Source organism: Methylacidiphilum kamchatkense Kam1, from assembly GCF_007475525.1.
Taxonomy (GTDB): Bacteria; Verrucomicrobiota; Verrucomicrobiia; order Methylacidiphilales; family Methylacidiphilaceae; genus Methylacidiphilum; species Methylacidiphilum kamchatkense.
Genome location: NZ_CP037899.1, coordinates 1 through 57671, shown reverse-complemented (window position 1 = coordinate 57671; position 57671 = coordinate 1). Strand labels below are relative to the sequence as shown.

At 38.8% G+C, this 57671-nt stretch carries 51 protein-coding genes, 3 tRNA genes and 4 pseudogenes (1 of these 58 running past the window's edge); 20 read left to right on the top strand and 38 right to left on the bottom strand.

Translation table 11 applies throughout. The features are described 5' to 3' along the window. Positions 1-537, bottom strand: the 5' portion of a protein-coding gene (gene folE2, locus kam1_RS00280; RefSeq protein WP_039721549.1) for a GTP cyclohydrolase FolE2. The gene continues 264 nt to the left of window position 1, outside the view; 537 of the gene's 801 nt are visible here — the first part of the coding sequence; the start codon lies at positions 535-537; the stop codon falls past the left edge of the window. Between the two features lie 154 nt (positions 538-691). Between folE2 and kam1_RS00275 the strand changes: the two genes are divergently transcribed. Then, positions 692-763, top strand: a tRNA-Lys gene (locus kam1_RS00275). A 14-nt stretch (positions 764-777) separates the two neighbouring features. Here kam1_RS00275 and kam1_RS00270 read toward each other — a convergent pair. Further along, positions 778-1926: a retropepsin-like aspartic protease gene (locus kam1_RS00270; RefSeq protein ID WP_172616744.1), complete on the bottom strand. Its 1149-nt coding sequence runs from the start codon at positions 1924-1926 to the stop codon at positions 778-780. 129 nt (positions 1927-2055) lie between these two features. Between kam1_RS00270 and kam1_RS00265 the strand changes: the two genes are divergently transcribed. Together kam1_RS00265 and kam1_RS00260 are read left to right on the top strand one after the other, a co-directional pair. Continuing rightward, positions 2056-2745: an HAD family hydrolase gene (locus tag kam1_RS00265; protein WP_039721547.1), complete on the top strand. Its 690-nt coding sequence runs from the start codon at positions 2056-2058 to the stop codon at positions 2743-2745. 35 nt (positions 2746-2780) lie between these two features. Then, entirely contained in the window at positions 2781-3671 is an 891-nt protein-coding gene (locus kam1_RS00260) for a ChaN family lipoprotein (RefSeq protein WP_039721546.1), read from the top strand. 400 nt (positions 3672-4071) lie between these two features. Here the strand turns inward: kam1_RS00260 and kam1_RS00255 are convergent, their stop codons facing one another. From kam1_RS00255 to kam1_RS00245, 3 genes are all read right to left on the bottom strand, one after another. Beyond that, complete coding sequence (locus kam1_RS00255; RefSeq protein WP_079199499.1) at positions 4072-4224, bottom strand: small basic protein; 153 nt, start codon at positions 4222-4224, stop codon at positions 4072-4074. 323 nt (positions 4225-4547) lie between these two features. Beyond that, complete coding sequence (locus kam1_RS00250; RefSeq protein WP_039721545.1) at positions 4548-5312, bottom strand: Zn-finger protein; 765 nt, start codon at positions 5310-5312, stop codon at positions 4548-4550. Beyond that, complete coding sequence (locus kam1_RS00245) at positions 5312-5554, bottom strand: bactofilin family protein (protein ID WP_039721544.1); 243 nt, start codon at positions 5552-5554, stop codon at positions 5312-5314. Before kam1_RS00245 ends, kam1_RS00250 begins: the two co-directional genes overlap by 1 nt. A gap of 91 nt (positions 5555-5645) precedes the next feature. Here kam1_RS00245 and kam1_RS00240 point away from each other — a divergent pair, with 91 nt between their 5' ends. Continuing rightward, positions 5646-6716, top strand: coding sequence for a LuxE/PaaK family acyltransferase (locus kam1_RS00240; RefSeq protein ID WP_235277291.1), 1071 nt, complete (start codon positions 5646-5648; stop codon positions 6714-6716). Positions 6717-6719: 3 nt separating this feature from the next. Beyond that, the gene (locus tag kam1_RS00235; protein WP_039721542.1) at positions 6720-7808 is read left to right on the top strand and encodes an acyl-CoA reductase; all 1089 of its coding nucleotides are present in this window, start codon (positions 6720-6722) and stop codon (positions 7806-7808) included. A gap of 9 nt (positions 7809-7817) precedes the next feature. On the opposite strand, the gene hisI is transcribed toward kam1_RS00235, so the two are convergent. From hisI to moaC, 3 genes are all read right to left on the bottom strand, one after another. After that, positions 7818-8246 (bottom strand): phosphoribosyl-AMP cyclohydrolase, encoded by a 429-nt coding sequence (gene hisI, locus kam1_RS00230; protein ID WP_039721541.1) that lies wholly within the window; start codon positions 8244-8246, stop codon positions 7818-7820. Between the two features lie 215 nt (positions 8247-8461). Further along, the gene (gene mog, locus kam1_RS00225) at positions 8462-8965 is read right to left on the bottom strand and encodes a molybdopterin adenylyltransferase (protein WP_039721540.1); all 504 of its coding nucleotides are present in this window, start codon (positions 8963-8965) and stop codon (positions 8462-8464) included. Then, complete coding sequence (gene moaC / locus kam1_RS00220; RefSeq protein WP_039721539.1) at positions 8962-9435, bottom strand: cyclic pyranopterin monophosphate synthase MoaC; 474 nt, start codon at positions 9433-9435, stop codon at positions 8962-8964. The genes mog and moaC overlap by 4 nt, the downstream gene beginning before the upstream one ends. 109 nt (positions 9436-9544) lie before the next feature. Here moaC and kam1_RS00215 point away from each other — a divergent pair, with 109 nt between their 5' ends. From kam1_RS00215 to kam1_RS00200, 4 genes are all read left to right on the top strand, one after another. Further along, entirely contained in the window at positions 9545-10222 is a 678-nt protein-coding gene (locus kam1_RS00215; RefSeq protein ID WP_143958139.1) for a hypothetical protein, read from the top strand. 341 nt (positions 10223-10563) lie between these two features. Next, the gene (prfB, locus tag kam1_RS00210) at positions 10564-11694 is read left to right on the top strand and encodes a peptide chain release factor 2 (protein ID WP_143958138.1); all 1131 of its coding nucleotides are present in this window, start codon (positions 10564-10566) and stop codon (positions 11692-11694) included. A gap of 38 nt (positions 11695-11732) precedes the next feature. After that, complete coding sequence (gene recN / locus kam1_RS00205) at positions 11733-13436, top strand: DNA repair protein RecN (protein WP_039721535.1); 1704 nt, start codon at positions 11733-11735, stop codon at positions 13434-13436. A 60-nt stretch (positions 13437-13496) separates the two neighbouring features. After that, positions 13497-14129: a Fe-Mn family superoxide dismutase gene (locus kam1_RS00200; RefSeq protein ID WP_039721534.1), complete on the top strand. Its 633-nt coding sequence runs from the start codon at positions 13497-13499 to the stop codon at positions 14127-14129. Between the two features lie 439 nt (positions 14130-14568). Here the strand turns inward: kam1_RS00200 and kam1_RS10190 are convergent, their stop codons facing one another. The 5 genes from kam1_RS10190 to kam1_RS00180 are packed head-to-tail and all read right to left on the bottom strand — an operon-like array spanning position 14569 to position 17554. After that, positions 14569-14847, bottom strand: a complete 279-nt coding sequence (locus tag kam1_RS10190) for a DUF1269 domain-containing protein (protein ID WP_216363792.1) — start codon at positions 14845-14847, stop codon at positions 14569-14571. Positions 14848-14864: 17 nt separating this feature from the next. After that, a complete protein-coding gene (locus kam1_RS10185) occupies positions 14865-15086 on the bottom strand; it encodes a general stress protein (RefSeq protein ID WP_216363791.1) in 222 nt (73 codons plus the stop codon). 48 nt (positions 15087-15134) lie between these two features. Next, on the bottom strand, positions 15135-15449 hold the full coding sequence (locus kam1_RS00190; protein ID WP_143958137.1) for a hypothetical protein: 315 nt from the start codon (positions 15447-15449) through the stop codon (positions 15135-15137). A gap of 11 nt (positions 15450-15460) precedes the next feature. Further along, a complete protein-coding gene (locus kam1_RS00185) occupies positions 15461-16864 on the bottom strand; it encodes a cbb3-type cytochrome c oxidase subunit I (RefSeq protein WP_143958136.1) in 1404 nt (467 codons plus the stop codon). A 15-nt stretch (positions 16865-16879) separates the two neighbouring features. Beyond that, complete coding sequence (locus kam1_RS00180) at positions 16880-17554, bottom strand: c-type cytochrome (RefSeq protein WP_039721601.1); 675 nt, start codon at positions 17552-17554, stop codon at positions 16880-16882. 157 nt (positions 17555-17711) lie between these two features. Here kam1_RS00180 and kam1_RS00175 point away from each other — a divergent pair, with 157 nt between their 5' ends. Continuing rightward, the gene (locus kam1_RS00175; RefSeq protein ID WP_235277289.1) at positions 17712-18215 is read left to right on the top strand and encodes a nucleoside deaminase; all 504 of its coding nucleotides are present in this window, start codon (positions 17712-17714) and stop codon (positions 18213-18215) included. Positions 18216-18269: 54 nt separating this feature from the next. On the opposite strand, the gene kam1_RS00170 is transcribed toward kam1_RS00175, so the two are convergent. Further along, a complete protein-coding gene (locus kam1_RS00170) occupies positions 18270-18476 on the bottom strand; it encodes a dodecin (RefSeq protein WP_039721532.1) in 207 nt (68 codons plus the stop codon). A 123-nt stretch (positions 18477-18599) separates the two neighbouring features. Here kam1_RS00170 and priA point away from each other — a divergent pair, with 123 nt between their 5' ends. The 6 genes and pseudogenes from priA (at position 18600) to kam1_RS00140 (ending at position 26138) form a co-directional block, all read left to right on the top strand. Further along, positions 18600-20894 (top strand): replication restart helicase PriA, encoded by a 2295-nt coding sequence (priA, locus tag kam1_RS00165; protein ID WP_143958135.1) that lies wholly within the window; start codon positions 18600-18602, stop codon positions 20892-20894. 182 nt (positions 20895-21076) lie between these two features. Further along, a complete protein-coding gene (gene kdpF, locus kam1_RS11160) occupies positions 21077-21157 on the top strand; it encodes a K(+)-transporting ATPase subunit F (protein ID WP_079254257.1) in 81 nt (26 codons plus the stop codon). 14 nt (positions 21158-21171) lie between these two features. After that, a pseudogene (gene kdpA, locus kam1_RS00155) lies at positions 21172-22802 on the top strand (potassium-transporting ATPase subunit KdpA); the annotation flags it as partial. A 92-nt stretch (positions 22803-22894) separates the two neighbouring features. After that, positions 22895-24940, top strand: a pseudogene (gene kdpB / locus kam1_RS11155) (potassium-transporting ATPase subunit KdpB). A 10-nt stretch (positions 24941-24950) separates the two neighbouring features. Beyond that, the gene (gene kdpC / locus kam1_RS00145; RefSeq protein WP_039721529.1) at positions 24951-25535 is read left to right on the top strand and encodes a K(+)-transporting ATPase subunit C; all 585 of its coding nucleotides are present in this window, start codon (positions 24951-24953) and stop codon (positions 25533-25535) included. Positions 25536-25547: 12 nt separating this feature from the next. Further along, a complete protein-coding gene (locus kam1_RS00140; RefSeq protein ID WP_039721528.1) occupies positions 25548-26138 on the top strand; it encodes a pyridoxamine 5'-phosphate oxidase family protein in 591 nt (196 codons plus the stop codon). A gap of 326 nt (positions 26139-26464) precedes the next feature. Here the strand turns inward: kam1_RS00140 and kam1_RS00135 are convergent, their stop codons facing one another. The 4 genes and pseudogenes from kam1_RS00135 to kam1_RS00120 form a co-directional block, all read right to left on the bottom strand. Then, positions 26465-28978: an LPS-assembly protein LptD gene (locus tag kam1_RS00135; RefSeq protein WP_235277284.1), complete on the bottom strand. Its 2514-nt coding sequence runs from the start codon at positions 28976-28978 to the stop codon at positions 26465-26467. Between the two features lie 67 nt (positions 28979-29045). Further along, positions 29046-30252 (bottom strand): annotated as a pseudogene (locus kam1_RS10915) (DegT/DnrJ/EryC1/StrS family aminotransferase). Positions 30253-30435: 183 nt separating this feature from the next. Further along, positions 30436-31206, bottom strand: coding sequence for a sugar nucleotide-binding protein (locus kam1_RS00125; RefSeq protein ID WP_244946084.1), 771 nt, complete (start codon positions 31204-31206; stop codon positions 30436-30438). Between the two features lie 145 nt (positions 31207-31351). After that, on the bottom strand, positions 31352-31903 hold the full coding sequence (locus kam1_RS00120) for a transcriptional activator RfaH (RefSeq protein WP_039721526.1): 552 nt from the start codon (positions 31901-31903) through the stop codon (positions 31352-31354). Between the two features lie 147 nt (positions 31904-32050). Here kam1_RS00120 and ychF point away from each other — a divergent pair, with 147 nt between their 5' ends. Then, on the top strand, positions 32051-33151 hold the full coding sequence (gene ychF, locus kam1_RS00115) for a redox-regulated ATPase YchF (protein ID WP_039721525.1): 1101 nt from the start codon (positions 32051-32053) through the stop codon (positions 33149-33151). A gap of 9 nt (positions 33152-33160) precedes the next feature. Here ychF and mutL read toward each other — a convergent pair whose 3' ends face one another. Next, positions 33161-34963 carry a DNA mismatch repair endonuclease MutL gene (mutL, locus tag kam1_RS00110; protein WP_143958134.1) on the bottom strand — a complete coding sequence of 601 codons (1803 nt, stop codon included), beginning with the start codon at positions 34961-34963 and terminating at the stop codon, positions 33161-33163. 155 nt (positions 34964-35118) lie between these two features. Between mutL and kam1_RS00105 the strand changes: the two genes are divergently transcribed. Then, the gene (locus kam1_RS00105) at positions 35119-35631 is read left to right on the top strand and encodes a CAP domain-containing protein (RefSeq protein ID WP_172616743.1); all 513 of its coding nucleotides are present in this window, start codon (positions 35119-35121) and stop codon (positions 35629-35631) included. On the opposite strand, the gene kam1_RS00100 is transcribed toward kam1_RS00105, so the two are convergent. Beyond that, entirely contained in the window at positions 35582-36460 is an 879-nt protein-coding gene (locus kam1_RS00100; RefSeq protein ID WP_039721523.1) for a ParB/RepB/Spo0J family partition protein, read from the bottom strand. The two genes, kam1_RS00105 and kam1_RS00100, sit on opposite strands and share 50 nt — an antisense overlap. Before the next feature lie 158 nt (positions 36461-36618). On the opposite strand from kam1_RS00100, the gene kam1_RS00095 reads away from it, so the two are divergent. Then, a tRNA-Val gene (locus tag kam1_RS00095) sits at positions 36619-36690 on the top strand. Between the two features lie 4 nt (positions 36691-36694). Here the strand turns inward: kam1_RS00095 and kam1_RS00090 are convergent. From kam1_RS00090 to kam1_RS00040, 12 genes and pseudogenes are all read right to left on the bottom strand, one after another. Continuing rightward, positions 36695-39436: a bifunctional acetate--CoA ligase family protein/GNAT family N-acetyltransferase gene (locus tag kam1_RS00090; RefSeq protein ID WP_143958132.1), complete on the bottom strand. Its 2742-nt coding sequence runs from the start codon at positions 39434-39436 to the stop codon at positions 36695-36697. A gap of 20 nt (positions 39437-39456) precedes the next feature. Continuing rightward, positions 39457-41895, bottom strand: coding sequence for a phosphoenolpyruvate synthase (gene ppsA / locus kam1_RS00085; protein ID WP_039721522.1), 2439 nt, complete (start codon positions 41893-41895; stop codon positions 39457-39459). A gap of 224 nt (positions 41896-42119) precedes the next feature. Then, positions 42120-42737, bottom strand: coding sequence for a class I SAM-dependent rRNA methyltransferase (locus kam1_RS10235; RefSeq protein WP_244946083.1), 618 nt, complete (start codon positions 42735-42737; stop codon positions 42120-42122). Next, the gene (locus kam1_RS10230; RefSeq protein ID WP_244946082.1) at positions 42721-43314 is read right to left on the bottom strand and encodes a hypothetical protein; all 594 of its coding nucleotides are present in this window, start codon (positions 43312-43314) and stop codon (positions 42721-42723) included. The genes kam1_RS10235 and kam1_RS10230 overlap by 17 nt, the downstream gene beginning before the upstream one ends. 31 nt (positions 43315-43345) lie before the next feature. Continuing rightward, positions 43346-44479 (bottom strand): KamA family radical SAM protein, encoded by a 1134-nt coding sequence (locus kam1_RS00075; protein ID WP_052250489.1) that lies wholly within the window; start codon positions 44477-44479, stop codon positions 43346-43348. A 133-nt stretch (positions 44480-44612) separates the two neighbouring features. After that, positions 44613-44695 (bottom strand) — tRNA-Tyr (locus tag kam1_RS00070). Between the two features lie 85 nt (positions 44696-44780). Beyond that, a complete protein-coding gene (pssA, locus tag kam1_RS00065; RefSeq protein ID WP_235277263.1) occupies positions 44781-45683 on the bottom strand; it encodes a CDP-diacylglycerol--serine O-phosphatidyltransferase in 903 nt (300 codons plus the stop codon). Then, entirely contained in the window at positions 45680-46327 is a 648-nt protein-coding gene (locus tag kam1_RS00060) for a phosphatidylserine decarboxylase family protein (protein WP_143958131.1), read from the bottom strand. The genes pssA and kam1_RS00060 overlap by 4 nt, the downstream gene beginning before the upstream one ends. 30 nt (positions 46328-46357) lie before the next feature. Continuing rightward, positions 46358-47236: a phosphatidate cytidylyltransferase gene (locus kam1_RS00055; RefSeq protein WP_235277261.1), complete on the bottom strand. Its 879-nt coding sequence runs from the start codon at positions 47234-47236 to the stop codon at positions 46358-46360. A gap of 61 nt (positions 47237-47297) precedes the next feature. Continuing rightward, entirely contained in the window at positions 47298-48092 is a 795-nt protein-coding gene (locus kam1_RS00050; protein WP_052250485.1) for an isoprenyl transferase, read from the bottom strand. A 139-nt stretch (positions 48093-48231) separates the two neighbouring features. Next, positions 48232-49500: an adenylosuccinate synthase gene (locus tag kam1_RS00045; protein WP_039721596.1), complete on the bottom strand. Its 1269-nt coding sequence runs from the start codon at positions 49498-49500 to the stop codon at positions 48232-48234. 10 nt (positions 49501-49510) lie between these two features. After that, positions 49511-50799: pseudogene (locus tag kam1_RS00040) on the bottom strand (UDP-glucose dehydrogenase family protein). A 298-nt stretch (positions 50800-51097) separates the two neighbouring features. Here kam1_RS00040 and kam1_RS00035 point away from each other — a divergent pair. Continuing rightward, the gene (locus kam1_RS00035; protein ID WP_039721516.1) at positions 51098-52198 is read left to right on the top strand and encodes an RNA ligase; all 1101 of its coding nucleotides are present in this window, start codon (positions 51098-51100) and stop codon (positions 52196-52198) included. On the opposite strand, the gene kam1_RS00030 is transcribed toward kam1_RS00035, so the two are convergent. The 6 genes from kam1_RS00030 to dnaA all read right to left on the bottom strand — a co-directional run bounded on the left by kam1_RS00030 (position 52160) and on the right by dnaA (position 57419). Beyond that, positions 52160-52768, bottom strand: a complete 609-nt coding sequence (locus kam1_RS00030; protein ID WP_039721515.1) for an RNA ligase partner protein — start codon at positions 52766-52768, stop codon at positions 52160-52162. The two genes, kam1_RS00035 and kam1_RS00030, sit on opposite strands and share 39 nt — an antisense overlap. A gap of 38 nt (positions 52769-52806) precedes the next feature. Then, positions 52807-53733 (bottom strand): quinolinate synthase NadA, encoded by a 927-nt coding sequence (nadA, locus tag kam1_RS00025; RefSeq protein ID WP_052250488.1) that lies wholly within the window; start codon positions 53731-53733, stop codon positions 52807-52809. A gap of 8 nt (positions 53734-53741) precedes the next feature. Next, the gene (lspA, locus tag kam1_RS00020) at positions 53742-54293 is read right to left on the bottom strand and encodes a signal peptidase II (RefSeq protein WP_143958130.1); all 552 of its coding nucleotides are present in this window, start codon (positions 54291-54293) and stop codon (positions 53742-53744) included. Between the two features lie 47 nt (positions 54294-54340). Continuing rightward, the gene (locus kam1_RS00015; RefSeq protein WP_039721514.1) at positions 54341-54727 is read right to left on the bottom strand and encodes a hypothetical protein; all 387 of its coding nucleotides are present in this window, start codon (positions 54725-54727) and stop codon (positions 54341-54343) included. 12 nt (positions 54728-54739) lie between these two features. Beyond that, the gene (dnaN, locus tag kam1_RS00010) at positions 54740-55855 is read right to left on the bottom strand and encodes a DNA polymerase III subunit beta (protein ID WP_143958129.1); all 1116 of its coding nucleotides are present in this window, start codon (positions 55853-55855) and stop codon (positions 54740-54742) included. A 205-nt stretch (positions 55856-56060) separates the two neighbouring features. Beyond that, the gene (dnaA, locus tag kam1_RS00005; protein WP_143958128.1) at positions 56061-57419 is read right to left on the bottom strand and encodes a chromosomal replication initiator protein DnaA; all 1359 of its coding nucleotides are present in this window, start codon (positions 57417-57419) and stop codon (positions 56061-56063) included. Between the last annotated feature and the right edge of the window lie 252 nt (positions 57420-57671).

Below are 57671 nucleotides of genomic sequence, written 5' to 3'. Positions count from 1 at the left end.
TTGAACAAATCTAATGGCAACCGACACATACCCTCTTTGGTTATGAGCTCCCCGATCACTGATTGCTTTTGAACAAGGACACAATGTGGTCACGGGAACAGTAACCCACATAACAAAATCCGTCTCATCAAGATAGGCCGCTGCTTCAAACCTTACCTGATAATCAACTAGGCCTTTTGAACCAGTCACCGGGGCAATTTTTTCAATGAAATAAGGAAATTCCATGATTACATGGGCAGTTTCCGCATGTAATTTCTTCTGGAGTTCATGGACGATCGAAAAAACATTACAGACATGCACCATCCGACCATGCGCATTGAGCACCTCAACAAATCTGCTCATGTGTGTGCCCTTAAAATGATGCGGAAGATCCACAAGAAGCGATACGGTAGCCACTGTATGTTGGCTTTCGAAATTTTTGTCTCGTACTTCTATAGGATACCTTAGACCTTTAACTCCTACTCGGTGTATTTTGATTTTTCTATGATCCTGTTGACTCTGACAATCAGCTAAAGAAGCAGACAATGAATTTTTCATAAGAGTAGAAAACTTTAGGCATTTCGAAAAGTATATTTTTTAGATAGACAAAGCAATACTATTTTTATTTGAACAGAAAGATTGAAAACGTCCTTTTTTTTGGACAATTTTTTTTAGACAAATCACTAAAAAAAAATACATTCTTAATTCCTGAGGGCAGATAGCTCAACGGTAGAGCAGGTGCCTTTTAAGCACTTGGTTCAGGGTTCGAATCCCTGTCTGCCCATTGACTTAGTTCTTCTAGTCATATAGCTGTAAAACCATTTTTTGGAAATTCAATAACACTTTGTATCCAGAAAAGAGCCTATTTCCAATGATGCCACCTATAGGTATTTCTTCTCTTTCTTCTAGAGCCGATGGAAGTTGAGTCAAAGTTTCGCTTATTTTCTTGATTGCTACCGGACCAAATGTCAATGAGCTTCTAGCAGCTCCTGAAAACCCAAAAAATGTACTCCTATATTTTTGATTAAATTCCAATGGGTACCCTCCTGACCCAGTGTCATAAATAAAAAAAACTTCCTTCGACTGAATACTTCCTTTTACTAGTAGAAGTCCTTGAGGGCTAAACAAAAAAGGAATTTCAGCCAATAATTTTGACCCAGATAGAAAGGCAGTCCCTAGCTCCATAGCCGTTTTTGAAATGACAATCTTCTTTGTTTGATAATCAATGAGTATATTGAATCTTGACAGCAAATCTGTTCCCAATACTCCATGAAAGCTATTCTCTGCATCGAAGGAAAGGGGCTTTAGCTTTTCGATAAGCATTACCGGAACATTTTTAATTGCAAAAGAGCCGATACATAAAATTGGGAGCGTACTCAAAGCTCCCTGAATCCTTTTTCCATTGCTTAAAATCACTTCCGATGTGCATCCTTCTTTTAGTCCAACAGCTTCTGCCACTTTTTTATCCACAATAGATGTCGAAGTCCCTGTATCGATGAGAAAAGCAAAAAAATGGCCATCAATTTCTATCGGAACGACTGGATAAGAGGTGTCAAGTAACTGACAGGTTGCGATTTGAAAAGGAGTCGCACACTCAAAAGGTTGCTTTATCCCCAGATAAAAACGGGCTAGATCGTTCAAATGGGCTTGGTGCATCCAAAAGATTGCTCCCCTTCTATCGTTTTGCCTAAGAGATGCTATGGCCAAAAGTTCACAAAGCTTTGCATCCTGAGGAGAGAGAGAATAACACATTTGAAAAAATTTTCTGGCTTCTCTAGTCCGATTCGAATAAAGAGCTAAAAATCCTCTGGCTTTGTAAGCCTTTAGAAGCTCTTTTTTGCTTGCCAAAGACTTATATTGTTCTTGATTTACTGGCAGATTTTTACAAAAAGAATTTTGAAAGAATGAAATTTTGAAAAGAAGAATAACAATACCTACCTTTGTCATCACCTTCCAGGAAAATAAACCTTTTTTTGAGAATATATTGCTATTGGGATGATAAAGCCCTTTCTTGTTATTCTTTACATGCAAAATCGATCTTTTCGATCGATACACTTTAAGGCCGGTTAGTTTTATATGAAAAAAGACCATAATCACTACCAGTGGGCTGCTATTTTTGATTGGGATGGAGTCCTTGTCGATTCAGTCAAACAGCATGAAAAAAGTTGGCGCATGCTTGCAGCCGAACAACACAAAGAAGTTGCACAAGATTTTATGAACAAGACATTCGGCATGAAAAATGAAAAAATCATTTCCGAGTTTCTTGGCTGGACTCAAAATCCCGAAGAAATTACCCAACTTTCAAAGAGAAAGGAAGAACTTTATAAAAAAATTGTACAGGAGGAAGGCCTTTGTCTTATTGATGGAGTCAAAGAGTTTCTGGATCGTTTAAAACAGAAGCATATTCCCATGGCTGTTTGTTCTTCGACAACAAAAACCAACATCTTCTTCGTATTAGAAAAACTAGGACTCAAAGAGTATTTTCCCGTTATCGTGGGTGCTGAAGAGGTCAGGGAAGGCAAACCTCATCCTGCCCCTTATCTAGTAACAGCTCAAAAATTGGGCTATGTGCCCAGCCGCTGTGTAGTGTTCGAAGATGCCCCTGCAGGAGTTGAATCTGCAAAAAAGGCTGGCATGAAAGTGATCGCTTTGACTACTACAAGACCTAAAAACAGCTTAGAACATGCTGATCTAGTAATTTCTAGTTGGAAAGATTTGTCTTTAGAAACAATCGATGTTCTTTTTAATGATGTCTCTCAGCAATAGAAGGAGACGACCATCTTTTTATTTCATACATCCTTGTGAAAAAAATATTCATTCTACTCATTTTTTTCTTAAGCTTTTGTCGCATTGGGAATGCTGCAGAAGGGATCTGGATAGATCTAAAGACTGGAGCAATTGTAAGTCAAAAAGAACTAATAGAAGATCTTTCCAAGGCTCGAATTCTCTATTTGGGCGAAGTACACACTCTCCATAGCCATCATAAAGCCCAGCTTGAACTTTTAAAACTTCTATACAACAGGCACATTCCTCTGGCTTTGGCGTTGGAATCCCTCGAAGCCAAGGATCAAAAGATAATCGATCAGTTTATAAATGGTCAGCTCTCTTTCAAACAATTTTCAGAAGCCATTCAATGGAAGAAGAAATGGCCTAACTACTTGGATTACAAACCACTTTGCCTTTTTGCTCAAAAACATCACATACCTCTGATCGGTATAGACACGACTCATTCTATTATTTCAAAAGTAGCAAGGGAAGGCTATCATTCCCTAGCAAAAAAAGAACAAGCCGCATTCCCATTGGCCACCATACCCCCGTTATATAGGAGATTTTTAACTCCCTATCTTTCGGTCCATGCTTTTATGGATAAACAAAGGATTGCCTTTGCTATAGAAGCACAAAGACTTAGAGAAAGCTCTATGGCAAAGCACATCCTAAGCTTTCTGAATTCTCCTCTTGGTTCTAAAAGAACCATGTGTGTCGTCACAGGGGAGGTCCACGTCCGTTATGGTCTTGGCATTCCTCAATTGACACAGCAATTTGCTCAAAGAATCCTACTTTTTGGTTCAAAAGAGCCTCTACGGCTCTCTAAAAAAGAACAGCAAATAAGTAAGCAATTAGTGTTAGATCACCAAAGCTTTTCTTTTATTCCCTCCACCGTAGCCGATTATTTTGAACTCTTAGCGTTTTGATGGATTAGAGTTTTCGTATAACCAATTGCTGGCAAACTATAGAGCTAAAAGAACAATGTTAACGCCTATTTGGAGGAAGCCTAGAGGTGTAATCAATTATCAATTGGAAATGGCTGTGTTCTTAGCTAAGTTTCCATTTCACAACTATCCTCTCTTGCCTAAAGAATGCCCATGGCACTCTATCCTATCTCTTAGAGCCGTATAGAGCCGTATATGCTTGCAAACGTAAAGCATCCAAAAGCCTTCTTACTTTTCTAAAGTCAGTAATCACTGATTGGAAAGCAGCAGAACAACAGGAGAGTTAATAAGCCCAATGAGGAAATGATTCCTTCCTGACGCCTTCAGGCATCCTTAAAATGCTCTGAGAGAGAAATTATTTTTTTTTTAAATATCGGAATCTTTAGACTGGCTTGGTCTTTGGTAGGCCAAGAACCCTATCCCCTTCCTTCCATTTTCCTTGCTTTTTCAAAATATTAATCCGCTCATATCTTTTAAGCACATTTCTTTTGGCTGCTAACATGGAACCACTTCGGTAGCTTCTATGTTGAGACATCTTACTCTCCCATTATACTTGTTTATCAATTAAAGAAATTCTTCTTGTTTGATCAAGAAGACCTGCTTTTGGATTTACATCCTCCCCAAAAAAACTTTCATCTAGACCAATCTTCGTTCTTCACGTACCCTTCTCAATCTCTTAGATTTCTGATCTCAGACGAAGTCCCCATTGAATCCCTAAGGAGAGCTTATCATAATTAGGGTATCAATTTTTGTCAAGAAATAACCATGAAGAGATTGCTCGTGAAGAATTCTAAAGAGACCATTAGCAGGAATAAGGATAAGTCAAATTCTTAACAATACCAATTAGACTAAAAACTCTTAAGTTAAAAAGAGCCTCTCTTCTCCTAGCTCTATTCCATTTTTATGGATATCTCGAGTAAGTAACGAATAAGTTTCGAAGTCCGCTTCTAGCCGAGAAAAAAGTTCAGCCACAAGCCTATTGGTTAACATTTTTTTTGTCGTAATCCTACCGAAAGATTCAATTTTCAAAAAATCTCTGGCAATGATGGTCTCACACTCAAGTTGTCCTTTAACTATAAGCTCGTAACTAACCACTTCCTTTACTTTGGCAGAAGAAAATCGATTAACAATTACCCGCGGCGCAACGACTATTCCTTTGACAACACTCTGCGAGAAAAATTCCACTTCTTCCAAGGCTTTAAAAGAACATTGCATTATCCCCCTGATTCTTATTCTTCTTCCTTGTACAGTAGGTCCCGCATATTCCGATCCAGCCTCAAAATTAACATCTCCAAGAGTCGATATTTTTCTTTTTATCTTTCCTTTTAGGCAAAGATTTTCCACATAAAGATAGGCCCCACAGAAAGCACAACCGACAGAAAGGGCTTGAGCATAAATTTTTTGAGAGTTTTGACAGTAAGGGCAGGTAATTTCACGCGTCTTGGAGGGAATAGAAGGAAGAAATGAAACGGGGTCTTTTTTTGTAGCAAGCCCAATATAATGGTAGCATTTCTTACAAATAGTTGACAACGCCCATCTGGATTCAACTTGAGAATGTCCACAAGCAGGACACCTAATAAGTTGCGTTTTACTATCTAATCGCTTGGAACTCTCTGGTTGCATTAACTATTTAGCTTGTTTTTTCCGATTACTATTCTTCCATTTATTGTAGCTCCCGAATCTATCTCAATGGCTTGCGCATAGACTTCTCCTTCGATGACCGCTTCAGAAAGTATTTCCAACTTTCCTCCAACTCGTATTTTCCCTTGAATATGACAATTGACAATCGCCTTATCCCTCACCCACAATTCTCCTTCCAGCGAAATATACGGAGACAAAATGGTCACGTCATCTTTGGTCTGCATCTTTTGCTCCCACTCAAAAGGGATTTTTTTATAAATTCGCTATATTTTTAATGTAGTTTATTTCGCTATGATAAAAAGGAAAGAAAAAGCTATGGAAGGCCAAAGAAGTTTTTTTCAAGATCCAGCTAATAGGCAGTGGTGGATTCATCAATTATTAAGCCTTCGAGAAAATCCTCAAAATTTCGAATCATTAGCTTTTAGATTATATGATTTTCAAAGGAAACATTGCCCTCCCTATAAAACTTTGATGGAAACTATTTCAAATCGCATTTCTTCTTGGAAAGAAATTCCCGCCATTCCCCAAGAACTTTTCAAAAAAGAAACCATCTTTTGTTACACCGTTGAACAGGCAGCAGGCTATTACCTTACCAGTGGCACCACCTCTGGAATCCAAGGAAGACATTATTTTTTAGATCCATTGATTTATAAGGCTATGTCTTTACAGGGAGCTAACGAAGCTGCTATCCCTATCAATACAGCATGTCTTCATTTCCTAACAGAATCTCCTCATGAAAATCCTCATAGCTCCCTTTCTGCAATGTTTTCTTTTTGGGCAGAAACAAACCCTTTCCCGTCCCATTTTTGGATTCAAAACAAAACATTTTGCATTGATCCCTTTCTCCAAAAACTCAGTTTGGACATTTCAGCCGGCAGAAAAGTTGGAATCTGTGGAACGGCTTTCAGCTTCGTTTTACTCATGGAAAAACACCCTATATCTTTATCGCTTCCTCAGGGCTCTTTTATCCTTGAAACAGGGGGGATGAAAGGAAAGTATAAAGAGATCGACAAAAAAGAATTTTATCAAAAATTATCTTCTTACTTTGGGATCACACTCGACCATATCTTCAGCGAGTATGGGATGACAGAATTATCTAGTCAGGCTTATTCCAAAGGAACTAATGGGACATTTTTAGTCCCTCCATGGGCCAAAGTTTTGGTTATCGATCCTAGAACAGAAAAAGAATGTCAAGTCGGTCAAAAAGGTTTGGTCCGTTGGATAGATCTTGCCAATGTCGATTCTGTTCTTTGCATACAAACTCTCGATATAGCAATAAAAACTCAAGAAGGATTTTATCTTATAGGAAGATCTAATCATGCTCCCCCAAGGGGTTGTTCTTTAAGCATTGAAGAAATGGCCTTTTTTGAAAACACCCATCGTTAGCACATGCAAACTTTGGAAAGAATTGAAATGCTTGATGCAATTTGCAAACTTTTCCCAGAAATTGGCTTCAGAGGAAAAGAGGATCTCATCCGGCTTGTGGAACTGGAATTAAAAAGTTTAACTGCTTTGGATGACTTCTTTGAATATGGACAAGCGAAAACCAAGGCTATCGCTCCACGACAAATATATCATGTACTGGCAGCCAACTTATACGTAGCTGGTTTTCAAAGTGTTTTACTTGGGCTACTGGTAGGCTCTTTCAATGTTGTTCAGTGTCCCAAACCGGTCACAGAATCACTCTTAAGGTTTATTTCTTTCCTTCCAAAAGAGTTGAAAAATCAAGTCGAACTTTGTTTTGCATTCAACCAAAAAGCCTTTGAACAATCCGATTGCATTGTTGTTTTTGGTGGGAATCGGACAATTGAGCATTTCAAAGCTCTAACTCCTAGTGACAAACGATTTATCGGCCATGGCCATAAAGTCAGCCTAATTTGGGTAGGCACAATCGAAAACATAAACAGAGAAAAAATAACCCTAAGCGCTAAAGATATCAGTCTTTTTAGCCAGTTAGGCTGTCTTTCTCCTCAATCAATGCTCATCGAAGAGACCACACCAACCAACACCATTCTATCTTTTTGCGGAGCTCTTGCGGAAAGTCTGAGTCAGACAAGCTCAGAAAAAGGCTTTGATATTAATATGGAAGAACTCGCAACTATTAAACAACTCCGGGATTGTTCAAAGGCCCTGGGTTGGACTGTATGGGAAAGTAGCCTAACAGAGATTAATCCCTGGACGGTAATCCATAGAAGATCCAACAGTTTTGAACCCACTTGTGGCTATCGAACCATTTATGTTGACAGTGTGGACAAAACAAAGCTAAAGGAATGGCTGAAACCTATCCAGGGTATGATAAGTACGGTAGGTGTTTTCGAAACAATTCCAGATGATATTGTTAGGATTTTTATTGACGCTGGGGCCACAAGATTTTGTTCTGTAGGACAAATGCAAGAGCCTTCGGCATTTTGGCATCATGACGGAAGGAATAGGATCGAGGATTTAGTGAGATGGGTTGACTGGGAAATCCCGAATTAGGATGTAAAGTCATGAGCTATGTTTATAAACAATTTTTGGATCAAAAACTTTATGTTTTTCAGTAAATTCAAGTTCTTCTTTGCTTCCCGCTTTTAGCTTTCTATAAAAACAACTTCTATAACCAACATGACAGGAGGCACCGCCATCGACTTTCACTTTTAAAAGTATGGTATCTTGATCATCATCGATGAAAATATCCTTCACGTGTTGAAAAAATCCCGATTCCTCTCCTTTGACCCAAATTTTTTTTCGCGATCGGCTATAATAAGTTGCCAACCCTGTTTCTATTGTTCTTTCCAAAGCCTCTTTATTCATGTATCCTAACATAAGCACTTCCCCAGTTTCCGCATCCAGAGTGATACAAGGCAAATACTCATGAAGATCAAATCGTGGCAATAATTTATTTCCTTCTTCAATTTCGTAAACCGTTGGCTTCATAGAATAACTGACTCCGCTTTATAAGCTTTACATTAAAACTGTTATTCCTTTTTTTTTACAAGACTCTATTCAAAAATCTTAACGCAAAAAACTTCTTTGTCGAAGTTTCTACTCCTATGTCTTTTTTGTACCATAATTCCTACAGTTTTAGCAGATCAACTTGTTTTCTATTTAATTTTTCTCTAAACAATACATGTCAGACGTTTCGATGCATTCTATTTTTTGTCTCCAATTGCTAGAAGAGGCCTATAACCGCGAAGATGATCTAAACATTCGGCTATGGCTTCTCCCAGAAGCATTAAACATTCGGCTATGGCAGAGGGCTTGCCCGGTAAATTAATGATAAGGGAGCGTTTTCTAATTCCAGCAACTGCTCTTGATAATATTGCCGTCTTTACTTTCTTATACGACTCCATTCGCATGATTTCGCCAAAGCCAGGCAATTCCTTCTCTAAGACAAGCCTTGTTGCTTCGGGAGTAACATCTCTTGAAGATGGCCCTGTGCCTCCAGTTGTGAGAACTAGAGGACAGTCCAGTTCATCAACAAGCCTCAAAAATTCGGAAACAAGCAAATTTTTTTCATCAGGAATCAACACAGAAATAAATTCTACGGGTTCAGCAAATAGGCTCATGATAACTTTTTCGATTTCAGGACCACTTTGATCCTTGTAAATACCCGCATAGGCTCTGTCACTTAATGTAATACGGCCAATTTTCATTCCTTTTTTTTCTCTACAAGTTTGATTTGACCCATGACCATTGATTTGTCAACCGCCTTACACATATCGTAGAGAGTCAAAAGGGCTACTGAGACCATAACAAGCGCCTCCATCTCCACCCCTGTCTTCGCAACTGATTCGGCCCTTGCGACAACTCTTATTCCGCTTTCTTCGATCTCAAAGTGTGTATCCGCATAAGAAAGGCCAATAGTGTGGGCTAAAGGTATGAGTTCCCCTGTTTTTTTAGCTGCCATAATCGCTGCAATCTTGGCAACGGTGAGCACATCTCCTTTAGGCATAGCCTTAGCCCGCAAAAGGCCAATCGTTTCTTGAGAAAGCGTTATAAAGCCTTCAGCAATTGCCGTTCTTTTTTGTATAGCTTTGTCCGTCACATTAACCATTCTGGCCTCTCCTGATGGAGAGAGATGGGAAAAGCTGGACTCTCTACTTTCCTGGCTTGCTGGCTCCATAAATCAGGCTGCTTTTTCAATAACTGAAAGAAATTCAATTATTTTAAATACAACAAAACCCCCAAAAATGTTTTTAGTTAAATAAAAATTTTCCCATAGAATATGCATTATGCTTATTTCATGCAAAAAGAAACTGTTGGCTATCGGACCTATCCCAGAAGTAAAGAGCAAAGAGAAATTCTATCGCATTCGTATTATTCCAAACGTGGTTCTATTCGTACTGCTCCTTTTGTGTAGTTCTTCCTTGTTGCAAGCAGCTGAAAAAACTTCCCCCAATTATTCTATTCACTACGATGGATACGCTCGTCATATTCCCTCTTATACCTTGATCGATCCCTTAGGGAAAAAGCATTCCATAAATCAGTTTCTAGGAAAAATCACTGTCTTTATCGTTTCCGTACCCAACATGACTCAGGGTAAAAAGCAAGAAAAATGGGCTCGACTGCTTGGAGAGGATCCTAAAACAAAACTGCCTGATGATGTGGCACTGATCTTAGTTGAAGACATTTCTCACGCAGGGTTTTTTAAAGGATTAGCTCTTTCCCACATTAAAAAAAATTTTAATGAAAACTCTCGTCCCTTCCCTGTGCTCGACATGAACGGCATGTTAACCCATGATTTTGGAGTTCCCAAAAACGCCACTCAAATCTTAATCTATGATAAGTCTGGAAACCTTTATCAAGTTGAAAAAAATCTCGATAATATCGATCTAACTCTAAATAGAATTCACAAAGCGATCCAAAAACTAGAAAGGGAAAAAAAACACTTTACCAACTCCTCCACTTGATCGTATACCCCAAGTGCCCCAACGGTTAGAAAGAGGATGTAATGATCCAACAGGACTGAATAAGAAAAACACCACAGGTTTTAGATATTTTGATACTCAATCTATCTGCTTTCCAAAGAAGCCAACTACCAAAGCGGCTAGGGTGCAAGAGTTAGTAGCTTAAGCGTTTAGAAAAATTGCCGAGCTAAAAAAGGCAGAACTGCTTCTTAGAATATAGAAATAGACTAAGATTTAGACTAAGATTTGCGTTCTGGAACCTATTAACCCTGCAGACAACAGTATGGTGTAGAAGAGAAAGAAGCCTTGTTTTTCAAGAGAAATTTCATAAATTTTGAATATGACTGACTTACATATACTCTCGAACCAACTTAGCGAACTCAAACAGAGATTATTTTCAGTACGGGGGTTTCTTTGACCCTACGCAGCTTGAAGCAGAACTTCAAGCTATAGAAAAAGAAATGACTGAACCGGGTTTTTGGCAATCAAGCGAAAAATCAGAAAAAGCGATATCTAAATCAAAAGAGCTTAAGGCAAAACTATCCGATTATTACACCATCCTCAGCAGATTCAAAGATCTAGAAGCTCTCTTCGATCTTATAAAGGAAAGTGGAGAAGTTTCCCTTCTAGAAGAATTAGAGAGAGAAATAAAAAATTATTCTGATTTGCTCGATTCAGTAGAAGTCAAACTCATTCTTTCTGATCCATTGGATCAGAAGAATGCTATTCTATCAATCCATGCTGGAGCAGGAGGGACAGAAGCGTGCGATTGGGCTGCAATGCTTTTGCGAATGTATCAGCGCTATGCAGAAAGGCATGGCTATAAGGTAAGTCTTGTCGATATTCTTCCTGGAGAAGAAGCAGGGATCAAATCCGCAAGCATCTTAGTTTCGGGTAATAATGCCTATGGTTATTTAAAAGCAGAGCGCGGCGTGCATCGTCTTGTCAGGATTTCCCCTTTTAACGCTCAAGGGAAAAGACAAACTTCCTTTGCTTCCGTCGATGTTGTTGCAGAAGTTGACGAAACCATCGACATAGAAATCAAAGAAAGTGATTTAAAGATAGATGTGTTCCGCTCCAGCGGCCATGGAGGTCAAGGTGTCAATACAACTGATTCGGCTGTTCGGATTACCCATTTACCTACTGGATTAGTTGTGGTATGTCAGAATGAACGCAGCCAATTACAAAATAAAGCCACCGCTTTAAAGATCCTACGTTCTCGGCTTTATGAACTAGAAAAAGACAAAAAAAGAGCCGAAATGGAAAGAATTTACGGACAAAAAGGAGAAATAGGTTGGGGAAGGCAGATTCGATCGTATGTCTTACAACCATATAAGATGGTTAAAGATCTGAGGACTGGAGAAAGCAGGTCTCAGGTAGAGGAAGTTCTTGACGGCGATCTCGATTCTTTTATCTGGGCGTATTTACTAGGGAAAAAGAAGGGGCAAGAAGAAAGGGAAATAGAGGAAACTTGAACCCCGTTTCGATTATTTTAAAATGATAAAGATTTTTCATGTTACTCAAGTTAAGGATTGAAAACCTCGCCCTCATTGAAGAGCTAGAATGGGACCTTGTCCCGGGACTCAATGTTTTAACTGGAGAAACCGGTGCAGGCAAATCGATAGTCATCGACTCCTTAAAGTTTCTATTGGGAGAAAGAGCTTCTCCGTCTTTTTTAAAAAATAAAGAAAAGCCAGGCATAGTTGAAGGAGAATTTCAATTATCAGAGACTTTCTGGACCAGGATTTCTGATCTTTTCAAAGAAAAAGGATTGGATGAATTAGATAGCTCTTCTTTTATTTTGAGAAGGGAAATCCGGCCTTCAGGATCGAGTCGGCAATTCATTAATGGTGAACTCATTCCGCTTTCTCTTTTAAAAGAACTAGGAGATAATCTGATCGATGTTCTTGGTCCTCACGATCATCAATCCCTTTTCGACAAAAAAATCCAATTAAAGCTCCTCGATACTTTTGGCTCTTTAAACGAGGTATCCCATCGAGTAAAAACCCTTTATGAGAATCATCAAAAACTGTTGAAGAAAAAAAATTCTCTTTCTTTAGAAGAGCTGCTCAAAAAGAAACAGAGACTTAACGAGCAACTGCAGGAGATTGTCGCTGCCAATCTTATTCCAGGAGAAGAAGAAGTAATCGACCAAAAGCTAAATCTAGCTAGAACCGGCTGGAAAATTTATGATTGTCTTGGAGCAATTCGTGGTTTGCTTTCCCAGAACAATCCCTCTATTCTTTCTTTATTATCTTCTCTGCATAGGCACCTTTGCGCATTGGAGAAATTTGATCCTCAAAAAGGCTCTCTAGCAATAGCCCTGGAACAGTCAGCAGCTCATGATTTGCTAGAACTCGATAGATTAATCGAAGATTATTTTTCTAAAATAGAAATAGATCCAGAAGCACTCGAAAAATTAGAACAAAGAAAAAATTTCCTAGAGCATTTAAAAAGAAGGTATGCTTTGCAGATAGATGAATTAATCGATTATAAATCTAAAATTAGCGAACAATTAGCCAAAATAGAGGAAGAGGAATCTTTGGTCCGAAATATCGCTAAAGAAGAACTTCAACTTTTGGAAGCACTTCAAAAAGAAGCCTTGCATTTAAGTTCCAAAAGAAAAAAAACAGCCGATGAATTAATCGCTTCTATTCAAACTGTGCTCCAATCATTGGGTTTTGCCCGGTCAGGATTTTCCATAAGTTTTGATAGCAAAGAAAAGGTTAGTCCTTCTGGTCAAGACGAAATAGAATTTCTTTTTTCCCCTAATCCAGGCATTCCATTCAAACCATTGAAAGAAATTGCCTCAAGTGGAGAAGCAGCTAGAGTCATGCTGGCCCTAAAAGCAGTCTTTGCACGAGTCGATCCTATTCCAATACTTGTTTTCGACGAAATAGACGCTAACATAGGTGGGGAAATAGCCTGGAAAGTAAGTTCTTTATTGAAGGAACTTTCAATAAACCATCAAGTACTGTGCATAACCCATCTTCCATCCATGGCTGCCGGAGGGGATGCTCATTTCAAGGTTATAAAAGAATCGGAAGAAAATGTTACCCGAGTTCTATTGAAGGAACTTGTTGAAGATGACCGTTTGAAAGAAATTGCAAGAATGCTTGGAGGAGAAAACGAAGAAGCAATAAGACTTGCTCGCAAACTACTTTCCGTAGCCAAGGGGAACAAAGAAGAAAAGAGCCTAGAAAAATTACTCCAATAGTAAGAGAAAAAAACGAATCCTTGCCATGAACCTAAGAATTTTCCTATTATTATATGCAGAATGGCTACCGATTCACTGAAAGTTTTAACGGACAAGTCTGAAGTTTTTTTAAAAAAATTTGAAAATGGAATAGGGAAATTCTCTGCAAGCGCTTTAAATAAGCATGTGGCTTTATACGGTCATCTTTTGCAAGAGGCTAACTCCATAGCCAATGAATTTTCTCAATATCTTGACAACTGGTCTTCTTTTCAAAACACAGAGGAAGAATCCTCCAAAAAAGAGCTTGTCACCTCAAAGATAGGTCAATGGTTTTCCCTTTATGGTAAGATTGCAAGCCATGAATTGTATTTCTCTTCTTTAGGCAGAAATGGAAATTGTGAAGGGAAAATCAAAGAACTTCTAGAAATCAATTTTGATTCCGTAGTCCGATTCAAGCTAGATTTTAAAATTAAGGCACTTTATTCTACAGGCTGGGTCTGGTTGGTTTTGGATCATTATACTGGTAAACTCTTTAATCTATCTTCTAACAGGGAAGATGCTTTTCCTTTTTCAGGTATGAGTCCTCTGCTAGCTATCGATCTTGCCGATCATGCCTATGAGCCAGACTTTGGTTCAGACAAAGAAGGTTACATTGAAGAATTTTTTAACAATCTTGACTGGAAGGAGATAGAAAAGAATCTGCCTATAATGTAATTTTATATTTTAAATAGTTATTAGATAAACAAAGGACTAGCTGTTTTGTGGAAAACCACAGTGATTGTCTCAGTTCCCATTCTTGGAGGGAAGGGGGAAGTATTATTTTAATTTGAGGAACGAACAAAGAGATAAAGCTGCTTACCTCTGATTCAAAAATCCACTTACCTCAATCTGCACATTTGCTTCTTTTTATCTATCAAACTCCTAGCCTTTGACTTGCTTCCCGAAGAGTAAGAGCTAGCATGGAGTCGTTGAGCATCCATTAATGACCTATCAATCCACCAAAGTTATAGAAAGAGAGAACTCTCTGGCGCAGCTCAAATTTTCTTTTTCCATATCAGCTGCTTTCAATTTGAAGAGGATATCGATTGAATCCTAAGTCTTTTGTCAAGGTCAACTCAAAGAATAAAAGAAAACATCTCCCAAAAATCTCTGATTATGGGTTTTCTTTATGAACCTGCATTTCAAGTGGCTGCGTCGCTTCAATAATCTTTTTAGCCCGTTCAATCTCTTCTTCAGTGCCTCGTATAACAAGAAGATATTTTCCAGCTTTGAGATGTTCTTCAAATTTTAAAATATGTTTTTTTTCTATCCCCAAGCCAGACAAAAATCCAAGAGCTGCTCCAGCAACTCCACCGGCAACCAATCCCTCTAATCCTCCAAGTAAAGCTGCTGAAAGAGGACCAGCAACGATCAATGGACCAAATCCAGGCACCCAAACAAAGGCTGCACCTACAAGGATCCCAAACAGTCCGCCAACCCAACCCCTATAGTAGCACCCGTTTTGGCTATATCTCCAGCAGTGACGTATCCGTGAACTTTTCTTTCACTGGATAGATCTTGAGCTAGAATAGAAACCCTTGTAAGAGGGAATTGATTTTGCTCCAGGCTCTTTAGAGCCTTTTCAGCATCCTCTAACGAATGATAGACAGCACTCAAGGAGATATCAGGCATGCATCATTTCTGTATAATCTCTTATAAATTAAAACAAGCTTTTTTTATCTATTTCAATGTCTTTAGTCTTCCTTCTTCTTCTCTTTGATGAATTTTTTTGACAACCCATAACATGGCTTTTGGAATGATCAAATAGCTAAAAATAGAAAAAATCAGAAGAAACTTCCAAAAAAGAGTAAATGCAGGACACGAAACAAGAAAAAACCCGCTAAGCATCATCATTAAGGCAAAAACAAAAGAAAAGAGTTCCCAAAAGAAAGATCCTTTCAATCTTCCAAACGCATAAAAAAATGCATACAAGCCCGCCGTAAGAACAAAAGTCAAGCTGGCCAAAAGCATCCTTAAAACGGAGTCAGCACTCATAAGAAAAGGTCCTATTGCTGATGAGTGGCCTTTCTTTTACCAATAGTTAATAAATCAGTGACAAGTAATAAATAACAAACAAAAAACATAATTCCAAATCCCATGCGCCAGATCATGGACTCTTTAAACCAGGGATGCAACTGAGCATCAATGTAGGCTTGCCATGTCGAACCACCAACGGCTCGTTCGATAAATGTTTGAGCAAACCCAGCCACAGTTAATGGAGCAGTAATGCCCAACATAGCCAGAATCAAGCCAATAAAAACCCATTTCCAAAGGGTTCCATCAAGAAGGGATTCCTCAGGCAACCGAATTCTTTGAAGAGCCGTATAAATGATGGCAAGATTCGTGGCAACATATGCACCAAAAAAAGCAAGATGTCCATGGGCTGCTGTCAACTGTGTGCCATGACTATAAAGATTGATTTGAGGCAATGTATGCATAAAGCCCCATACCCCTGCTCCGATGAAATTCCCAAAGGCTTGTGCCACAATCCAAAAAAAAGCAGGTTTATTAATTGTTTTTAACCTGTGGACTCCCGCATCATAGACTGCATGAACGATCATTGCAACGAGAGGCAAGGGCTCTAGGGCAGAAAAAAAGCCTCCAATGCCTAACCAATATTCTGGAGCACCTATCCAGAAATAATGATGTCCTAGTCCTAAAATTCCTGTTCCAAAAATAAGGAAAACTTCTAAGTAAAGCCATCCTTCAACAATTTTTCTTGGGGTTCCCAGAACAGCCATTAGCACCCATCCAACAAGTACTCCAACTAGCACTTCCCAGGTTGCTTCAACCCAAAGATGCACCACCCACCACCACCAAAATTGATCTACCGAGATATTGGGACTGAAGAACATGCCTGCAATGTAAAATCCAATAATGGCAAGCAGGTCCACTATTAATACCCAAAGTATTCCCTTTAGTTTCTTGGCTTTCCAGATAGAGGCAAAAACATTAAAAAATATTATCGAAAAAACAGCCACTATGCCAATATCAGCCCATCTTGGCGCTTCAATATACTCTCTGCCTTCAGTAATAAACCAAAGCGTTAGCATTTCTCCTTTGCCTATTTGTACAAGCAAAAAAACCAGCACAACAATACTGACAGCTGCTATCAGCACTATAAAAGCGATCTTGCCAAGAAAAATGCCTACAACCTCTCTTTCTGTTTCTAAAGGTAAAAACCAATAGATTCCCCCAATGAAACCAAAAAGCAACCAAAGAATCATTGAGTTAATATGAAGCAGCCGACAAATAGAGAAGTTTAGGAATTTATGGAGAAATTCAGGCTGGATATATTGATAGGAAATAATCAGTCCAAAGATAAGTTGGACTCCAAAAAGACATATAGCTACGATCCAATAGCCAATGGCTAATTTTTGTGATTCATAAAGACCCTTGCTTTCTTTCATTTTTAACTTTGGGAATCAAAAAGTAGCGGCTGATTTGCCAAAATGATCCGGAAACCCGTTTGTATCGATAGCAGACATGAATTTTAGATAGCCAACAACTGCCTTGGCCTCCTCTTCTGTCAATTTCAAATTGGGCATTCTTCTTTGCCATGTCCCATAATATTCAGGGTTCTGCAGCCATTTAGCCATAGTTTCTTCTTTTGTAGCCACCCCTATCATTGGTTGGATCATTGTCTGCCATTTTGGATCAAGCCAAGATTTCGTAAGATCAGGTGCAAAATAGGCTCCATTGCCTAAAAGAGTATGACAGTCCATGCAATTTCTACTCTGAATCACTAATTTGCCTTTAGTTAACAGTTGAGTCGCTTCTTGTTCTGACCATTTTTTCCCGAAAAACAATTCTTCTTCCCCTATTGTTGGCATGTAGCGCTTTTTATCTGGATCATATTCAAATCCAATTTTGTGATTGATAACGGTTGGAGACGGTACTCGAGCTGAACCAAATGAAATTTTCTTTAAGGTATCAAAAGTTAAAAGCCAGAGAACAGAAAACATTACCAAAGAACTCACGATAGCAAACACTCCCCAAAAACCTGGTTCTAACCAATTTTTCCCTCTAACAAATATGGCTGAGATCACTACGACAAGGACAATCGAAAAAAGAGTGATTTCTAACCACCCAAATTTCATAAGAAAGGAGCTAACACAACAGACAAAAGAAGACAAGATTCCTTTTCGGACTGATACTCTCAGCAGAGAATAGTAAACCGGAAGGATGTATGGTTAGATATATTTTTCATTGTGAATTCTTTCCGTTCTTGAAGAAAACAACTAAACTAGGCAAACTATGGCAGATATCTTCGAACCACCGATGAACGGCGATAGCCCTGAGTTTTGGCTGAGGTTAGCATTTAAACTAGCAAAATATGGTTCAGAACAAGGAGAAGGCGGCCCATTTGGAGCAGTTGTGGTCCTTCAAGGAGAAGCGATTGGCTTAGCTCATAACGAGGTACTCTCCACTCAAGATCCAACCGCACATGCTGAAATTCTTGCGATTCGTAGAGCAGCCAACAAACTTTACAAATTCAATTTGAATGGGGCTATCATTTACTGTAGTTGTGAGCCCTGTCCTATGTGTCTTTCGGCAATTTATTGGGCTGGGATCAACAAAATATATTTTGGTTGTTCTGCAGAAGATGCTCAAAAAATTGGCTTTCGAGATGTTTTATTGTATGAGGAACTTAAAAAACCATCCAACGAAAGACAACTGCAATCTTTTCAACTATTAAGAGAAGAAGGACTAGCTATTTTAAAAAGCTGGGAAGAGTCCCCTCTAAAAGTCATTTATTGACCTATATTTAAACACAAAAGGCTTGGGTCAAGGAATATTCAAAAACAACTCTTGTTAGTCTTCTAGCCTAAAGCCTATTCTTACCTCTACTTGAAAGAGGATTCCATCTTTATTAACCGATCCTCGAATCTCTTTGACCTCAAACCAATCCACATTACGAAGTGTTTTACTTGCTCTTTCTATAGCATTGCGAACCGCCTGTTGGATGCTTTCGGTAGAAGTGCCAATGACATGAACAATCTTATATACTTTATCTGACATTGGATTAATCCTTTTTGCTTTCAAATTACATCACAATGTTGCAAGATAAAAGCACTTTCAACGCATCAAATCATTTCTCTTTTGTCTCTGCCTAGCTTTAATTTATTTTTTAAAAGGTTCTACATGGAACAGGAATTTTTTTTCCCACCTCCTTCTCTGCCCACCCTCCATATCGCTCGAGTGCTTCTTGATAATAAAAGAGACTTTCTGCTAGACTATGCTATTCCCGAAGCCCTCGAGAAAGAAATTGTTTTAGGCACTCACGTTCGCGTTCCATTTAAGAAGGGATTTGGCAAGGGAATCGTCGTAGACATTCTTGAAAAACAAACCTCTGCGCTTAAACCCATTCTCTGTAGGGAAAATAAAGAATTATTAGTCCCTCAAAATATTCTCAAATTATGCAAGTGGATTGCAGACTACTATTGTAGCCCGTTGATTTCGGCTTTACGAACCGCCTTGCCTGATTCCATTAGAGCAACCATTAAACCAAAAGAAGACCTTCTATTATCTCTGCCTACGCATTTAGATCCTCTTTATATTCAAAGCAAAATAAAAAGATCCAAAAAAGAAAAAGAGGCTTTGGATTTCCTCAAAAAATGGCAACCCGCTTGGCTTTCTGAGCTTCCTAAAAAGACTGGGATTTCACGAAACATCTGGAAGAATCTTTTGCGCAAAGGGTTAATAGTTGGATTATCTCAAAAAAAAGAGGAAATCTATTTCCCGATCGTTCCTGATCATTCTGCCCCAAAATCCTTGACAGAAGAACAAAGCCATGCAGTCCGCTTGATCGAAGAGGAAATGCATAAAGGCCTCCCTCAACCGATTCTTCTTTTTGGAGTCACTGGTAGTGGGAAGACAGAAGTCTATATGCAGACAATTGAAAAATGCTTAACACAAAAAAAACAGGTTCTTCTCTTAGTCCCTGAAATTTCTTTAACACCACAACTCCTGGAGAGAATTAAAGCCAGATTTACAGCACAAGGAGCCTCTATTGGTTGCTGGCATAGCCGCATTTCCCGTAGTGAAAAAGCAACGCTTTGGTATGATATACTCCATGGCAAGATTGATATTCTTGTTGGCACCAGGTCGGCTCTTTTTGCTCCATTCCCCGTTCTAGGGTTAATCATTGTGGATGAAGAACATGAAAGCTCTTTCAAACAAGAGGAAAGCCCGCGCTACCACGGCAGAGACGTGGCCGTAATGCGTGCTCGACTGGAAGGAGCCCTGATTATTTTGGGTTCAGCCACTCCCTCCTTGGAATCGTATTATAATGCGATTAGCGGTAAATATAAACTAATAGAACTTAGAAAGAGGGTCGAAGAAAGAAAACTGCCTTCTGTCAGCATTATCGATCTAAGAAAACGCAAAAGGAAACTTTCCCAACAAGAAAAGAAAGGAACCGGTTTTTTTCTAAAGCCTGAAGAATTGGTTTCAGAAGAACTAAAAGAAGCCATAGAAAAAAGACTGGAAAGAAAAGAGCAAATTATCCTTTATATAAATCACAGGGGCTATTCCTCTTCGCTGCAATGCTCAGATTGTGGTTATGTCCTTCCATGTCCAAATTGTTCGATTTCCCTAAGTTTCCATAAAAACCTTGGGATTTTGAATTGTCATCTATGCAATTATTCTACTTCTGTTCCTTCTTTCTGTCCTACGTGTCGGGCAGTCGGAGCTTTTAAATTTTTGGGAAGCGGCACAGAAAAAGTAGAAGAAGCCATTCAACAAATGTTTTCCTCTGCTCGAGTTTTAAGAATGGATTCAGATACAATGAAAAAAAAGGGGGCAATGGAAAGAGCCTTAAGGGCCTTTGGAGAACGACAATTTGATATTCTTGTCGGTACTCAGATGGTTTCAAAAGGCTTAGACTTTCCTCATGTAAGCCTTGTAGGAATTGTTTCCATAGATGGTCTACTTCATCTCCCTGATTTTCGAGCATCAGAGAAAAGTTTCCAACAACTCTTACAGGTTTCAGGCCGTTCAGGCAGGGGTTCTGTTGAAGGAGAAGTCTTTGTACAGACACGAACCCCCTACCATCCAGCCATCCAATTTGCTAGGCACCACGATTATCTTGGTTTTGTTGACCAGGAACTAGAATTTAGAAAAACTCTTTTTTATCCCCCCTTCTGCAGAGCCATATTGATTCGCTTCATAGGGAATCCAGAAGAAAAAGTTAAGTTTATGGCAGAAGCATTCACTAAAGAAATTAAAGAAGCATTGAAAGATTCTAATGCTATCGTCGGTGAACCGACTCAGGCCCCAATTGCCAAAATCAAAGGCAAATATCATTATCAGTTATTCATACGCTGTCAAAAAGTCATGGAGATCAGTCAAAAGTTAAAGAAGCTGATTTTTGTCAAAGAGTCTGAAATGGGTATCAACATTAGATTAGATGTCGACCCTCAAGATCTTTTAAAATGAAAATGCAAGGATTAATAAAATTTTGATATTCTCTACACTATATTTAACTATAGAAGACAAAAAAGAGGTGATATATCCTTTGTAAGATGATCGATGCGGTGTATGTTTTGTTCTTTGTTGGCTTGCTATTTTGCAGCCTGCTCTACTGCATAGCATGCGATAAAGTGTGAAGAATGTAGCCTATGCTTTTTGTTCTATTTTTAGTTTCGCTCCTACTGCTTGTTTATTTGCTGGTGGTCATCCTCTGGCCTGAAAAATTTTAAATTTTACAAAAACAATGAAAGCATCCGATTGGATAGAACTTGGCCTTTTTATATCTATCCTTGCTGTTCTGAACAAACCCTTGGGAATACATATTTATAGAGTACTGGATACAGAAGGGAAAACTATTTTAGATGTCTTCTTCAAACCGCTGGAACATTTAACGTATAAAATTTGCTCAATTGATAGGTCAAAAGAACAAAGCTGGATAGAATACGCTGTTGGCATTTTACTCTTTAATTTTGTAGGCATGTTATTGACGTATTTCGTGCTAAGAATGCAGCATTTTCTGCCCCTCAACCCTGAGCATATTGGACCTATGGCCCCTCATATAGCGTTCAATACGGCCATTAGTTTTGGAACAAACACCAACTGGCAATCCTATATACCAGAAAAAGAAGTGTCCTATTTTTCTCAAATGGTTGGGCTTGCTTTCCATAACTTTACTTCGGCAGCTACTGGCATTGCTGTCGCCGCTGCATTCGTTCGGGGTATTGTTCGAACAGAGTTAAAAACTATTGGAAATTGTTGGGTAGATCTTGTAAGAATCACTTATTATCTTCTATTACCTCTATCTCTTGTTGGTGCCTTACTGCTGATTTCCCAAGGAGTTCCTCAAAATTTTCATGCCTACATCCGCTATCTTCCACTAGATAACAAAGCTCATGAAGGAGCTTGCATAATACCTCAGGGTCCTATTGCCTCTCAAGAAGTGATAAAACTTCTTGGAACTAATGGAGGAGGATTTTTTAACGCCAACTCCGCTCATCCCTATGAAAATCCTACTCCCCTTTCCAATTTTATGGAGATGCTCCTTATTTTTCTCATCCCTAGTGCTTTAACCTATTACTTTGGATTAAGTTGTAAGAAACTGCATCACGGCTGGTCAATTTGGGTAACCATGGTTCTTCTTTTTCTTGTTCTTAGCCTTAGCTGTTATTGGTTAGAGCATAAAGGCAACCCGTTTTTTAAACCTTATGGCATTGAACAATTAACCAATATGGAAGGCAAAGAAACTAGATTTGGAATATTTGAATCGACACTCTTTGCTGCTGTCACAACCGCTGCTTCCTGTGGAGCAGTCAATGCCATGCATGATTCTTTTTTGCCCCTCTCCGGAATGATTCCTTTGTTCAATATGAGCTTAGGAGAAATCATCTTTGGGGGAGTGGGCTCTGGATTATATGGAATACTGCTTTTCGTCATTCTTTCGGTATTTTTATTTGGTCTTATGATAGGCCGAACTCCAGGCTACTTGGGAAAGAGAATCGGTGCCTACGAGATTAAAATGGCAGTGCTAGCTCTAATGATCCAGTATATTTTAATCTTAGGCATGTCGGCATTGGCCATACATTCTTCATGGGGGACTGCAGCCCTAGGAAACAAAGGACCGCATGGATTGACTGAAATTCTTTATGCTTTTACCTCTACCAGCGAAAATAATGGAAGCGCTTTTGGAGGATTGTCCGCTACCTCCCTTCCCTATGCTATTTTCCTTGCCTTGGCTATGTTTTTTGGTCGTTTTTTGTCATTATCCCTGTGCTTGCCATTGCTGGCTCGCTTGTTTGCCAGAAACGCTACATTAGCCAAACGGTCTTCCCGACCAGTGGTGCTCTCTTTGTTTTTATCCTTGGGGCAACTATATTCCTGCTTGGAGCTCTGAACTTTTTCCCAGCTCTTACCTTAGGGCCTATCCTTGAGCATCTTATGATGGGCATGGGCAAAATGTTTTAAAAATCATGAAAACCTCCAAGAATGTTGTTTCTTTTTGGAGCTTCCCTCTTATTGCATCCGCAATAAAAGAAGCTTTTATAAAACTCAATCCTTTAAGTCTTTGGAAAAACCCCGTTATTTTTGTCACTGAAATTGGTGCCTTCATTACTACCATCGAATTGATTCGTTCTTCGGAATCCTTTTTCTTTACTCTTCAGATTAGTCTTTGGCTTTGGTTTACTGTTCTTTTGCGAATTTTGCAGAAGCTATTGCCGAAAGTAGGGGAAAGGCTCAAGCCGAAAGTTTAAAGCAGACTAGGACGGTGACGATGGCAAAGAAACTTGTCCAAGGAAAAGAAGTCATTGTCAACGCCAGCGAGTTAAAGAAAGGAGATCTAGTGGTATGCGTTGCAGGTGACACCATACCTTCTGATGGAGAAGTGGTTGAAGGAGCGGCAACGGTAGATGAATCAGCGATCACTGGCGAATCAGCTCCAGTAATACGGGAAAGTGGTGGCGATAGAAGTGCTGTTACGGGTGGGACGCGTGTCATTAGTGATCGGATTGTCATAAAAATTACTGCTGAGCCGGGCAATACTTTTCTTGACAGGATGATCGAAATGGTTGAAGGAGCCAAAAGGCAAAAAACGCCTAATGAGATTGCCTTAACCATTTTATTAGCCTCTTTAACCTTCATTTTTCTATTAGTGGTTGTGACGCTCGTTCCCTTTTTGAAGTATTCACAGGCTCCTGTTTCGATTCCCATTTTGACGAGCTTGACCATCTGTCTGATTCCAACAACAATAGGCGGCTTATTAAGTGCTATTGGGATTGCAGGCATTGACAGATTAGTGCAACACAATGTTATAGCTACCAGTGGGAGAGCTGTCGAAGCTTCTGGGGATATCGATGTTCTCCTGCTGGATAAAACGGGGACTATTACCTTAGGAAATCGGATGGCAACCGAATTTATAGCTGCCCCTGGTATAGATCACTATAGGCTGGTTGATGCCGCTCAACTTGCTAGTCTAGCTGATGAAACGCCTGAAGGACGATCGATCGTAATCCTAGCCAAAGAAAAATATGGGTTAAGAGGCAGAGAAGTGCTTGATACTCGCGCAAAATTCATCCCTTTTAGTGCTAAAACACGGATGAGTGGAGTTGATTTTTTTTCTGCTGATGGATCTTGTTGCGAAAGAAAGATTCGAAAAGGGGCCATGGATGCAATCGAAGCGTATTTAAAAGAGATGGGGGGAAGTTTACCCCAAAAGGTAAAAGAAATAGTAGAAAATGTCGCTAAAAATGGAGGGACCCCTCTTGTTGTCGTCGAAGGCAAAGACGTTCTTGGCGTGATTGAACTAAAGGATATTGTCAAAGGGGGATTAGAGAGCGCTTTGCAAGGCTAAGAAAAATGGGCATAAGGACAATAATGATCACAGGAGATAATCCGCTGACTGCTGCGGCTATCGCCGCCGAAGCAGGTGTCGATGATTTCATGGCTCAGGTTACCCCTGAGCAAAAGCTAAAAAGAATCCGCCAAGAACAAGCTCTTGGTCATCTGGTCGCCATGGCCGGAGACGGCACCAATGATGCCCCCGCACTGGCACAAGCGGATGTTGGCGTTGCAATGAACACAGGGACTCAAGCTGCTAGAGAAGCTGGCAATATGGTGGATCTTGATAGTAATCCGACAAAACTGATAGAAATTGTCGAAATTGGCAAACAGCTTCTCGTGACACGGGGGGCCTTAACCACTTTTAGCATAGCCAATGATGTGGCTAAATATTTTGCCATTATTCCTGCGATGCTCATGTCCACTTTTCCAGAAATATCCCCCCTGAATATTATGCAGTTACGCACTCCCGAAAGCGCTATCCTTAGTGCCGTCATCTTCAATGCGCTCATCATTATTCTCTTAATCCCTATAGCCTTGAAAGGAGTGAAGCTAAAGACAATTTCTGCAGAGACTCTTTTAATCAAAAACATTTTAATTTACGGCCTAGGGGAGTAATAGCCCCCTTTGTAGGAATTAAACTTATAGACCAATTACTTTTCTTTTTACATCTCGCCTAAGAAAATACTTATGAAGCTCTTCCATAGCTTAGTTCTCTCCGTCAAACTAACCCTTCTGTTGCTACTTATTCTTTCTGGCATTTACCCCTTTACGGTATATATTTTGGGAAAACTCTTTTTTCCTTATCAGTCAGAAGGCAGCCTAATCATTGATTCGAAAGGTCATGTGCGTGGCTCTTTGCTCATAGGACAGAATTTTGATTCTCCAAGATATTTTCATTCGAGACCTTCTGTTTCCAACTACGATGGACTCAACTCTGGAGGCAGTAACCTTGCTCCTTCTTCATCGGACTTTATTGAAACGATAAAAAAAAGAGCCGATCACTATAGAAAAGAAAATGGTATTGCCTCCTCAAGCCTTATCCCTGCTGATGCAGTCTGCTCCTCTGGAAGTGGGCTCGATCCGCACATCAGCCTCAAAAATGCTCTTCTGCAAGCTCCAAGAGTAGCTAAAGTAAGAAAAGTGGATATAAAAGCTATAGAGAATCTTATTTTGAAAAATACTCAAAATCCTCTTGCTAATGTTTTTGGTGAAAAAAATGTCAATGTCCTGAAATTAAACCTTGAGCTCGACAAGGAATATCCGCTGCCATAATGTATAGGGATCATGGGTAAAAGTTACAAAGAAATCACTGCCGAATTAAAAGATTTTATTGTAAACCAAAAAATTTTCTTTGTAGCTACAGCCACTGCTACCAGCCGAATTAACATTTCTCCCAAAGGATTAGATACGCTTCGAATTATTAGTCCTAAAAAGATTCTTTGGCTCAACCTGACTGGGAGTGGTAACGAAACCACTGCTCATCTTACCACCGATGGAAGAATAACCCTTATGTTTTGTTCTTTTGAAGGTAAGCCTCTCATTTTGAGGCTTTACGGCAAAGGAACAGTAATTCATCCGTGGGAAGCTCAGTGGGAAGAATTTCTTATTCTTTTTCCCTCCTTTCCAGGCTCCAGACAAATCATTCAAGTCGATATTGATCTTGTGACCACTTCCTGTGGATTTGGTGTTCCTCTTTTTCAATTTAAAGGAAATAGGGATAGCCTTATCCAATGGGCAAGGAAAAAGGGAGACAATGGAATCCGTACGTACTGGAAAGAAAAAAATGCTAAAAGTATCGATGGAATTCCAACTCCATTTTCTGACAATTCTTTTTTAGTCCATAAAGGGAATGAGGCTACCAGCCAGGAAAGCTAGAGTTTGCATGAAAAGGACTCATTCCATAGCTATCCTTCAATAGGGAGGCTACCATTTTGTCTTCCATGGCAATAACGTTAGAGGATAATTTCGCTTTTTTTAGCTTCAAGTTTTGCTGGCTGAAAAGATAACATGCAAACTCTGCTACAATCCTTAACGTTTTCTCAGCTTGGCCGGAATGGCTCAGATGATATTAGATTGGAGAATTAGATCGGCATTTAAAAAAATCTGACCTTTGCGAGTGAAAAGAGTAGATTGCAGCCATTAAAAGAATGGAATATTTCTTTCTTATATAGCAGAGTCCATATCTAGGTTTCCCACAAGGATTACATTCCACTTCCCCAACCATAATCTACCTTCAGGGATGGGAACGCTTTGAGTGTTAAAGCAATGTAGTACATCTGAATGGAAGGGCTTCCAGGAAACATGATGTTTTGAAAGTTAAAGGAAAAAACCCAATCTTGGAGATCTCTATAAATGGTGAAATTTTCAAACGGAATATATCCTCCTGTTCCTTGATAGGTTAACATACCCATGACCTGCCAGTCTTTGTTGATCCGCCAAAAATCAGAAATGAAAACGGTGTTTTGCTGCCCAATAAAAGCCTGTTGATAGGCATTTAGCAACGATCCGTTTAAGCTCAAAGCACCAGTGGGACCCACAGCAGGGAATGTAGCGGTAAGAGGTATTGTCAGAAAGCTCACTGGAACTTCCACATTATTCAAATAGGAATAGCCAAGAGTCAGATCATTGGCTCTATGAAATTGATAGGTTACGGCTGTCGTCCAGTTGGTGTATCCTAAATCAGCTGTAGGTAATGCGATATCTGAATGCAAATTAAACCAAGGTACAGGATTAATATCCACTACTCCATAGACTTCGTCTACCGTATCACTCATGGGAATGAGTAGCTGATTGTATTTTCTATCCCAATTCGCATCAACAAAGGCAGTAAATTCAGCTAGATTATATGTACTCCCATCTCTTTTTGTCTGAATCCTTTGCCGTATTCCGCTCCTCAGATACGTCATACCAAAAAGGGAATCAATCGAAGGATAATTCATGAGATTAATCACAGGGGGGGTAATCGTTGGGAGAAAATTATCAAATCCTAAAACTTGATAAGGATTGTCATAAGGATTGGGAATATATTGAAAATTCATAAAAGGCTGAACGACATGTCGTATCCCATGAATCCCTAGTAAAGGGATGTCCACATTTTCCCAAACTTTCGACAGCTTAAAGGAACTTTCAAGGCCTGCTACAAACAGGGCCCTACTAAAATCCAATCGACTAGCCGTAGGAACGGCACTTAACACATTTTGATCACTCCAATAAGTCCCTTCAAATCCGATTCTTGGAGTCACTGAAAGCCAATGGAAATATTCTTTCGGATAGCTCAATTCCTGATAGGTATCCCAACGGTACCCTCCATAATTACTTAGAAAGTACGGCGGAGGGAGAGCCAGGAGTTGGGCGGGCGTTAAGGTTTGAGTCCTCGCTAGAGGAAAAAGAAAACGATTAAGAGGCTGCCATGGATAAAAAAGGCCGAATATATTGCCCGGAGTAAAATTCAGGTTTGAAAATTGCTGCTCGAAATTGACTACACTATACCGGGATTGATAGGCAATTGGGGTATTGAAAATTCGCGTTCGGTTCGTTAAAATTGATAGTTCAGGCAATCTGTTTATAGAATTAAAAAAGGGCATTAAATTATCTCTGACAAGAAGATCTGCTGTAAAATTAGGATTATAATAATTCAGCCAAGCCACATTGTCAGGCTGTCGATTATACATATAGGTATTCCAAAGAAAATCCTCTAGTACATAGGGATCCGTCCAATAATTTAAATCTGTAGAAAGAGTAAATTCTTGAGTCAAAGGCATCTTCATAGCCAGATTAAACATCCCTCGATTTGGCCCCACATCAAACCTTGGAATAGATGTCGGATTAAGCTGAAAGTCGAAATCGTTGGCATAATAGGTTCTCAAGAATCCCATTCCTCCTTCACTAGGGATGAACTTGAGAATGGCTCCACCAGCAGGGCCTCTTAAGGACCTATAGTCAAGTTGAAAAGTCGCTGCCGCTTTTTCACTAAATTTATAGTTATAGGTAAAAGTGACAAACCATCCCCAATAAGAGCGTTCCCCAGGGATAATATTGTAACTGCTTTCTTCACTATTCAAAGGCTGACTGACAACTGGAAGCCATAGCACTGGAATCTTACCCATATAAACCGTGACGTTTTTCATCACTATCTTATCATTCGCATAAATATCAATCGTTTTGGCTTTTGTTTGGAAATAGGGATGCTCTCTATTCTCTACTGTAAACATGCCATTTTCCACATGATAATGATCCTCTTCAGGAGTGGTAAGTGTTTGACCGGAGGATAAAAGAGGAGTATCAAAGAGGCTCCAATTTAGAGCAGTTATGGCCTTCGTATCCAAATTATAGACGATATGAGAAGCTCTAAAGACCCTTTTTTCGGTATAAACCCTGGCATTGCCATCGGCAATGACTTCCCTTTTTACCGAATCATAGCTTATCTCATCTGCATAAATATCTGTTGCCCCATAATGTGCCACTGCATTGCCCTTAGCAACGGCAATGTTGCCCACAAAGTGTGTTTCTTCAGCAGTAATTTCCACAGGAATCTGTCCAGGAGGAACCTTTTGCTGTTCTTCTTCGCTTTCCGTTTCATCTGAATACTGGGCAAAAGCGGAGAGAGGAAAGGTTATCAACAGGCCTGCTAAAACTATGAAAAACGGCCCTTTTTTTGTAATTTTTGCCACAAGCTTTGGAAAGAAAGAAAAGAATGGCAAAAGAAGATTTTTCACGGCATTTAAGTTCCATGATTATGACAAAAAAGTTTCCTTTACAAGTTCAAAACGTTTGTTTTTAGACCTAATTTATAGCGTTTTTTCTGTTCTTTTTCTGAGCATAGAACTGACGAATGGTTTCTACAACCCTTTCAATTTCTTCTTCACGGAGTCCGGGGAAAATAGGCAAAGCTAGAACTTCCTCTGAAAGCTTTTCAGCTATAGGAAAATCCCCTTTCCTATAACCAAGGAAAGAAAAACAGGGTTGCAGATGCAAAGGAATAGGATAATAGATTTCTGTTTGGATCCTCTGCTCCCTCAAATAATTTCTGAGCCTGTCCCTATCTTTTTTACCCTGATGACATACTGGTTGAACGTGTGGGTGCCACGAACCCTATTCGGCAGGAAAATGGGATAACCCCACTCTTTTTCTAACCAACTAGATTTTTCCTCCTGTTGCCTTGTCTGACAAAGACAAGGATCGGGGCATTTTATGGCAACTCCTGAAGAAAGGAAAGCTTTCTCATACAATTGCGCGTTTTTTATTCTTTGAGCAATAAGACTATCGACAGCGGCCAGTCTCACACTGAGGAAAGCGGCTTGCATCTCATCCATTCTGAAATTACCGCCAAGCCATTCATGGGAATATTTCTCTTTTGAAGAACCATGGACTCTTAAAGCCTGGATTTTGGTGGCTATGTCATCTGAAGAGGTAGAGACTAAACCAGCTTCGCCAAAAGCAGCCAAATTTTTAGTAGGGAAAAAGAAAAACACCCTACCGAACCGAAAGTCCCTGCTTTCTTATTACCAATCGAAGCACCGAATGCCTGAGCGCTATCTTCTATAAGAAAAAGATGCTTTTTTTCTTCGATTGCTTTGAATCCTTCCATGTCGGCACACTGTCCAAAAAGGTGAACAGGGATTATCCCCTGGGTATTGGAACTGATCCTTGCTTGTGTTTCGGAAGGAGAAAGCTGAAAGCAGCCTGGACAAACATCTGCAAAGACTGGTTTTGCTCCAGTCCTCGCAACAGAACTAGCTGTTGCAAAAAAGGTAAAGACTGGACATATTACTTCATCTCCAGCCTTTACCCCGAAAGCCATAAGCGCTAACAAAAGAGCATCGCTTCCCGAAGAAACTCCAATGCAATGTTTTACATTTAGATACCTTGCAACTGATTGTTCGAAGCTCCGCACTTCCTGACCAAGAATATATCTTCCACTTTCAAAAACACGAGAGAAAGCCTGTTCGATGCCCTTTTTTTCAAGGCTGAGCATTCTCCTTAAATCCATGAATGGAACTTCACAACTATTTTTTTCTTCCACATTGACCTCTCAACTTTTATTGGCAGGAGCTTTCTTGCCATTTCAAAAGATCTTCTTCCAAAGCTTCTTCGATGTTCCTGATTTGTATCCCACAACTTAGTAGCTTCGAATTATCAAGCACACAGTTTGATCTTGGAGCTTTGACATGCTTTAAAAATTCTTTTTCGTTCTCAAAAAAAGAAATTGCTTCCCTTTGTTTCTGAGCTTTTTACCTAATGGAGAAGCAAGGATTTTTTCAACGATCTCTCTGGTGGTTATCGATCCTGTATTGGTGATGTGATAGATGCCAAAGGGTAGTCTCTTTTCCCAACATTCAAATGAAGCTCTTACAAACTCTTCGATTTCAGAAAGAGAGTTCCGAGCATCCAATAAACGGGAATAAAACAAAAGCTTAGAAAGATAATTTTTGGGATGATCCTGCCAGTGAAATGGCATACGCAATCTCCAAATATAACAAGAGGTACCAACTAAAAGCTCCTCAGCAAGAGCCTTACAGCCACTATAGAAACTGCAGGGAGAAGCCCTAAAAGAGAAATTTGGTGGATCTTCCTCCTGAAATCCTATTCGCTGGCCATCTGGTCCAATGCCCTTATCCCCCTGATAGACACAACCTGACGAGACCTGACCAAATACAATTCCTTTTTTCGTGCATACCTTGGCAAGAATGCCAGGAATAATGACATTGCCTAAAAGACAGTCAACTTTGTTTTCTTCGCATGCATCTACATTCGGTTTGCCCGTATACCCTACAGCATTGATAATGAAATCGGCTTCAATTTTATCGAGGAACGCAGTGAGTTGTTTTTCGTCCGTCAGATCTACTTCTTTGTGGGTTGGAGCAATAAAATCCAATCCTTTGGACTGAAGCATCTTTTTATAAAAACTGCCCACATACCCGCTCGATCCAAACAAGACTATCATGATAATTTTGTATGAAATCCTTATTTTGCGTTCAAGAACGATTGTGGGCTCTTAAGGATGAAATATAACTTGAAGACTTAGGATTCCATCCACCCCCCGTTCCTTTCCTCCCTTTTCTCAAGCAGGATAAGAAAGTTATTCAGTGTTAGTCCAATTCTAAATTCTTTCTGAAAATTTCCGAATCCTTAACCCCTATATCATCGTATCTTATTTCGGTTTGAACTGTTCTACCCAACCATTCCAATAGCACTTTAATCCGTTCTCTAGCCGGGACAAAACCCAAGACAATGCATGAAAACCCTTTAAAAGGTCCTTCAGCAATATTGATCTTCGATCCAATATTGACTTTTTCTTGAACCATTTTAATTCCATTCTCGCCAAACATTGTTTTTAATTCTGTAATAAAACAGTCCGGTACAACAGGATAGGTGGATCCGAAATGGACAACGCTCCTTACTCCTTTGGCAGAACGAACGAAAATTAGCTTGGATAAAAGGTTAAATTTTGCAAAGAGATACCCAGGGAAAAGAGGTTCCAAAACTAAAGAGGATTTTTTGCTTCTAATTTTTTTGTAAAGAATCTGAGGGAAAAAAACTTCAATATTTTCCTTTTTTAAATTTTCTATAGCAAATTTTTCTTTTTTAGGGTGAACAGAAAGACAATACCATAAAGATTCATTCGTCCATTGCTTTTCCATGATTCTCCCGAAAAGTTAGGCTATGCTATTGAAAACAATTCATTTATATTTTAATAAAACGCGAGGGAAAAAAAACATTATCTTACCAGAGCAGCACTTCTACCAGTTCCGTAGAAGTGCTAAAGCTTCTATGTTAATTTCATTGCCATGTTAAAAGCTGGATTAGTTGGACTACCAAACGTAGGGAAAAGCACTCTTTTTAACGCCTTGACAAAAAGCAAAAAAGCCGAGGCTGCTAATTATCCATTCTGCACGATCGATCCAAACATCGGCATTATTGCGGTAGCGGACAAAAGACTTGAGGAGCTAGCAAAAATTTCAAAATCAATAAAAACTATTCCCGCAGCGATTGAAATTGTCGACATTGCTGGATTAGTAAAAGGGGCAAGCCAAGGAGAAGGGTTAGGTAATCAATTTTTAGGTCACATCCGGGAAGTGGATGCCATTCTTTTGATTCTCCGTTGTTTTGAGGGAACAGAAGTGCATCATATTACTGGTAGAGTCGATCCCGTGAAGGATCTAGACATCCTTCTGACCGAATTGTCTTTAGCTGATTATTCCACCATAGAAAAACAGTTCGAGAAAGTCAAAAAGAGTGCGTCTGCAAAAGGCAAAAACCTGGTCGATCCTTCTCTATTAGAAAAAGCATCCCATTTCTTGGGTAAAGGAATCCCTCTTTTTTCCTTAAATCTTGATCCGCAAGAAATGAACCAACTCAAACGGCTTTCTTTGTTAACAACAAAACCTATTCTTCTTGTTTGCAATGTCGATGAAAATGAGCTTAGTCTTGGTGAAAAAAACCCCCTCGTTCATAAAGTCATTGATTATATAAAAACACATCCTTTTTATGACTATGTCATTCTTTCGGCACAACTAGAATCTGATTTAAATGATCTTGATTCAGAAGAAAAAAGAGAATACTTGCAATCACTTGGTCTAAAGGATTCTGGTTGTGACCAACTCGTTCAAAAGGTTTATAAGCTATTAGGACTGCGAACGTTTTTTACAACTGGGCCGAAAGAAACCCGCGCATGGACCATCCATGCCGGCGATACAGCTCCCAAAGCAGCTGGCGTCATTCATTCGGATTTTGAAAGAGGTTTTATTGCAGCCGAATGTCTTCGATTCGAAGATTTTGTTTTCTTCGGGTCCTTTGCTAAGGCAAAAGAAGCAGGAAAACTAAGGATAGAAGGGAAAGATTACGTTATTGCTGATGGAGAAATTGTTGAATTTCGCTTCAATGTTTGAACCCGACCTTTAAAGAATTTTTCCTTTCATTTCACAACCTTGTACTCCTGTTCTACCAAATTGTTTTTCAAGCTCTTTAAATCCAATCTTTATCCATGTGGGTCTCCCATGAGGGCAAGTATGCGGGAATTTGCAAAAGAAAAGGTCCCTAACAAGTTTTTCTTGTTCTTCCCTAGTAAGCAAATCCCCAGATTTGACTGCTTTTTTACAAACCGATAAAGCAATATCTCTTTGCCAGTAGAGTCGGGCAGTTTTTTTGTGCCTTTCCAACTCAACAAGTTCCAAGAGAACTTCTCGCAAAAACATTTCGTAATCAGTTCTTTTAATTCCACTTGGAACAGACTCCAATAGAAAAGAAGAAATGCCAAGGGAGCGTATTTCAAAGCCAAGATCTTCAAAAATGTTCAAAGAGTTTGAAAGAATTTCAGCTTCCGTGGCAGAAAGGGTGATAAGAATCGGAGTCAAAAGCTTTTGTGCCTGTTTTTGAGAGGCATGAAACTGCTCTATCATTTTCTCAAATAATACCCTTTCATGAGCGGCGTGTTGATCAATCAATAAAATCCCCTCTTTGATTTCAACAGCAATGTAAAGGGAGGAAAAAAGGCCTACAATTTTGTATTCAAAAGGATTGTTTGGCAGCTTAGTTTCATGAGTTTCTTTGGGAAGAGAAGAGGTGTGATTTGTAAACAGATCTTCTTCAGATAAAGATTCATTGACAGAGCTCAGGCAACTTTCTCCAATAGGCGTACTATCTGTAGTTAGAAGAGTTGGAAGATTTTGCTCTTTTTTCTCAAAACAAAAAGAAGAAGGTACCGATATCCCTTGAAATTTCAATCCATCTAATAACACTTGGCTTACAAACTTTCTAAAAGCATATTCTCTTTTAAAACGAACTTCTTTTTTTGTTGGATGCACATTCACATCAATCTCATCAGGGCTGACTTCGGCAAAAAGAACACAAAGAGGATAGAGCCCTTTCATTAGGGAATTTCGGTAGGCATCGATGACTCCTAATGAGAAACTCTTTGATTCCACTGGCCGTTTGTTGACAAAAAAGAACATGTCTTCCCTGGAAGGTCTTCCTACCCCAGGTTTGCTTATGGCCCCATATATTCTGAATCCCTCCCCTTCTTTTTCAATCCATAAAAGTTCTTTTGCCCATGTTTCTCCAAAAACAGAATAAATTCTTTTCCAAAAATCTTCGCCTTTTTCCCAACGTCCTTTGCCCCCTGGACTATGATCATATCGAATTCCTATTTCGGGATGAGATAGAGCAGAAAAAATAAGCTGCTTTTGAAGATGTAGTAGTTCGGTCCTTGGAGATTTCAAAAATTTAAGTCTTGCTGGAACATTGAAAAAAAGAGAGCTGACAGCTATTGTTGTTCCCTCCAATCCACCTGTTTCATTGACTTGAACTATTTTTCCACCATGGACTTCAATAACGATTCCTTTAGAAGTTCCTTTTTCCTGGGTAGCCAGACTAAATTTAGTCACTGATGCAATGGCTGGAATGGCTTCTCCTCGGAAACCATAAGTAGTAAGTCTAGAAAAATCACTCAAGGAGACAATCTTACTTGTTGCATGTCTTTCCAGACAAAGAAAAGCATCTTCCCTACTCATCCCACAGCCATCATCCTTTACCTTTATCCACGATATTCCTCCAGATCTGGTTTCAACATCGATTTGGGTGGCTCCAGCATCAATAGAATTTTCAATCAATTCCTTAAGGACTGAAGCTGGCCTTTCAATAATCTCCCCTGCAGCTATCTGATTCGAGACTTCTTCGGCCAAAATGTGAATTTTCCTTCCCATTCTCTATCCCTATTAAGGATTCAAATTATTGAGTTGTCTTTGTATATTATCTTTCCTTACTAATTATGAACTTCCAACAAAAGAAAATAGCTTTCTTAAGGCAAAGATTCCAGATATTCTCTTTAATTTTAATTTTTTTTCCCTCTGCATTTGCTTTGGAAAATTCGCTTCCAACCAGCAAAGAGGCTCCACCCTTCTCTCTCACAGAATTTAGAGAGAAAACTCTTTTTCTTATTAATCGCTTCCGAAAAGACCAACATCTCTCTGCACTACGCTTAAGTCCGGAACTCAATGGAATCAGTCAACAATGGGCTGAACATATTGCACAACAAAGAAAACTTGTCCATCGGTCCTTAAACTCCTTAAAAGAAATAACCCAAAGGGAAGGATGGAGTCTAATCAATGAAAATCTGCATTATTCAACAGCGGGAGCGGATCCAGAAGAAACCGTTGAAGCATGGAAAAAAAGTCCTGGGCATCGGAAAAACCTACTGGATGAAAGCATTCAGATAGCCGGAATTGGAGCAGCGTTTGCAGATAATGAGGGATATGTAGTATTTAATGGAGCTGCAATCAAACAAATGAATGGAAATTCGCCATCCTCATTACCTCATTTTCTTAGAAAGATATTCCCAAAAAGCCAAGAACGCGATGAAGATCCTGAATAGACCGAAAGGTAATTTCTATTTTCCCCGAATTTTTATCCCCTTTTATTTTGACTGGAGAACCGAATTTTACACAGAGCTCTTTTTCGATGTTTGAGAACAAGAAATCTGATTCTCTTTCTTTTTGAACTTCTAATGATTTTTTTTTCTTTTCGTTATAATTTCCTACAAATTCTTCGGTTTTTCTGACCGACCATCCTTCCTTGACTATTTTTTGAGCCACTTTTTCTTGCATTTCTTTATCTGCAAGACCAAGCAACACTTTACCATGTCCCTGACTTAAACTGCCTTTTTCAATAAGATCCTGAACAGGCTGGGACAAAGTCAACAATCGCAAAGAGTTAGCGACAGTCGCCCGATTTTTCCCAAGCCTCTGTGCTACTACCTCTTGGGTCAGCCCAAATTTTTCGATCATAAGGGCATAGCCTCTAGCCTCTTCGATTGGATTCAGATCGCTCCGTTGCAAGTTCTCCATTAAAGCAATCTCTATGAGATCTCTGTCCGAGGCTGTCCGGATAATCGCAGGAATAGTTTCCAGTCCAGCGCGTATGGCTGATCTCCATCTTCTCTCTCCTGCAATCAACTCGAATTGATTTTCACTTTGTTGCCTGACAATTACAGGCTGCAGTAATCCCTTTTCTTTAATCGACTCGGTTAGTTCTACCAGTTCTTCTTCACGAATCACTTTTCTAGGTTGATACGGATTAGGAGAAATGCTATCTACCTTGATCAAACTAATTTTTTCTCCCAGCTCTTCGCTCGGAACCGATGAAAAAAGTGATTTTGTATTGATTAAGTCACTCAAACCTTTACCAAGGCTTCTTTTAGACATATCTTCTTAGGTATTTTCCATCAAGTTCAATAGGTTGAAAAGAGAAATCAAAAAGATTTTTCTTAAAACAACTAAAGGAGAAATAAAGAACAAAGACATTTTCTTTGAAAGATGTTTAGGCTTTTAATAAAGTACATTGAAAGTATTCCTTCAGAATGGCGCGGTTAGCTTAGTGGTAGAGCGCTCGCTTCACACGCGAGAGGTCACAGGTTCAATCCCTGTACCGCGCAGAGTTTATTCATTTGCCCCGGTTCGGGAATCCATTTTGCGTAAATCCAACTCCGCAATATATTCTTGAGAGGATTCATCAAAATACACAACAAAACCTTCTTTATCAGCAATTTTTTTCATCGATTCATTCAGTGGCAACATTCTGCCAATGATCCACGCAAGCTTTTCTTTTAGACCAATTTCTTTAAGCTTGCGTAAAAGGAGGGTTCCAAGTCCTTTATGCTGCCATTGATCCTGGATGATAATGGCAAATTCAGCTCCTTCAAATCCATGGTATTTTCCAAGTCTTCCTACACCAATGATTTCTCGAGGCTGGTCTGCTACAAGGATCTGAGCAACAAGCACAATCTCGATGTTATAATCTGAAAAACATATTCGAGATAATCTCAAATGATCGACTCTTTCTTCAAAGGATAGATTTTGAAAATAACGGTAATATACTGATTCTTGAGAAAGGCCTTTATGAAATTCGATCATCAATGGTTCATCTTCCGGTCTAATTGGTCTAATCAAAACGCTCGTGCCATCCAAAAGCCTCTCCTTCCATATATACTCTAAAGGATAAGGCCGAATTGCAGGAGGACGAATAGTGCTCTCATCGATTGTGAATGAATGAGGAACAATCCTTGCATCCAGAGCTATCACCATAGAGCCGTAGACTAATAGTGGATTAATATCTATCTCTTTTATTCTGGTTTCATATACGAGGAGTTCACTGAAACGGACCAAAGTTTCATTCAGTTTTCTTATATCCACAGGCGGAATGCCCCTAAATCCATGAAAAGCTTTCGCTATTTTAGTCCGGTTAATAAGAATAGAAGAAAGGGCCGTAGTCAGAGGCGGAAGGGCAAGTGCATTGTCTTTATAAATTTCTACAAACATACCTCCAGATCCAAAGAGCATGACTGGCCCAAACTGAGGATCAGTTGTTCCCCCCAAGATCAGTTCAATTCCTTTTTCTGAAATCATTCTTTGAATCGATACACCTTCAAAGGCACTTTCGGAAGCATGTTTTATTGTATTCTCCCTAATTTTTCGAAAGGCTTTTTCCAGAGAAGCTTTATCGGATATCCCTAGGATCACCCCTCCTACATCGCTCTTATGAGAAATTTTTGTCGAATTTAACTTAGCAACCACTGGATAACCAATTTCTTCAGCAATAGAGACGGCTTCCTGTTCGTTTTTTGCCAGGAAAGTTTCATTGACTCCAATCCCATAAAAACGGAGGATTTCTTTGGATTGATACTCTGTTAAAAGTGTGAGGTTTTTTTCTTTCAATTTCGAAAGCAGTTCCTGCGTATTTTTTTTGGCTTTAAGTATCTCTTCTGAAGAACTAACAAGGATAGGAGTTTCATAAATCGCTGAAAAATTTTTCCTATGGAGCCAACCAAAAGAAAAAGACTGTGCGGCTTCTTCGGGAAAATCAAAAGTTGGTATTCCCTCTTTTTCAAGGATCCTCCTACTTTCAGAGACAGATTCTCCTCCCATCCAACAGCAAAGCAGGGGCTTAGAGTAATGCTTTGCTAACAAAGCCACTTCTTGAGCCGTTTCTTTAGGTTTAGTCATAGCTTGTTTTGTAAGAATAACGAGCAGACCATCGGCATTTTCCTCTTCTAAAAGGATCTCTAAAGCCTTTCGATAGCGTTCCACATCAGCATCTCCCAATATGTCCACGGGATTAGCATGACTCCATGCTGGAGGGAGAAAAGCGTCTAATTTACGAATGGTAGCCTCTGAAAGTTCGGCAAGTTTGCCACCAGTAAGCACAAGCTTGTCGGTTGCCAAAACGCCAGCTCCTCCTGCATTTGTTAAGATGGCAAGCTTTGGACCTAACGGCAGAGGCCTTTGGCTGAAAAAAGAGGCCAGAGAAAAAAATTCAGAAAAAGAATCCACCCTTAGCACACCCGTCCGGAGAAAAGCAGCATCCAAAACGGCATCACTACCTGTCATTGAGCCCGTATGAGATAAGGCTGCTTGAGAACCTTCCTTTGATCTTCCAGCTTTCAATACCAAAATAGGCTTTTGGAAATTCAGTTGTCTGGCAGCAGAAAGAAATGATGCTGGATCCCCAATGGATTCCATATATATAAGGATCACCCTGGTTAAATGGTCTTCAGCGAGATAAAAAAGAATGTCTCCCCAATCTACATCAGCTAAAGAACCCAAAGAAAAAAAAGCGCTAAATCCAATGTCTCGACTTAAACTCCAATCCAATACAGCAGCCCCTAGGGCTCCACTCTGACTCAAAAAAGCGATATGCCCCACTTTAGGCATTTGAGGTAAAAATGTGCCATTGAATTGAACCGAAGGAAGCATGATTCCTACACAATTAGGACCAATGATTCTAAGTCCCCCTCGCCTGGCTATTTCGACAACCTTTTGTTCTAACAACCTTCCTGCCTCTCCAATCTCTTTAAAACCGGCTGAAATAATCACTGCTCCTTTAACAGAGGCATGCACACAATCTTCTATAATCTGAGGAACAGTGATAGCCGGCGTTGCGATAATCGCTAGGTCAATAGAACTGGGAACATCTTTGATGGTGGGATAAGACTTTCTCCCAAAAATTTCCGCGTGATTAGGATTCACCGGATACAATATGCCTCCCCATTTGATCAGATTTTCCATCAAAGCCCTTCCGACAGAAAATGGTTGTTCTGAAGCACCTACGAGGGCTACCCGTTTGGGAGGAAGAAAATTCCTTATGCCGTAAGTTCCCACAATAAGTTTGGAGCTGATCTGCATCGCTAAGAGTATCTTTGAGTTTAAGAGGACTGAAAAAGGTTTTTTTCAAGCTCCAAGATATTTAAAGTCGTTTTAATAACGACATCCGCACTCAATGAGAGGCTATCTATTCCCTCTTTGACGAGAAACTCGGCAAACTCAGGATAATTACTGGGAGCTTCTCCACAAATCCCAATCTTTTTCTGTTTCTGTTTTGCCGTTTTTATTACAGAAGAAATCATGCGCTTGACCGCCTCGTTTCTTTCGTCATAGAGGGAAGCGACAATTTCAGAATCCCTATCTACTCCAAGGACAAGTTGAGTCAAATCATTCGAGCCAATAGAAAAACCATCAAAAATCTCGCAAAACTCTTCGGCCAGAATGACATTACTGGGAATTTCGCACATCATGTAAATCTCAAGCCCCTTTTCGCCTTTTTTAAGACCATTTTTCTCCATTTCGGCTATCACTTTCTTGCCCTCTTCTACCGTCCTTACGACTGGAATCATGATCTTGATATTAAAAAGGCCAAAGGTTTCTCTCGCTTTCCGTATAGCTTGACACTCCAAAGCAAAACCTTCCTGATACCTTGGATTATAATAACGAGAAGCCCCCCTGAATCCAATCATCGGATTGCGTTCTATAGGTTCAAAGTCTTGACCACCTATCAAATTGGCATATTCATTGGTCTTAAAGTCACTAAGCCTGACTATGACATCCTTTGGATAAAAGGCTGCGGCAATCATCCCAATGCCTTCGGAGAGTTTCTCCACAAAAAAATCCGTTTTCCTTGGATAGATTTCTGTCATTTCTATAATCTTCTTTTTATCTTCCCCTTCTTTTAACTGGTCAAAATGCACTAAAGCCATAGGGTGGATTCTGACATAATTGGTCAAAATAAACTCTTCCCGTGCTAATCCTACCCCATCATTGGGAAGGAAAGAAAGATCAAAGGCCTCTTCAGGATTCCCTACGTTCATCATGATCTTTGTCCGAGGCCGTGGGATGTTTTCCAAATTAACTTTTTCAATTTCAAAAGGAATTTCTCCATTATAAACTTTACCCACCTCTCCTTCTGCACAGCTTACCGTTACGATCATACCATCTTTCAAAACCTCCGTCCCTCTTTCTGTGCCTACAATAGCAGGTACCCCTAACTCTCGGCTAACAATAGCCGCATGACAGGTCCTTCCGCCCCGATTCGTCACAATCGCCTTGGCCTTCTTCATTATAGGCTCCCAATCAGGGTCAGTCTTTTCAGTCACAAGAATTTCGCCTGGCTCGAACCGATCTATCTGTTGGATACTTTTAATAACCTTGATTTTCCCATGAACAATTTTTTCTCCAACGCTTCTTCCTTCAATCAGAACAGGGCCAGTGCCTTTGAGGCGATAAAATTCTAAAACGTTCCTAGCTTTCCCTCCATGTACTGTTTCTGGTCTAGCTTGAAGCATAAAAAGTTCTCCACTCAGTCCGTCTTTTGCCCACTCCATATCCATGGGAGTAAATCGACCATGGAGTTGAGAATAGTGTTCTTCCACAATACAAGCCCACTTGGCCAGAGTAAGGATCTCTTCATCGGATAAAGAAAATTTTTTCCTCTCTTCTGGGGGCACAGGAACATTTTTTACAATTTTTTCTCCCCCGATATCGTAGACGAGTTTCATTTCTTTGCCCCCCAATCTCTTCTGTAAGATTGGCTGAAAACCCTGCATCAAAGTGGGCTTGAAAACATAAAATTCGTCAGGATTGACGATTCCTTGCACGATATTTTCCCCTAGCCCATAAGAAGAATTGATTAAAACCGCATTGCGAAAACCTGACTCTGTATCAATAGAAAACATCACTCCCGAGCAAGCCAAATCCGATCTAACCATTCTTTGAACCCCAACAGAAAGAGCTACTTTTGTATGCTCAAATCCCATGTCCGACCGATAAGAGATGGCTCGATCAGTAAACAAGGAAGCAAAACACTTTTTAATTGAATGCAGTAAATTATCCTTACCCCGAACATTTAAATAGGTTTCTTGCTGACCAGCGAAACTAGCACCAGGGAGATCTTCAGCGGTAGCACTTGAGCGAACTGCTACATCCACAGCCTGTTGTTTAGCCTCTTTATTCAGGTTTGCATAGGCATTTATAATTTCATTTTCAAGTTCCTTGGGCATTGGGGAATCAATGATTAAGGCCCTAATTTTTCTACCTCTATCCCTCAAATTCTCAAGGTCATGTGGATCCAAGCCTGAAAGCAACTCTTTTATCTCTTCTTCCAGCCTGTTTTCAGATAAGAAAAATCGATACGCTTCGGCTGTTGTAGCAAAACCATTTGGCACTTTTATGCCTTTGGAAGAAAGATGAGAATACATTTCCCCAAGAGAAGCATTTTTGCCACCAACAAGAGGAATGTCTTTGAGACTGATCTGATCGAACCATAAGACGAAGGGTTTCTTATCTTTTAGACTATTAGGGGTCGGATTCATGCATCACCTCTTTTTTGTAAAAGTTGTTATTTTTAGTATTAGAGAAAAAAGAAGCTTTTGTCTCACTGTGGGAAAGTAAAGGGATCTTTTCCCAAAAACAACCCTTGTGTTTCTTTAAGCATATTTTGGTAGATAGGTCATAGAGCTTCACTTAAGGAGGCTTTTTTCTTTGCCTAGCCTGTCTTTTTTCTTACCGGATAAAAGAGTTTTTAGCCAAGATAATGCTAGTCTATTTTTTGAGCTAAAACTCCCTTGAGGTATTCGGTTTCAGGAATATTGAATAAAATGGGGTGATCAGCACTTTGCGGCAAACAATTCAGATAGCGAAGTCTTGTATGAGTCTCCCAGGAAGCCTTGGCAATCAACTCTTTCCATTCTTCCATCATAATATGATGCGAACAACAAAAACTTGCTAAATAGCCTCCCACCTCCAACAAATTTAAGGCACGCAAATGGATCTCATGATAGCCGCGAAAAGCCGATTCTTTTTGAACTTTTGTTTTGGTAAAAGAAGGGGGATCGAGAATAATCAAATCAAATTTCTGCTTTTCTTTTTCTTTTTTCCGCAGCCAATCGAAAGCATTTTCACATACCCAATCTATTCGCAGGCCAAGCGAATCAGCATTTTTTTTCCCAATATCGATTGCAGCAGCAGATTGATCCACAGCAATACAATGCTTTGCGCCTTGAAGAGCACAAAATATTGAAAAAAGACCTTGATACGAAAAACAATCCAGCACTCTTCTATTTTTAGCCATAGTCGCAATCAAATGATAATTGGCAGCTTGGTCCAAATAAAGTCCGGTTTTCTGCCCGTTGAGAACGTCAACTAAAATACTCACCCCATCCAAAGTAACAGAAAAGGGTTCTGGAGCCTGTTGCGCTAAGCATTCTTTTGTTAGAGGCAATCCTTTCTAGTAGCCGTACCGGAGCATCATTTCGAACTATAATGTTAGTGGAAGAGGTTAGTTGTCGTAAGCTCTCTAGAATTTCTCTTCTTTTTCGATCAGCTCCCGATGTCAACAGTTGAACAACATACCAATCGGCATAGCGATCTATGACCAATCCAGGAAATCCATCTGATTCAGACCAGAACAACCTATAAGCGTTGCTTCTTTTGCCCAAAAAAATCTGCTCTCTATATTTAAAAGCGTTGGTCAGGAAGGATAAAATAATATTCTTATCCAGAGGAACTCTTTCCCTCGAATAAATCCTTACAGCAATTTGAGATTGACTATTCCAAATTCCCACCCCCAAATTTTGACCATTGGCAGAAACTACTTCTACAACATCTCCATTTTGAAGATGCTCATCAAAATGGGAAATCTCTGTTCGATATACCCAGACATGACCTTCTAAAATTCTGTGCCTTCCCTCCTTTATCAAATAGACTTTGCCAGAAAAAGGAGATGGCTCCATACAGTTTTAACCACGTCTTTATGTTTTATTTTTACATGCAGGTCCCAGACTGTCGATCATAGTTTTCGTCTTGTTTTGTATCTTGAGCTCCTGGATAGGAGTAAATTTTACCTTCATAATTTCGTAACAGTACTTTATCTTCATAATATCCTATAACATAATCTGGATTCAAAGGGATCTTTCCACCCCCTCCCGGTCCATCAACCACATATTGCGGAACAGCAAAACCGGTTGTAAAACCTCTTAGATTTCTCATGATTTCCAATCCTTTTTTGATTGGCACACGAAAATGATCAGTTCCCTGAATAAGGTCGCACTGATAAAGATAATAAGGTCTAACTCTGCACCGGATCAGCTTTCTAACCAACTCCAGTATTATCTGATGGTCGTCATTGATCCCTTTTAAAAGCACAGATTGATTGCCCAACGGGATACCGGCATCCGCTAATTTTTCTAAAGCTATTTTCACTTCTATTGTCAATTCCTTTGGATGATTGGCATGGATATTGAGCCACAAAGGATGATAAGTTTTTAACATTTTGCAAAGACCGTCCGTTATCCTTTGTGGGAGGAATATGGGAATCCGTGTTCCAATCCTAATAATTTCAATGTGAGGGATCTCTCTTAATTGTCTAAGAAGTCTTTCAAGCCGACTGTCAGATAATAAAAGTGGGTCTCCTCCCGAAATAAGCACATCTCTAACTTCCCTATGGTTTTTTAAATACTCGAAAGCTAATTTGTCGTCGGTTTCTAGTTTTTGCCCACTAACCCCACTGACAATCCTGCTTCTAGTACAATATCGACAATAACTAGCGCATCTATCTGTCACAAGGAAAAGAACTCTGTCAGGATATCGATGAACCAGTCCTGGAGCCACCATATCTTTATCTTCTCCGCAAGGATCCGACATTTCATAGGGCAAGCTAACCAGCTCCTCGACTCTTGGTATTACCTGCCTACGGATGGGACAATCAGGGTTTTGTGGATCGATGAGATTAAAAAAATAGGGGGTAAGGGAAAAGGCAAGCTTTTCTTTTGAAGCAAATCTAAGACCACGCTGTTCTTCTGGACTTAGAGCTAGTTGCTTTTCAATTTGCTCTAGGGAATGCAATCGATTTTTCAGCTGCCAGTGCCAATCATTCCAATCTTTATCGGATATTGACATCCAACAACCCTTCCCTGGAGAAACGAAATCTCGATGGGAAACACTCAAAGCAAATACCTTATTTTTTGTTTATTAGCCTAAGGAATTGACCGTAGTTGTCAATAAGGAGAGAAAGATAAAAAGAAAAAAAAAATGGGCAGAGCTGGATTCGAACCAGCGAAGGCATAAGCCAGCAGATTTACAGTCTGCCCCCGTTGTCCACTTGGGTATCTGCCCAATTTTAAAAAACTTCTAACCTCCAGCATTGGCAATCTCTATCAAGCTTCTTTTCAATCATAAAATATTTAGCATAGTATAAGCTTTAAAGAGAAATTCTATCAGAGTTTTCCTTTTTCTGAATAATTTTCAAATGGTTGTTTTTTCCTTCCTCTTTTCCTTCTCCTTCCCTTTCTTCCTCTTCCTCGCCTTCTTCTTCAATCGCTTTTCTCAATGGCTTCGAAATAAAAGGTCTAAAGAAGCCATACAAAAGATATCCCAAAAAATCAACTGCCAACATCCACTTATAATAAACTATGGTCAATCCTAAAATAGAAACCACAAACAAAAATTTAGGAACGGTCCACTTCGTTTTCCAAGTAATGCCTTTGAAGCTAGGATAAAGATTCTTACTAAACATCATGATAGAGAGAAAAAGCAACAGGACTACCAATATGTACTTTCCCCAGCCCTTCTCAAGTTCCCTATCTGTTTCATAAAAATAAAGCATCAGTAAGGTAATGGAGCAGACTAGTCCTGCAGCTGCAGGAATAGGAAAACCAGTAAATTCTAGATTCGATCCCTTATACTGAGTAGCTAAAACATTGAAACGGGCAAGCCTTAGAGCTCCGCAAACCAAATAAATAGAAGCAACAATCCATCCTATTTTATGAGGGAATTGATAGAGAACTATCTCGAAGACCAACAAGGCTGGAGCAACGCCAAAGGAAATAAGATCGGCCAAAGAATCAAATTCTCTTCCAAACATGCTTTCTTTACCTCCAAACCGAGCGAGCCTTCCATCCAAAACATCAAATACAAATGCAGCTAAAATGAAATTTAAACTATTTTCGTAGGTATGAATCCATCCTGCCGTATCGCTGTCTCGTAGAATGCTTCCTTCGAGAATTTTTAGAATGGCAAGAAACCCACAAATCAAGTTGCCCGCTGTCAGCAAATTAGGCAAAAGATATATTTTTTCCTCTTTTTTTGCGTCCCATTCGTTCATGGCCATTTTGCAACTACCGTTTTCCCAGCTTCCACTTTCTCTCCATTATGTACTACCACTATACAGTCGCTTGGAAGAAAAAGTTCTGTTCTAGATCCAAACTTAATCATGCCAATTCTTTCTCCCCTTTTAATCGTCTCACCAGTTTCTTTCCAAGAAACCAACCGGCGCGCAATAAACCCAGCAATCTGTCTTATTCCTACAATACATCCTTTTGTCGATTGAATCCACCAATCCTGTCTTTCGTTTAATAAAGAGGCCTTTGGATTGCGTGCATCCAAAAAAATCCCTTTATGGTACTCTTTCTTAATAATTTTGCCATCAACCGGAGAACGGTTCACATGCACATCAAAGATAGAAAGAAATATAGATATTTTTGTTGCCTTCCCCTCATAGAAAGGAGATGTTTCTTCCATTTTTATTTCCACAATTTTGCCGTCTGCTGGAGCCAAAATATAATGAGGATCAGTAGGGATAGTTCTTTCTGGATTTCTGAAGAAATAAAAGAGAAAAAGAAGGGCTAATAAAAAAAAGACCCCTACAAATTTTGCTGGTTTGAAGGGTAAAAGCAAGAAGATCAAAGATAGCGTCGCTAGGGCAAAAGCAATGGGAAATGCCTCACGAAAAAGAAGGGAATCTTTCATAATTGGTATGTTTATAGTTTGGACAAGAAGCTATGGGTATATATGGTATCGAAAAAGACAATAAAAATAAAAAAAGGGGCCGCTTAAAAGCAAACTATCTATTAGGTCCAATAGTCCTCCAATACCTGGAATGACATGACCTGAATCCTTCACATGAGCATCTCTTTTGACCACGCTTTTAGCTAAATCACCTACCGCTCCAATAAATCCAATCACAACACTTAAAAGAATCGAATCGATCAAAGGAAAGCCAACAAAAAATTTTGAAAATCCAATAGGTAATAATATCCCAGCCAAAAAAGAGAAAAAAATGCCCCCTCCCAAACCTTCCCATGTCTTTTTAGGGCTAACATGAGGAATAAGCAGATGGCTGCCAAAATTTCTCCCTACAAGAAAAGCACCCGTATCGCTCAGTTTTGTTACCGCAATTAGATAAAATAAGGCAGCATCAGCGTTAAATGGTAATCCTTTACAAAAGGAGATTCGCTCAAGAAAACTAAAGAGAAAAGCAACATAAAAAAATCCTAAAAAAGTCAGAGCTATCGATGCTATTGGATTTGTTAGCTTGTCCCAATTCCAAATAACTTGACCAAATAGAATGGTTAACAATCCAAAATACAAGATCTGTTCAAAAAAAGGATAAAAGGAGTAGCCAGCAGTATGAACATTCTCAAAAAACCATATCCCTAGGTAAAGACAGAACGCAGCTGTAAAACCAGCCAAGCGAAATATCTTGTGGCCTTTGGCTTGTTGCATCCGATAAAACTCTTCCTGAGCTATAAGCCCAAAACACATAAAAATGATCATTTCGAGAATTTTTAAGCTGTATAATAGGGCTATAAGAATAACACCCCAAAGAACGAGAGAGGAAAGTAATCTCGAATAAAAATTGGATTCTTCTTTTAACATTTCAATAGTCATCATTAGGATAGAATTGAAATAGAGAGAATAGACAACAGAAAAGCTTCAGTTATCTCTTTTTTGCAGTTATTTGTCCGAATCTACGCTGCCTTTTTGCAAATATCGCCAGGGCTTCTAAAAACTCCTCTCTTCGGAAATCTGGCCAAAAGGTATTTGTAAAATAAAACTCTGTATAAGAGGACTCCCACAAAAGAAAATTACTCAGTCGCATTTCCCCACTTGTCCGAATCAAAAAATCTGGATCCGGAGAAAAATGTGTAGAAAGATGCGCTTTGAAAAATTTCTCATCGATATCGTTAAGGTTGATTTCTTTAGACTGAGCTTTTTTAGCTATTTCCCTCACGGCATTGAGAATATCAAGTCGTGCACCATAGCTCAAAGCAAGAGTAAGGATAAGCTTGAAATTTTTTTCTGTTTTTTTACAGGTAGCCATCAACTGATTTTGGAGACTTTTTGGTAAATCGGTCGTTCTGCCAATCGTTAATAATTTTATACCTCTTTCTACTAACTCATTCTCATTTTTTAAAAGAAAATCCTGAAACATCGTCATTAAGGCTCGAATCTCAAAATAAGGTCTTTTCCAGTTATCAATGGAAAAGACATAAAGAGTTAAATACTGTATTCCTATTTCTAAGGCTGTTTGAACCACTTCTTTGGCTGCATTCAACCCTTCCTTATGTCCCTCGATTCGAGGCAAATTTCTTTTTTCAGCCCATCGGCCGTTACCGTCCATGATTATTGCCACATGGTTTGGCACATTCTTCGCATCGAGCAAATAAGAATTAATTTCTGTATTGACTACTCCATTATTTTTTTGATGCTCGTTTTCAATTGTAATATTCATCTAAATAAAAGTTTGAATTTTCCTTCTCCAATTTTTCTTTTCCCGAATTTAAGGATAAAACATCTATAGACTAAGATGCTCAGAATTTTATTGAAAAAAAATTTATTCTGAATTATGCCCTCATTTTTTTTAAGATGTATTAATCTACAAAAAAAGTCTGTTCCCTATCGGCTCCAACTGACACAATTTTAATTGGAGCTCCCACAAGAACTCCCAACTTCTTCAAATACTCTTGAGCAGCTTTAGGTAACTCTTTAAAACATCTAACCCCTCCAGTATATTCGAGCCAACCTGGCATTTCCTCATAAATAGGGATGCACTCTTCCAACTGTTCTACAGAATTGGGAGGATATTTTAAAATCTTTCCCTTATATTCATAAGCCACACAAATGGGGATCTTTTCTATAGTATCAAGCCCATCGAGATTGGTAACAGCCACTTCGTGAAAGCCATTAATCAAAGAGGCATATCTAGCCAAAACGCCGTCAAACCAACCACATCGTCTCGCCCTACCCGTTGTCGACCCAAACTCTCTGCCTGTCGAATGGAGCATATTAGAAAGCTCAGCATTTTCTACTGGAAAAGGGCCTTCCCCAACCCGCGTGGTATAGGCTTTCATACAACCTATAACTCGAGAGATTTTATGTGGAGGCAATCCACTACCGGTAATAGCGCCTCCAGCAGTGGTATTGGATGAGGTTACAAAAGGATAAGTTCCAAAATCGATATCAAGGAATGTTCCTTGTGCACTCTCAAAAAGAATTTTTTTCCTTGAAAGGGAAGCTTCATGCAGCCAAAGCGTAGTGTTTGTGACCATTGAAGCAATTTCATCAGCTGCTGCTAAATAAGCATCAGCAATTTCATTCCATAACACAGGCTCTCCACCTAGAAAATTTATATAGCGGTTTTTTTCTTCAACAAGTATCTTGAGCTTTTCAGAAAATTTCTTTCTATCAAGAAGGTCAAGGATACGGAGCCCAACTCGGCTTACTTTATCCGCGTAGGCTGGTCCAATGCCCTTTTTTGTTGTACCAATCCGGCCTTTTCCCCGCCTCCTTTCAAGAAGTTCATCAATAATCCTATGATAAGGAAAGACCATGTGAGCTGTTTCAGAAATAAATAGCCGGCTGCGTATTTCAATACCTCTTTTTTCTATATTTTTTATTTCATCAACTAGTGACACTGGATCAATAACCATGCCACTGCCCAGCAAACAAAACTTATCAGGCCATAAGATTCCTGAAGGGATAAGATGGAGCACAAACTTTTCGTCATGAACCTCTACCGTATGCCCCGCATTATCTCCTCCCTGACATCGGACAACGACATCGACATCTTGGGTTAAAAAATCAATTATTTTTCCTTTCCCTTCGTCTCCCCACTGAGCTCCAACAAGAACAGAATTCATGATCCAGCCTTTAGTTTCCAACCCCAACGTAATGATAACCCATTTCGATCATCTTTTTTTTGTCGAGTAGATTTCTACCATCAAAAATGATCGGGCTGATCATTTTTGATTTCATCGATTTCCAATCTAGATTTATAAACTCCTCCCATTCCGTTGCAATAACTATGCAGTCAGCCTCTTCAGCGACATCTAAAGCTGAGGAACAATAATGAATCGAAGGTAGTACTTCTTCTGCCTTTCTCATTGCTTTTGGATCATAAGCTTGCACAATTGCTCCTTCTTTCAAAAAAACTCGTGCAAGATCCATAGCAACACTACATCTTACATCATCCGTATTGTTTTTAAAAGCTAAGCCCAAAAGGCCAATCCTTTTATCTTTTAAAACCCATAGAACATTGCGAATTTTTCGTAAAAATATTTCCTTTTGGTCGTTATTAATTTGAGACACTTCTTTGAGCAGCTTAAAATCGTAGCCCAATTCCTGTGAGATTTTGATAAAAGCAGCCACATCCTTTGGGAAACAGGACCCTCCCCACCCTATGCCAGCTTTAAGAAAATGCTTGCCTATTCTGTGATCCAATCCCATTCCCTCTGCCACCATTTGCACATTGGCTCCAGCTGCCTCGCATATCCTTGATAAGGCATTGATATACGAAATCTTTAAAGCAAGAAAACTATTGGAGGCATGCTTGATAAGTTCTGCGGAATTTAGATCTGTGATGAGTATCGGAGCCTTAAAAGGAGCGTAAACTTCTTTCATTATTTTAATAGCTCTTTCACTGGTAGCACCAATTACAACACGGTCAGGATAAAGCAAATCATGGATGGCAACACCCTCTCTCAAAAATTCAGGATTACTCACGACATCAAATTCGCTATTATGGCTATTATATCTTTTGATAGTTTGATAGACTTTTTCCCCGGTTTTGACTGGAACAGTACTTTTATCAACAATGACTCTATAATCTTTTAAAACAGCAGCAATTTGTCTGGCGACCTTTTCAATATAAGTCATGTCGACACTGCCATCTTCCAAGGGAGGTGTAGGGACTGCAATGAAAATGACTAAACTCTTTTCAACCCCTTCCTCTATGCTCTCAGTAAAATGAAGCGTTCCCTTCTTAACATTTTTTGGACCAGCTCTTCCAGTCCAGGTTCATAAATAGGAATATTTCCTGCAAGGAGGGATTTTATTTTGTTTGAATCATTGTCTATGCAAATGACTTCATGACCAATATCAGCAAAGCAAGCTCCTGTTGTTAATCCCACATAACCAGAACCTATGATTGAGATTTTCATTTTTTAAATTGTTCAATGAATGTGATGGACACTGTCGATTTTTGTCGTCGACAAAAAATTCACGCCATGACACCTTTTATTGTCTTTCTTAGATAATTTTAGCTTTTTTTAAATGTGAATTTTTACACGCGGAAAAAAACCAAAAAAACGATATAGTGATTTTCGGCTATCTTGCAATTTTAATTTTTAAAAAACCCGCTATATTCCATTAACTTTAAAAAAATTTCTCTCCTAGAATAAATTCCCTCCGAAAGCATTTAACCTTAAAAAATCGGCTCCATCCTATTATAGTTTTCTTATGTCTGAACTATTCATTGAAGAAATTCTTGCCAAAAAAAAAGGTATCCAAGGGAAGTTTCACGAAAAGACTTATACTCGATTGACGAGTGCCTATGGGGGATGGCCAGAGGGAAGCATTATTTTTAAAGATCTTATCATTGCAGGTTTCCCTAAAATCGGAAGAATAAACTCCTTGGAGTCCGGACTACGAGAACAATTTTCTGGTTCCTTTTGGATGGAAGAAAAAGTCGACGGTTATAACGTCCGGATTTTTCACCATGAAGGTCAAATTTATTGTGCTACTCGAGGAGGATTTATCTGCCCATTCAGTACGGACAGAATATTGGATCTTCTGAATGTAGAGATTTTCATCGATCATCCCAATCTCGTTTTATGTGGGGAAATTACTGGACCTGGAAGTCCCTACATTGAGGGACCTACCCCATTAGTTTCTGAAGATATTAAGCTTTTTATTTTTGATATTGCAAAAGATTCTACTATGGAATTTCTGCCTGAACGAGAGAAACACGAGCTTATTAGTCGATATGCATTGCCTTCGGTTAAGAATTTTGGCCTTTTTGAAAACCAACCTAAAGACTTGAGTCAAATAAAAAAAATTTTGTTATCACTTCACAACGAATACAGAGAAGGAGTTGTTTTTAAAGAAGAGCCTTTTGGCCGGCGCGCAAAATACGTCACAGCAAATTCTGATTTGAACGATATTGCCGTTGTTTCTCATAAGATTTTAGACGTGAGCCCTAACTATTTTATCGATAGAATCTTACGGTATGTGTTGTTTTTAACAGAACTGGGACTGATCGAAGAAAACAACTGGGAAGAAAAACTAGGAAAAGCGTTTGTTTGTGGAATCAAAGAAGTACTCAAAAATGTGCGAGAACATGGTCGCTCCTCCAGATTTTTTCGATGTCGATTTAGAGAATCAAAAAATGCTGAATATTTTATCGAACATCTCAAACATATTCCAGGACATCAAGAACATGTAATCATAAAGAAATTATACCAAGAGAACAACTATTGGATTTTGGAATTTGAAAAGACTTTTCCTTCGACTAGCGACACTTTAAGAAACTGGCTCTCCGGAGCCCTCCGGTTTGATTAGATTTTTTAAACAATCTCTTAAAAATTTTGCATTCATTATTTCAATGCCCATCTTATCAGCCCATTTTTTCATGCCTTCATCAGCTGTTACTAAAATCCCTTCCAATTCATAAGCTAAAAGAATGACATCAACATCCTCCCTGCTATCAAGGATGCCTTGTCTTAAGGCTTCACGATAACGATTTCTTAAGCGGTTTACCAACTGATCGAAAGGAATGGGACTTCCTCCATTGGGTCCTGCAAGTTTCAAATGTTCCTCAGCTATCCTTAGCCCATGATCAATTCTTTTCCTTATTTCTTCAATGAAATCATAAAGAACGAAACCAGGAATCAGAAGAGTAAATTTTCGAGGTGAACGAATGTGGACAGTCAATTCAAAATCGGAAGAGAAAAAACCGGCTCCTTTCATAATTTTCAGTTCTTGATAGGCAGACGACGGCATAAAAAATTGCGCATCGGCTTTGGTCGCTAAAGAAAGAAAATTTGAAAAAACCGTTGCATCGTCCTCTCCAAATTGTTGCGTAATATCTGGATTTGTAAAGACACTGGTATCCAGAACAAACTTTTTCACTCTTTTCTGTTCTTAAGGATCATTCTATCTTGATTTTTTTATTCACTCCACTCCAACATTTGTTGAATAGGAATAAAAGCTTTTTTACGGATTTCTACTGGCACATCAATTTCAGGATAATCCCTTTCAAGAGAAGAGATAACCTTATCTAGGGTGATCTTTTTCATGAATTTACATTGAGAGCAAGCACATCTGGGTGTCGAAGCCGGGATGAAATCCTTCTCTGGAATTTCTTTTTTCAGCCTAGTCGTCATTCCAACTTCGGTCACAATTATAAACGTTTTAGCCGGATGGTTTCTACAATACCTGATCATCTGTTCAGTCGAACAGACCTCATCCGCAAGCATTCTTACTGCTCTTTCACACTCTGGATGAGCCACAATTGGAGCAGAGGGATAATTTTTTTTCAAATGTAAGAGGGATTGATGCGTAAATTCCACATGCACATAGCATTCTCCAGGCCACAAATCCATCTGTCTACCTGTCTTGCTTTGTACCCATTCACCTAAATTTTGATCTGGAACGAAAAGAATTTTCTTATCAAGAGGGACTTTTTCGATGATTTTTATGGCATTAGCGGAAGTACAAATACAATCACTTAGTGATTTTACCGCCGCAGAGGTATTGACATAAGCTACAATAAAAACCTCTGGATTCTTCATTTTGTATTCAAGAAGTTCTTCATAAGAACAGGTATCCGAAAGAGAACAACCCGCTTCCAAATCAGGAAGGATTACTTTTCTATTTGGGTTTAATATCTTGGCTGTTTCAGCCATAAAATGAACCCCACAAAAAACAATCCGTTCTGCCGTAGTATCCCTGGCTTTAAAAGAAAGTCCTAGGGAATCTCCTATATAATCGGCTACTTCCTGAATTTCAGGCAACTGATAATTATGGGCTAAAATAATAGCACGCTTTTCTTTTTTAAGTTTTAAAACAGTTTCTTTTTTTTCTCTTACATCCATTTTTTGTTTTAAGTTGTTTTTTTAACTGTTCGTTTAGAAGACAATGCCGATTCCAATAAAATACAAATAAAACCGATAGTCAGATACGCATCAGCTAGATTAAAAGCAGGCCAATGATATTCTAAAATATGAATATCTATAAAATCGATCACATGGCCATGAATCACTCTATCTATCCAATTCCCTATGGCACCTGCAAATATTAAAGAGCTAATAAGCATATGAAAAAAATTCGAAAAAATTTTTTTTCTAAAAAAAATAAAGCCTATTAAAATTAATAATAGTGTAAAATATTCCCAAAATCCATTGTTTCCAGCAAATAATCCAAAAGCAATCCCTGTATTTTCAACAAAGACAAGATCTAAAAAACCTGGAATCAATTGTTTATTAAAGGAATTTCTAAAAAAAGAAGAAACCCAAGATTTTGTTATCCAATCAAGCAACAGAAAAAGACTCAAGTTTAGAATAAAGAAAAAGACTTTGAATAAATACCATTTAAAAATCTCTGTTTTATTCAAGGTAGATAAATAATGTGGTGGCGCCGATGGAGACCCCTTCATAGATAAAAATAGGATTTGGGGATAAAGTAAAAAAAATAAAAAAAAAATCAGAAATAATGCTCTTCTTCAAGTTCCTTCAGTCTTTTTTCATTGGTTTCTTCTACGACTTCTATAAGATTCGGTAATTCCAGAAGAACTTCAAGACTAAGTGGAATGTGATCGGAGAAAAAGCCAGTGGTTTCTATAATCTGCCGGTTATGGGAAAGATATACCCAAGCAAATTCATCACCCTGAATAATTCGAAATTGCGGATGTTCTTCATAAAAAATATCGTCCAGTTTTTCTATTACCATGGTTGACGTATAGTTCCCTTGTCCAGGAATTACCTGTTCAACTCTTTCAAAACGCTCCAACCAATGTGCCACAAATTTCTCAATTTCTTCTTTTGTAAAAGGTTGTAAAAAAACACCAATGTATCCACTTCGTCGTATCATAAAATCAGGCTCTTATTGATTTTTAATTGGCATTAAAACATAGACAAAATTCGTCCCTTCCGTTATCAGACAGGGATTACCTTTGGTTGACGGATTAATAAATTCTAAAATGACATCCTCTTTTTCCATTTCTTTTAAAGGATCCAAAAGATAGAAAGGATTAAAAGGAATTGAAAATGGCTCCCCTTTAAATTCTTTTATACTGATGGTCTCTTTGGCTTGTCCAATTTCTGGGGCCTGACAAGAAAGGACTAATTCTTGATTCCCTACAAAATTAAGGATAATTGGAATCGATCCAGAACCACTAGAAGCAATGGAAGAAACTCTACGGATAGAATGCATAAAGGTGTTACGATCAATAACCGCTTTTTCTGTGGTAGCCTTAGGAATAACCTGTTTAAAATTAGGATATTTGCCTTCAATAAGTTTAGAAAAAAAGAGAATATTGTCGTATTCTAAAAAAATTTTATTTGGATCCAAAAACATCTTTAGAGCCTTGTCAGAATTCTCTAGTATCCTAGAAATTTCCAAGATGGCTTTGGCTGGAACAATCCCTTCAGCTTCCAAACCATTAGTCTTAAAGTCATCAAAAACATAAGCCAACCTTTTCCCATCGGTAGCCGCCACTTCAAAACGACCTGATTTTACCGAAAACCACGCCCCATTTAATGCAGGTCTGCTTTCGTCAGCCATGGCATACTCGACCATTTTAAGCATCTTCCGTAATTTGCTTTGGGGCATTTCCATAAAATTATTAAACTTTCCAGGAGAGAATTTTGGATAGTCATCTTCTGGCAACCCGTTTAACTTAAATAAACAATTGCCTGAAGAAAGTGTTGTGAGGTGATTAGAATCCGTTTCTAGAGTTAGTTCATTTGACTCTAGCTCTCTGACAATGGTTAATAGTCTTCGGGCGGGCAAAGTGGTTATTCCACTTTCTGTAACTGTTGCTTTTAGGTTTAATTTTAAGCTTGTTTGTAGATCAGTAGCAAACAGTACAACCAAATCAGGAATCTGCGCCGTCAAATGCAAATGACTCAGAATTGGAAGAGTCGATCTAGGGTTGATAATACTTTGAATTAGCGATAAAGATTCAATGAATTGGTTTTTATCCACACAAAATTTCATGCTTGTTCTCCAATAATACCACTCTGTTTTTCTTATACATAGAATTCATAAGAATAATAAAAAAAGGGAAAAACCTTCTTAATCCTTATAAAGCAAAGACTTTTTTCCTTCTTTTATTTTGAATATTTTATCAATTCTTGTTAATAATTTCATACTTTAAGCAAATTTTTTAAAAAAACCCCTTTTTTTCACAACCATTCACATTTTATTGAGAAGAAGTTAATCTTTCGGTGATTTTTTTTATGAGCTGCATTAGATCTGGATCTTGAGCCATTTTTTCTGAAATGGTTCTTTGTGCATGGAGGACTGTTCCATGATCTCTTCCACCAAAGCTTTCACCAATCTGAGATAATGAAAAATTGGTCAGCTTTCTAGCCAAATACATAGCCACCATTCTGGGAAAAGCTATCGAAGATATTCTTCTTTTTGAAACCATATCCGAATACCTAATATCATAAGCCTCACAGACCATCTTTTGAATCATTTCAATTGTAATTGTTTTTGATGGTTGGATGGAAATAAGATCCTTGAGAAGCGATTCTACTTCTTCTAAACTAACTATTTCACGCTTATGAATAGAAATATAAGCACAAAGTCTATTTAAAGCTCCTTCCAGTTGTCGTACATTTGTTTTTATTCTTTCTGCAATAAATTCTAAAATTTTTTCTTCGATAGAAATGGAATAATTTTTCAATTTATTTTTTAATATAGCTAATCTGACTTCAATTCCAGGAGGGAGTATTTCGGCTGTCAATCCCCATTCAAACCTAGATATAAGCCTTTTCTCCAGGTTCTGAAGAGCACTTGGGGCTTCATCTCCACTTAATACAATCTGCTTACTCCCATCAAAAAGGCAGTTAAATGTGTGAAAAAATTCTTCTTGTGATCTTTCTTTCCCAGCTAAAAATTGAATATCATCAATCAAAAGCACATCGATTTGCCTATATTTTTTTCTAAACTGCACAAGATTTCCTTTTTGGATAGCCTCAATAAATTCGTTGGTAAACTGCTCCGAGGTGACATATTGAAGAAGGATTCTCTTGTTCTTTTTAAGAATATAATTGCCTATAGCCTGCATCAGATGTGTCTTGCCTAAGCCAACTTTTCCATATAAAAAAAGAGGATTATAAGCTTTGGCTGGAGATTCCGCTACTGCTTTTGCAGCCGCTGCAGCAAACTCGCAATTTGGTCCTACTACGAAGTTTTCAAAAGAAAATTTTAAATTTAATCCTTTTGATTCAATGACTGATTTTTCTTCTTGACAAGGCTGTTTAGAAGATTTTTCTATTATCCCCTTTTGCTTTTGATCATGATAAAAAGAAACCTTCAGATTTTTGCCAAGAATTCTAGAAGAAGCACCGATAACCTGAGGTAAATAATTTTCTTCTATCCAATATTGATAAATCGGATCAGGAGCCTTCAGTATTAAAACATCATTTTCTATACCTATCAATTCTATGGGATAAAACCACTTTTCAATCGCTTCTCTGGATATCACTTTTTGAAGTTCTAAACATATGCCATCCCAAAGGGAATGATATTCAGTAGTAGCCACTTTATTCACAAGTTATTCACAATTATTTTTTTTTGTTTTCAGATATACTATTTTGAATCAATTTTTATAACTCATTAAGCATCAATATTTAAATATTTTTTTCACAATAAAACTATTTGCTTAATGATAAAAAGTGGAAATGGTAATCAAAGTTATTCACATCATCATTATGTTTTTCTTTGAAATAGATTTTTTATTCTTTTTAATTTTTTTTCTCTCACAAGAAAATTGACATTTTAAAAAAATAAATTTTTTAAATAT

Coding starts and splice junctions, on each gene's coding strand:
- kam1_RS00265 (WP_039721547.1), top strand. CDS start 2,056: ATGAAAAAAGACCATAATCACTACCAGTGGGCTGCTATTTTTGATTGG.
- kam1_RS00045 (WP_039721596.1), bottom strand. CDS start 49,500: ATGAATTCTGTTCTTGTTGGAGCTCAGTGGGGAGACGAAGGGAAAGGA.
- kam1_RS00245 (WP_039721544.1), bottom strand. CDS start 5,554: ATGCAGACCAAAGATGACGTGACCATTTTGTCTCCGTATATTTCGCTG.
- kam1_RS00035 (WP_039721516.1), top strand. CDS start 51,098: ATGTCTGAACTATTCATTGAAGAAATTCTTGCCAAAAAAAAAGGTATC.
- kam1_RS00240 (WP_235277291.1), top strand. CDS start 5,646: ATGGAAGGCCAAAGAAGTTTTTTTCAAGATCCAGCTAATAGGCAGTGG.
- kam1_RS00120 (WP_039721526.1), bottom strand. CDS start 31,903: ATGGAAAAGCAATGGACGAATGAATCTTTATGGTATTGTCTTTCTGTT.
- ychF (WP_039721525.1), top strand. CDS start 32,051: ATGTTAAAAGCTGGATTAGTTGGACTACCAAACGTAGGGAAAAGCACT.
- moaC (WP_039721539.1), bottom strand. CDS start 9,435: ATGGAGCCAGCAAGCCAGGAAAGTAGAGAGTCCAGCTTTTCCCATCTC.
- mutL (WP_143958134.1), bottom strand. CDS start 34,963: ATGGGAAGGAAAATTCACATTTTGGCCGAAGAAGTCTCGAATCAGATA.
- kdpF (WP_079254257.1), top strand. CDS start 21,077: ATGCTTTTTGTTCTATTTTTAGTTTCGCTCCTACTGCTTGTTTATTTG.
- kam1_RS00200 (WP_039721534.1), top strand. CDS start 13,497: ATGGCTACCGATTCACTGAAAGTTTTAACGGACAAGTCTGAAGTTTTT.
- recN (WP_039721535.1), top strand. CDS start 11,733: ATGTTACTCAAGTTAAGGATTGAAAACCTCGCCCTCATTGAAGAGCTA.
- pssA (WP_235277263.1), bottom strand. CDS start 45,683: ATGAACGAATGGGACGCAAAAAAAGAGGAAAAAATATATCTTTTGCCT.
- kam1_RS00015 (WP_039721514.1), bottom strand. CDS start 54,727: ATGATACGACGAAGTGGATACATTGGTGTTTTTTTACAACCTTTTACA.
- nadA (WP_052250488.1), bottom strand. CDS start 53,733: ATGGATGTAAGAGAAAAAAAAGAAACTGTTTTAAAACTTAAAAAAGAA.
- kam1_RS00215 (WP_143958139.1), top strand. CDS start 9,545: ATGCTTATTTCATGCAAAAAGAAACTGTTGGCTATCGGACCTATCCCA.
- priA (WP_143958135.1), top strand. CDS start 18,600: ATGGAACAGGAATTTTTTTTCCCACCTCCTTCTCTGCCCACCCTCCAT.
- kam1_RS00055 (WP_235277261.1), bottom strand. CDS start 47,236: ATGTTAAAAGAAGAATCCAATTTTTATTCGAGATTACTTTCCTCTCTC.
- kam1_RS00180 (WP_039721601.1), bottom strand. CDS start 17,554: ATGAAATTTGGGTGGTTAGAAATCACTCTTTTTTCGATTGTCCTTGTC.
- kam1_RS00090 (WP_143958132.1), bottom strand. CDS start 39,436: ATGCAGATCAGCTCCAAACTTATTGTGGGAACTTACGGCATAAGGAAT.
- kam1_RS00140 (WP_039721528.1), top strand. CDS start 25,548: ATGGGTAAAAGTTACAAAGAAATCACTGCCGAATTAAAAGATTTTATT.
- lspA (WP_143958130.1), bottom strand. CDS start 54,293: ATGAAGGGGTCTCCATCGGCGCCACCACATTATTTATCTACCTTGAAT.
- mog (WP_039721540.1), bottom strand. CDS start 8,965: ATGAAAATTGGCCGTATTACATTAAGTGACAGAGCCTATGCGGGTATT.
- kam1_RS00185 (WP_143958136.1), bottom strand. CDS start 16,864: ATGAAAGAAAGCAAGGGTCTTTATGAATCACAAAAATTAGCCATTGGC.
- kam1_RS00190 (WP_143958137.1), bottom strand. CDS start 15,449: ATGAGTGCTGACTCCGTTTTAAGGATGCTTTTGGCCAGCTTGACTTTT.
- kam1_RS00250 (WP_039721545.1), bottom strand. CDS start 5,312: ATGCAACCAGAGAGTTCCAAGCGATTAGATAGTAAAACGCAACTTATT.
- kam1_RS10185 (WP_216363791.1), bottom strand. CDS start 15,086: ATGCCTGATATCTCCTTGAGTGCTGTCTATCATTCGTTAGAGGATGCT.
- kam1_RS00050 (WP_052250485.1), bottom strand. CDS start 48,092: ATGAATATTACAATTGAAAACGAGCATCAAAAAAATAATGGAGTAGTC.
- kdpC (WP_039721529.1), top strand. CDS start 24,951: ATGAAGCTCTTCCATAGCTTAGTTCTCTCCGTCAAACTAACCCTTCTG.
- kam1_RS00170 (WP_039721532.1), bottom strand. CDS start 18,476: ATGTCAGATAAAGTATATAAGATTGTTCATGTCATTGGCACTTCTACC.
- kam1_RS00270 (WP_172616744.1), bottom strand. CDS start 1,926: ATGACAAAGGTAGGTATTGTTATTCTTCTTTTCAAAATTTCATTCTTT.
- kam1_RS00255 (WP_079199499.1), bottom strand. CDS start 4,224: ATGTCTCAACATAGAAGCTACCGAAGTGGTTCCATGTTAGCAGCCAAA.
- kam1_RS00075 (WP_052250489.1), bottom strand. CDS start 44,479: ATGTCAATATCCGATAAAGATTGGAATGATTGGCACTGGCAGCTGAAA.
- ppsA (WP_039721522.1), bottom strand. CDS start 41,895: ATGAATCCGACCCCTAATAGTCTAAAAGATAAGAAACCCTTCGTCTTA.
- dnaN (WP_143958129.1), bottom strand. CDS start 55,855: ATGAAATTTTGTGTGGATAAAAACCAATTCATTGAATCTTTATCGCTA.
- kam1_RS00235 (WP_039721542.1), top strand. CDS start 6,720: ATGCAAACTTTGGAAAGAATTGAAATGCTTGATGCAATTTGCAAACTT.
- hisI (WP_039721541.1), bottom strand. CDS start 8,246: ATGAAGCCAACGGTTTACGAAATTGAAGAAGGAAATAAATTATTGCCA.
- kam1_RS10230 (WP_244946082.1), bottom strand. CDS start 43,314: ATGGAGCCATCTCCTTTTTCTGGCAAAGTCTATTTGATAAAGGAGGGA.
- kam1_RS00060 (WP_143958131.1), bottom strand. CDS start 46,327: ATGAAAGATTCCCTTCTTTTTCGTGAGGCATTTCCCATTGCTTTTGCC.
- kam1_RS00175 (WP_235277289.1), top strand. CDS start 17,712: ATGGCAGATATCTTCGAACCACCGATGAACGGCGATAGCCCTGAGTTT.
- kam1_RS00100 (WP_039721523.1), bottom strand. CDS start 36,460: ATGTCTAAAAGAAGCCTTGGTAAAGGTTTGAGTGACTTAATCAATACA.
- kam1_RS00125 (WP_244946084.1), bottom strand. CDS start 31,206: ATGATAGTCTTGTTTGGATCGAGCGGGTATGTGGGCAGTTTTTATAAA.